The organism is Ensifer sp. Root278, assembly GCF_001429285.1.
Taxonomy (GTDB): domain Bacteria; phylum Pseudomonadota; class Alphaproteobacteria; order Rhizobiales; family Rhizobiaceae; genus Ensifer.
In genome coordinates this window covers 281,406-325,349 of the sequence record NZ_LMJJ01000044.1, presented here as the reverse complement: position 1 = coordinate 325,349, position 43,944 = coordinate 281,406, and the positions used below count along the sequence as shown (strand labels likewise).

Annotated in this window: 53 protein-coding genes, 4 tRNA genes and 1 pseudogene (1 of these 58 cut by a window edge); 31 read left to right on the top strand and 27 right to left on the bottom strand. The window is 60.7% G+C overall.

The genetic code is table 11. From position 1 onward, the window contains the following. The coding region (locus ASE60_RS33290) for a helix-turn-helix domain-containing protein (protein WP_156414777.1) at positions 1-250 on the bottom strand (250 nt) is incomplete at its 3' end. Positions 251-272: 22 nt separating this feature from the next. After that, a pseudogene (locus ASE60_RS33285) lies at positions 273-440 on the bottom strand (helix-turn-helix domain-containing protein); the annotation flags it as partial. A 436-nt stretch (positions 441-876) separates the two neighbouring features. Here ASE60_RS33285 and ASE60_RS33280 point away from each other — a divergent pair. Next, on the top strand, positions 877-1,614 hold the full coding sequence (locus ASE60_RS33280; protein ID WP_057256053.1) for a hypothetical protein: 738 nt from the start codon (positions 877-879) through the stop codon (positions 1,612-1,614). Positions 1,615-1,620: 6 nt separating this feature from the next. On the opposite strand, the gene ASE60_RS33275 is transcribed toward ASE60_RS33280, so the two are convergent. Beyond that, positions 1,621-3,048 carry an ISNCY family transposase gene (locus tag ASE60_RS33275; RefSeq protein WP_057256050.1) on the bottom strand — a complete coding sequence of 476 codons (1,428 nt, stop codon included), beginning with the start codon at positions 3,046-3,048 and terminating at the stop codon, positions 1,621-1,623. 307 nt (positions 3,049-3,355) lie between these two features. Here ASE60_RS33275 and ASE60_RS33270 point away from each other — a divergent pair, with 307 nt between their 5' ends. Continuing rightward, positions 3,356-4,303 (top strand): phosphoribosylaminoimidazolesuccinocarboxamide synthase, encoded by a 948-nt coding sequence (locus ASE60_RS33270; RefSeq protein ID WP_057256106.1) that lies wholly within the window; start codon positions 3,356-3,358, stop codon positions 4,301-4,303. Between the two features lie 32 nt (positions 4,304-4,335). Here the strand turns inward: ASE60_RS33270 and ASE60_RS33265 are convergent, their stop codons facing one another. The 3 genes from ASE60_RS33265 to metG are packed head-to-tail and all read right to left on the bottom strand — an operon-like array spanning position 4,336 to position 7,519. Beyond that, positions 4,336-5,172, bottom strand: a complete 837-nt coding sequence (locus tag ASE60_RS33265) for an MBL fold metallo-hydrolase (RefSeq protein WP_057256049.1) — start codon at positions 5,170-5,172, stop codon at positions 4,336-4,338. A gap of 1 nt (position 5,173) precedes the next feature. Continuing rightward, a complete protein-coding gene (locus tag ASE60_RS33260) occupies positions 5,174-5,953 on the bottom strand; it encodes a TatD family hydrolase (RefSeq protein ID WP_057256047.1) in 780 nt (259 codons plus the stop codon). 12 nt (positions 5,954-5,965) lie between these two features. Further along, a complete protein-coding gene (gene metG / locus ASE60_RS33255; protein WP_057256045.1) occupies positions 5,966-7,519 on the bottom strand; it encodes a methionine--tRNA ligase in 1,554 nt (517 codons plus the stop codon). A gap of 178 nt (positions 7,520-7,697) precedes the next feature. Here metG and ASE60_RS33250 point away from each other — a divergent pair, with 178 nt between their 5' ends. After that, positions 7,698-8,003, top strand: a complete 306-nt coding sequence (locus ASE60_RS33250; protein WP_057256043.1) for a hypothetical protein — start codon at positions 7,698-7,700, stop codon at positions 8,001-8,003. Here the strand turns inward: ASE60_RS33250 and ASE60_RS33245 are convergent. From ASE60_RS33245 to ASE60_RS33230, 4 genes are all read right to left on the bottom strand, one after another. Beyond that, complete coding sequence (locus tag ASE60_RS33245; protein WP_057256041.1) at positions 7,998-9,029, bottom strand: DNA polymerase III subunit delta'; 1,032 nt, start codon at positions 9,027-9,029, stop codon at positions 7,998-8,000. The genes ASE60_RS33250 and ASE60_RS33245 overlap by 6 nt on opposite strands. Next, complete coding sequence (gene tmk / locus ASE60_RS33240; RefSeq protein ID WP_244495754.1) at positions 9,026-9,709, bottom strand: dTMP kinase; 684 nt, start codon at positions 9,707-9,709, stop codon at positions 9,026-9,028. Before tmk ends, ASE60_RS33245 begins: the two co-directional genes overlap by 4 nt. Before the next feature lie 221 nt (positions 9,710-9,930). Continuing rightward, positions 9,931-11,091, bottom strand: coding sequence for a D-alanyl-D-alanine carboxypeptidase family protein (locus ASE60_RS33235; RefSeq protein WP_057256037.1), 1,161 nt, complete (start codon positions 11,089-11,091; stop codon positions 9,931-9,933). 63 nt (positions 11,092-11,154) lie between these two features. Continuing rightward, positions 11,155-12,186 carry a septal ring lytic transglycosylase RlpA family protein gene (locus ASE60_RS33230; protein ID WP_057256104.1) on the bottom strand — a complete coding sequence of 344 codons (1,032 nt, stop codon included), beginning with the start codon at positions 12,184-12,186 and terminating at the stop codon, positions 11,155-11,157. A 313-nt stretch (positions 12,187-12,499) separates the two neighbouring features. Here ASE60_RS33230 and ASE60_RS33225 point away from each other — a divergent pair. Then, positions 12,500-12,589: transfer RNA gene (locus ASE60_RS33225), tRNA-Ser, on the top strand. 130 nt (positions 12,590-12,719) lie between these two features. Here the strand turns inward: ASE60_RS33225 and ASE60_RS33220 are convergent. Further along, positions 12,720-13,142: a hypothetical protein gene (locus ASE60_RS33220; RefSeq protein ID WP_057256035.1), complete on the bottom strand. Its 423-nt coding sequence runs from the start codon at positions 13,140-13,142 to the stop codon at positions 12,720-12,722. Positions 13,143-13,316: 174 nt separating this feature from the next. Here ASE60_RS33220 and ASE60_RS33215 point away from each other — a divergent pair, with 174 nt between their 5' ends. The 3 genes from ASE60_RS33215 (at position 13,317) to ASE60_RS36270 (ending at position 15,147) form a co-directional block, all read left to right on the top strand. Further along, positions 13,317-13,568, top strand: a complete 252-nt coding sequence (locus tag ASE60_RS33215; protein WP_057256033.1) for a hypothetical protein — start codon at positions 13,317-13,319, stop codon at positions 13,566-13,568. Positions 13,569-13,814: 246 nt separating this feature from the next. Then, complete coding sequence (gene lexA / locus ASE60_RS33210; RefSeq protein WP_057256031.1) at positions 13,815-14,531, top strand: transcriptional repressor LexA; 717 nt, start codon at positions 13,815-13,817, stop codon at positions 14,529-14,531. Positions 14,532-14,733: 202 nt separating this feature from the next. After that, on the top strand, positions 14,734-15,147 hold the full coding sequence (locus ASE60_RS36270) for a hypothetical protein (protein WP_156414776.1): 414 nt from the start codon (positions 14,734-14,736) through the stop codon (positions 15,145-15,147). 71 nt (positions 15,148-15,218) lie between these two features. Here ASE60_RS36270 and ASE60_RS33200 read toward each other — a convergent pair whose 3' ends face one another. Then, a complete protein-coding gene (locus ASE60_RS33200; RefSeq protein WP_156414775.1) occupies positions 15,219-15,575 on the bottom strand; it encodes a hypothetical protein in 357 nt (118 codons plus the stop codon). A gap of 22 nt (positions 15,576-15,597) precedes the next feature. On the opposite strand from ASE60_RS33200, the gene ASE60_RS33195 reads away from it, so the two are divergent. The 3 genes from ASE60_RS33195 to ASE60_RS34985 all read left to right on the top strand — a co-directional run bounded on the left by ASE60_RS33195 (position 15,598) and on the right by ASE60_RS34985 (position 17,498). Then, positions 15,598-16,869, top strand: a complete 1,272-nt coding sequence (locus ASE60_RS33195; protein WP_156414774.1) for a hypothetical protein — start codon at positions 15,598-15,600, stop codon at positions 16,867-16,869. Further along, positions 16,866-17,051, top strand: coding sequence for a hypothetical protein (locus ASE60_RS33190; protein WP_057256022.1), 186 nt, complete (start codon positions 16,866-16,868; stop codon positions 17,049-17,051). Before ASE60_RS33195 ends, ASE60_RS33190 begins: the two co-directional genes overlap by 4 nt. A gap of 300 nt (positions 17,052-17,351) precedes the next feature. Then, entirely contained in the window at positions 17,352-17,498 is a 147-nt protein-coding gene (locus tag ASE60_RS34985; RefSeq protein ID WP_113737528.1) for a DUF3102 domain-containing protein, read from the top strand. Between the two features lie 280 nt (positions 17,499-17,778). Here the strand turns inward: ASE60_RS34985 and ASE60_RS33175 are convergent, their stop codons facing one another. Both ASE60_RS33175 and ASE60_RS33170 read right to left on the bottom strand, forming a co-directional pair. After that, positions 17,779-18,069: a thermonuclease family protein gene (locus tag ASE60_RS33175; RefSeq protein WP_309140584.1), complete on the bottom strand. Its 291-nt coding sequence runs from the start codon at positions 18,067-18,069 to the stop codon at positions 17,779-17,781. Between the two features lie 500 nt (positions 18,070-18,569). After that, complete coding sequence (locus tag ASE60_RS33170) at positions 18,570-18,887, bottom strand: hypothetical protein (protein ID WP_057256016.1); 318 nt, start codon at positions 18,885-18,887, stop codon at positions 18,570-18,572. A 459-nt stretch (positions 18,888-19,346) separates the two neighbouring features. Here ASE60_RS33170 and ASE60_RS33165 point away from each other — a divergent pair, with 459 nt between their 5' ends. Further along, a complete protein-coding gene (locus ASE60_RS33165) occupies positions 19,347-19,535 on the top strand; it encodes a DUF1059 domain-containing protein (protein ID WP_057256013.1) in 189 nt (62 codons plus the stop codon). A 176-nt stretch (positions 19,536-19,711) separates the two neighbouring features. On the opposite strand, the gene ASE60_RS33160 is transcribed toward ASE60_RS33165, so the two are convergent. Beyond that, positions 19,712-20,269: a hypothetical protein gene (locus tag ASE60_RS33160; protein ID WP_057256012.1), complete on the bottom strand. Its 558-nt coding sequence runs from the start codon at positions 20,267-20,269 to the stop codon at positions 19,712-19,714. Then, positions 20,266-20,478, bottom strand: a complete 213-nt coding sequence (locus tag ASE60_RS36265; RefSeq protein ID WP_246806143.1) for a helix-turn-helix domain-containing protein — start codon at positions 20,476-20,478, stop codon at positions 20,266-20,268. The genes ASE60_RS33160 and ASE60_RS36265 overlap by 4 nt, the downstream gene beginning before the upstream one ends. Positions 20,479-20,589: 111 nt before the next feature. Between ASE60_RS36265 and ASE60_RS33150 the strand changes: the two genes are divergently transcribed. Genes ASE60_RS33150 through ASE60_RS33140 form a run of 3 tightly spaced genes read left to right on the top strand, consistent with a single transcriptional unit; the run spans position 20,590 to position 21,434 of the window. Continuing rightward, positions 20,590-20,832 carry a hypothetical protein gene (locus ASE60_RS33150; protein WP_057256008.1) on the top strand — a complete coding sequence of 81 codons (243 nt, stop codon included), beginning with the start codon at positions 20,590-20,592 and terminating at the stop codon, positions 20,830-20,832. Further along, entirely contained in the window at positions 20,829-21,152 is a 324-nt protein-coding gene (locus ASE60_RS33145; protein WP_057256006.1) for a hypothetical protein, read from the top strand. Before ASE60_RS33150 ends, ASE60_RS33145 begins: the two co-directional genes overlap by 4 nt. A gap of 54 nt (positions 21,153-21,206) precedes the next feature. Beyond that, positions 21,207-21,434 carry a hypothetical protein gene (locus ASE60_RS33140; protein WP_156414772.1) on the top strand — a complete coding sequence of 76 codons (228 nt, stop codon included), beginning with the start codon at positions 21,207-21,209 and terminating at the stop codon, positions 21,432-21,434. A gap of 398 nt (positions 21,435-21,832) precedes the next feature. Here ASE60_RS33140 and ASE60_RS33130 read toward each other — a convergent pair. The 3 genes from ASE60_RS33130 to ASE60_RS35970 form a co-directional block, all read right to left on the bottom strand. Beyond that, a tRNA-Cys gene (locus ASE60_RS33130) sits at positions 21,833-21,906 on the bottom strand. Between the two features lie 152 nt (positions 21,907-22,058). Next, positions 22,059-22,781, bottom strand: coding sequence for a thermonuclease family protein (locus ASE60_RS33125; RefSeq protein WP_057256000.1), 723 nt, complete (start codon positions 22,779-22,781; stop codon positions 22,059-22,061). A 125-nt stretch (positions 22,782-22,906) separates the two neighbouring features. Next, the gene (locus ASE60_RS35970) at positions 22,907-23,200 is read right to left on the bottom strand and encodes a hypothetical protein (protein WP_057256100.1); all 294 of its coding nucleotides are present in this window, start codon (positions 23,198-23,200) and stop codon (positions 22,907-22,909) included. A 159-nt stretch (positions 23,201-23,359) separates the two neighbouring features. Here ASE60_RS35970 and ASE60_RS33115 point away from each other — a divergent pair. The 5 genes from ASE60_RS33115 (at position 23,360) to ASE60_RS33095 (ending at position 27,091) form a co-directional block, all read left to right on the top strand. Next, positions 23,360-23,434 (top strand) — tRNA-Asn (locus tag ASE60_RS33115). Positions 23,435-23,530: 96 nt separating this feature from the next. Then, on the top strand, positions 23,531-24,979 hold the full coding sequence (locus tag ASE60_RS33110; RefSeq protein WP_057255997.1) for a deoxyribodipyrimidine photo-lyase: 1,449 nt from the start codon (positions 23,531-23,533) through the stop codon (positions 24,977-24,979). 93 nt (positions 24,980-25,072) lie between these two features. Next, positions 25,073-26,326, top strand: a complete 1,254-nt coding sequence (locus tag ASE60_RS33105) for a cyclopropane-fatty-acyl-phospholipid synthase family protein (protein WP_156414771.1) — start codon at positions 25,073-25,075, stop codon at positions 26,324-26,326. An 80-nt stretch (positions 26,327-26,406) separates the two neighbouring features. Further along, entirely contained in the window at positions 26,407-26,778 is a 372-nt protein-coding gene (locus ASE60_RS33100; RefSeq protein WP_057255994.1) for an SMR family transporter, read from the top strand. Next, the gene (locus tag ASE60_RS33095; RefSeq protein ID WP_057255992.1) at positions 26,765-27,091 is read left to right on the top strand and encodes an SMR family transporter; all 327 of its coding nucleotides are present in this window, start codon (positions 26,765-26,767) and stop codon (positions 27,089-27,091) included. The genes ASE60_RS33100 and ASE60_RS33095 overlap by 14 nt, the downstream gene beginning before the upstream one ends. Here ASE60_RS33095 and ASE60_RS33090 read toward each other — a convergent pair. Continuing rightward, complete coding sequence (locus ASE60_RS33090; protein ID WP_057255990.1) at positions 27,079-27,918, bottom strand: SDR family NAD(P)-dependent oxidoreductase; 840 nt, start codon at positions 27,916-27,918, stop codon at positions 27,079-27,081. The genes ASE60_RS33095 and ASE60_RS33090 overlap by 13 nt on opposite strands. A gap of 304 nt (positions 27,919-28,222) precedes the next feature. Here ASE60_RS33090 and ASE60_RS33085 point away from each other — a divergent pair, with 304 nt between their 5' ends. The 5 genes from ASE60_RS33085 (at position 28,223) to ASE60_RS33065 (ending at position 32,018) form a co-directional block, all read left to right on the top strand. Next, entirely contained in the window at positions 28,223-29,263 is a 1,041-nt protein-coding gene (locus tag ASE60_RS33085; protein WP_057255987.1) for a cysteine synthase A, read from the top strand. Between the two features lie 7 nt (positions 29,264-29,270). Beyond that, a complete protein-coding gene (locus tag ASE60_RS33080; RefSeq protein ID WP_057255983.1) occupies positions 29,271-30,020 on the top strand; it encodes an alanyl-tRNA editing protein in 750 nt (249 codons plus the stop codon). A gap of 16 nt (positions 30,021-30,036) precedes the next feature. After that, positions 30,037-30,891 carry a 3-mercaptopyruvate sulfurtransferase gene (gene sseA, locus ASE60_RS35965; protein ID WP_057255981.1) on the top strand — a complete coding sequence of 285 codons (855 nt, stop codon included), beginning with the start codon at positions 30,037-30,039 and terminating at the stop codon, positions 30,889-30,891. Between the two features lie 4 nt (positions 30,892-30,895). After that, positions 30,896-31,459 carry a GNAT family N-acetyltransferase gene (locus tag ASE60_RS35960; RefSeq protein ID WP_057255979.1) on the top strand — a complete coding sequence of 188 codons (564 nt, stop codon included), beginning with the start codon at positions 30,896-30,898 and terminating at the stop codon, positions 31,457-31,459. A gap of 91 nt (positions 31,460-31,550) precedes the next feature. Beyond that, on the top strand, positions 31,551-32,018 hold the full coding sequence (locus ASE60_RS33065; RefSeq protein WP_057255977.1) for a DUF1203 domain-containing protein: 468 nt from the start codon (positions 31,551-31,553) through the stop codon (positions 32,016-32,018). A gap of 48 nt (positions 32,019-32,066) precedes the next feature. Here the strand turns inward: ASE60_RS33065 and ald are convergent, their stop codons facing one another. After that, the gene (gene ald / locus ASE60_RS33060) at positions 32,067-33,185 is read right to left on the bottom strand and encodes an alanine dehydrogenase (protein WP_057255974.1); all 1,119 of its coding nucleotides are present in this window, start codon (positions 33,183-33,185) and stop codon (positions 32,067-32,069) included. Between the two features lie 157 nt (positions 33,186-33,342). Here ald and ASE60_RS33055 point away from each other — a divergent pair, with 157 nt between their 5' ends. Further along, on the top strand, positions 33,343-33,804 hold the full coding sequence (locus ASE60_RS33055) for an Lrp/AsnC family transcriptional regulator (RefSeq protein WP_057255972.1): 462 nt from the start codon (positions 33,343-33,345) through the stop codon (positions 33,802-33,804). A gap of 15 nt (positions 33,805-33,819) precedes the next feature. Here ASE60_RS33055 and ASE60_RS33050 read toward each other — a convergent pair whose 3' ends face one another. Beyond that, positions 33,820-35,067: a GGDEF domain-containing protein gene (locus tag ASE60_RS33050; RefSeq protein ID WP_057255970.1), complete on the bottom strand. Its 1,248-nt coding sequence runs from the start codon at positions 35,065-35,067 to the stop codon at positions 33,820-33,822. A 239-nt stretch (positions 35,068-35,306) separates the two neighbouring features. On the opposite strand from ASE60_RS33050, the gene ASE60_RS33045 reads away from it, so the two are divergent. After that, a complete protein-coding gene (locus tag ASE60_RS33045; RefSeq protein ID WP_057256098.1) occupies positions 35,307-37,280 on the top strand; it encodes a bifunctional 2',3'-cyclic-nucleotide 2'-phosphodiesterase/3'-nucleotidase in 1,974 nt (657 codons plus the stop codon). A 177-nt stretch (positions 37,281-37,457) separates the two neighbouring features. Here the strand turns inward: ASE60_RS33045 and ASE60_RS33040 are convergent, their stop codons facing one another. Beyond that, entirely contained in the window at positions 37,458-37,778 is a 321-nt protein-coding gene (locus tag ASE60_RS33040; RefSeq protein WP_057255968.1) for an HlyU family transcriptional regulator, read from the bottom strand. A 75-nt stretch (positions 37,779-37,853) separates the two neighbouring features. Next, on the bottom strand, positions 37,854-39,101 hold the full coding sequence (gene ilvA / locus ASE60_RS33035) for a threonine ammonia-lyase (protein ID WP_057255966.1): 1,248 nt from the start codon (positions 39,099-39,101) through the stop codon (positions 37,854-37,856). 258 nt (positions 39,102-39,359) lie between these two features. Between ilvA and ASE60_RS33030 the strand changes: the two genes are divergently transcribed. The 5 genes from ASE60_RS33030 (at position 39,360) to ASE60_RS33010 (ending at position 42,788) form a co-directional block, all read left to right on the top strand. After that, the gene (locus ASE60_RS33030; protein WP_057255963.1) at positions 39,360-40,814 is read left to right on the top strand and encodes a TrkH family potassium uptake protein; all 1,455 of its coding nucleotides are present in this window, start codon (positions 39,360-39,362) and stop codon (positions 40,812-40,814) included. Positions 40,815-40,895: 81 nt separating this feature from the next. Next, positions 40,896-41,486: a hypothetical protein gene (locus ASE60_RS33025; RefSeq protein WP_057256090.1), complete on the top strand. Its 591-nt coding sequence runs from the start codon at positions 40,896-40,898 to the stop codon at positions 41,484-41,486. Between the two features lie 4 nt (positions 41,487-41,490). Then, positions 41,491-42,195: an HAD family hydrolase gene (locus tag ASE60_RS33020; protein WP_057256088.1), complete on the top strand. Its 705-nt coding sequence runs from the start codon at positions 41,491-41,493 to the stop codon at positions 42,193-42,195. A gap of 180 nt (positions 42,196-42,375) precedes the next feature. Further along, positions 42,376-42,633 carry a hypothetical protein gene (locus ASE60_RS33015; RefSeq protein WP_156414768.1) on the top strand — a complete coding sequence of 86 codons (258 nt, stop codon included), beginning with the start codon at positions 42,376-42,378 and terminating at the stop codon, positions 42,631-42,633. A 70-nt stretch (positions 42,634-42,703) separates the two neighbouring features. Further along, positions 42,704-42,788, top strand: a tRNA-Leu gene (locus tag ASE60_RS33010). 82 nt (positions 42,789-42,870) lie between these two features. Here the strand turns inward: ASE60_RS33010 and ASE60_RS33005 are convergent. The 3 genes from ASE60_RS33005 to wrbA form a co-directional block, all read right to left on the bottom strand. After that, on the bottom strand, positions 42,871-43,089 hold the full coding sequence (locus ASE60_RS33005; RefSeq protein WP_057255959.1) for a hypothetical protein: 219 nt from the start codon (positions 43,087-43,089) through the stop codon (positions 42,871-42,873). Between the two features lie 81 nt (positions 43,090-43,170). After that, positions 43,171-43,413 (bottom strand): DUF2188 domain-containing protein, encoded by a 243-nt coding sequence (locus tag ASE60_RS33000; protein ID WP_057255956.1) that lies wholly within the window; start codon positions 43,411-43,413, stop codon positions 43,171-43,173. A 228-nt stretch (positions 43,414-43,641) separates the two neighbouring features. Beyond that, a protein-coding gene (wrbA, locus tag ASE60_RS32995; protein ID WP_057255954.1) for an NAD(P)H:quinone oxidoreductase crosses the window boundary here: on the bottom strand, positions 43,642-43,944 show its 3' portion. It continues 297 nt past the right edge of the window; 303 of the gene's 600 nt are visible here — the last part of the coding sequence; its start codon lies beyond the right edge, outside the window; the stop codon is at positions 43,642-43,644.

Here is a 43,944-nt window from a genome sequence, read left to right as displayed (position 1 = left end):
CAAGCTTCTCGGCCGCCAGCGTCGGACCAAAGTCCACATAGCGTTCGCGAACGACCGTCACCGCATAATCCCGAACACCGTCGCTGATCCGATTGTTCGAGGGCCGGCCGATTGCCTTATGCCGGATCGAAGCCGCACCGCCGGTGTTGATCCGCTCCAGCAACCGACGCACCTGGCGGGTGCTCAGCTCAAGCACGCGCGCCGCCGACGCCAACAGCTCAAGCACGCGCGCCGCCGACGCCAACGTCATAATAGCCTCGGCGCCGGCCTGGGATCGAAGCCGCACCGCCGGTGTTGATCCGCTCCAGCAACCGACGCACCTGGCGGGTGCTCAGCTCAAGCACGCGCGCCGCCGACGCCAACGTCATGCGTCCGGCGATCACTTTCGACAAAACCTCAATCCGCTGCAGATCGCGTTCGCTCATCGCAATCAATCCCATCCGCAATCTCCCAGGTCAGCAAAACCCGGGGAGAGTGACATTCCAACTTTGCAGGATCAGGACACTTTAACTTTGCGGCTACAGTCACGCTCGCTCATCGCAATCAATCCCATCCGCAATCTCCCAGGTCAGCAAAACCCGGGGAGAGTGACATTCCAACTTTGCAGGATCAGGACACTTTAACTTTGCGGCTACACACAGTGTCAAAGCTGAATAGGGCTGCGACGTCGCCAGCCATTTAGAAATGCGACACTGCCCGCCGGCTTGCTCTGCCAGTCAGCCCCCGATCCGACCGGCTGGTCCGGGTTGAAAGGGCGGAGCGGGGGCGGGTGATGACACTCTCCTTCGGCTTTAGCTTTCTCAGTAGCAATTGTTTTGTCGCCGGTTGATACTCGCTTGCACCTGCATAGGGCGAGGTAGGGATCACAGCCGCACGATGCTTCCGGAAATCAAGCTGCATGGTGACGTCGATGTCGCCGCACTGTCCCCACTTCTTCGCGGTATGCTTCTTTCGGTTGCCTATGCTGACGGTGAGGGCGGCATAGGATTGACGGCGACCGGCGCCATGAACCGCAAGTTCGTGCATTGGGCCGCTGTGCACTTCCTTTGGCCAGGCTTCACAGCCGAAGACCTCTACAGCATGAACAAGGTGCTCAATGAAAGCGACATGCCGCCGCTTTGGGTCGTGCGCGACATGACCCGTCATCTGAAGCTTCTTCGTCGGAAAAAAGATGTGCTGCTGCCAACCAGACGCGGCCGGGAGTTCCTGGTGAACCCGCAAGCCTTCTTCGATCTGGTCGCCACGGATTATCTCTATTCGTATGTCCATACCACCGAGCGGGAAGAGGAGGTCCGAGCGCGGTTACGCTGGTGGCGCATGTTCCTCAATCTTCTCAATATCAAAGCCAGGGAAGGGTGCACGCCAATAGACGTTGTCAAGATCCTCTATCCAGACTTGGCGCCTCTGTCGGACACCGAAATGACCATAGAAGCCTGGAAGTTGAAATCCGATCTCCAATATGGCGTCTTTCGGCGCTTGTGCTGGCTCGGTGTGCTCTATGAGGCACGAGAGGGGCTCACGCTCCTCCAGGATGGAGCCTTCCACAAGACGCCACTTTGGCCAGCTTGCCTGCAGTTGGAATCGGATACGCAGAGCGACATCGGCGTGCATTGACGCTCTTTATTCCGCCGCTGGCCGCCTCATCAACGCTTTCTCTCGTCGCGCAATCACCGCCGGATCGTTCATGAAATCCGTCCGCCGGCCAGGCTTGGGACCACGCTTCTGGTAGCCGTTGGCTGTGCTACCGTCTCGAATGCCGAACATATGACCCGTTTGGCCCGTTCGGCTCGGACCACTCTTGCTGCGCTGCTGTTGGCGTCCGGCCTGCATCTCGGCGACGATTGACAGCATGTCGTCCAGCCGCTTGTTGTCGACGACCTCGGCGCGATGTACCGAGCGCAACGTATCGAAGGTCTTGTAGGGCAGGGCGAAGCTCTCGTGCATGATCTCAAGCCGACCGTCCGGATAATCGCAGACAATCACCTTCTGGCCCGCCAATGGCCTGGAAATCTCGGTCGGATCGAGAATGAACAGCACCTTGTCGTAACGCAGCGTCAGGGATTGCGACAGCGTGCGCACTTCTTTGCGGCACATGGCACCATCGAGGTTCTCATGGTCAGCCAGCGGCCGGTGCATGTCCTTCGGATTGCGTGCGTGCTTGCCGAAACGAGTGTTGAAATCTGCAATGAACTCAGGCGCATAGACATTCGCAGCCTCGATCGTATCGATGCCGCGAAGGCGCATCTCCTTGACCAACCGATCCTGTAATGTCTGGTTGGCACGCTCCACCCGACCTTTGGCCTGCGGGGTGTTGGCACAGATGATGTCGATATTGAGTTCATAAAGCGCCCGTCCGAACTGCGTCAGGCCGCTTGTCCGGTCATTCTTCGACCCATGGAGTGAGCGGAAAACGCCGTGCTTGTCGCTGTAGAAGGCCAGCGGCTTGCCCCATTGCTGCAGGTAAGCCTTGGTCGCATGCAGATAGTCGAACGTATTCTCCGATCCAGCAAAGCGCAGATGCAACAGCTTGCCGGTGGCGTCATCAATATAGACGAGCAGGGCGCATTTGGGGCCGCGGTTCTCGAACCACCAGTGAAACGACCCATCGATCTGCACCAGTTCGCCAAAGCAGTCGCGCCGGCCACGTGGCTGAAAAACCCGTTTCTTGCGGTCCCGACGCGAGATCCAGATGCCAGCCTCAGTCATCCATTGCCGCAGCGTTTCCTTGGCAACAGAAATCCGGTGCAGCTCGATGAGCTTCTCGCGCGCCAGCGTCGGACCGAAATCCAGATAGCGTTCGCGGATCAGATCCAGCGCCGCATTGCGGAAATCCTCGCTGTGGCGCCGATTGCTCGGCCGGGATCGCTTCTTCGAAACAAGACCGGCCGGACCATCTTGATCATAAGCCTGCAGCAGTCTGTGGATCTGACTTCGACTGAGGTCGAGTAGTTCGGCAGCCTGGACAACGCTCAGGCGCTCGTCACGGATCTTCTGGATGACTTCGAGGCGATGCAATTCTTTCTGCGACATGGTGATCAAACAGGACATGACGACTCCGACCGCTCATGGTCTCGACCAGGCTGAGGGTCGTCATCCTTGCTCCCAACGTTGGCTTTGACCAGTGAGTCGAGAGGCGAGAGGCGAGACTGTCGCATCTCTAACTGGCCCAACTGTCGCATTACTAAATAGCCACTACACACAAAGATCGCATAAGATAGATTATGGAACTATCGGATATGCCGGAAAACATGGATTGCGGCTGGTCCTTGCCTTGCCGCGCTTGACCCGGCCTTTCCGGCCTGCTTAGCGTTCCAGCACCGAAGCACCACTTTCAAGGCCAGATGTGATGAGCGAATTGCGCGTTCTTTCAGATGCTTTCATTCCAGAACTGCCAAACCGCTACAAAGGCAAGGTTCGCGAAAACTACGATCTGCCCGATGGCAACCGTATCATCATCGCCACGGATCGGCTGAGCGCCTTCGACGTCATCCTGACCTCGATCCCGAACAAGGGTCACGTGCTGACCCAGACCGCGCGCTACTGGTTCGAGGAAACCGCCGACATTTGCCCGAACCATGTGGTCAGCTATCCGGACCCCAATGTCGTCATCGGCAAGCGGCTCGACATTCTGCCGGTTGAGGTCGTCGTGCGCGGTTATCTTGCCGGCACCACCAGCACCTCGATCCTGACCAAGTACCGCAACGGCGAACGTGAGATGTACGGCATCACCTTGCCGGACGGCATGCGCGACAACGAGAAGCTGCCGCAGCCGATCATCACGCCCACCAGTAAGGCTTTCGACGGCGGTCACGACGAGCCGCTCTCGGCCGAAGCGATCCTCGAGCAAGGCCTGCTGACGAAAGAGCAGCTAGATACGGTCTGGCAATATGCGCTGGCCCTGTTTGCCCGTGGCCAGCAGCGCGCCGCCGAACGTGGCCTGATCCTCGTCGATACCAAATACGAGTTCGGTACCGACGAAAACGGCACGATCATTCTTGCCGACGAGATCCACACGCCCGATAGCAGCCGCTATTGGATCGCCGACAGCTACCAGCAAAGCTTCGAACGCGGCGAACGCCCGAAGAGCTTCGACAAGGATTTCGTGCGCGCCTGGGTCACCGCGCGCTGCGACCCTTACAAGGATCCGATCCCGGAAATTCCAGTCGATCTCATCGAACAGACCTCGGCGGTCTATATCGAAGCTTTCGAGACGATCACCGGTCAGCGCTTTGTCCCGGACCTTTCGGGCGCATCGGTTCTGGAGCGTATCCGCACCAATCTGGCGCCTTATTTCTCCAAGTGAATCCGTATATTAGATAAGAATGCTAATCTGATTTACGCGTCACCAGACGTCGGATCGCCGACGTCGAATTCGAGCCGCATCATGTCGTAGGCCGGCTCGATATGATCGGGCGTTTCGCCCTGAACCGTGTCGTAATCCAGCGGCACATGCATGTGCGTCAGTACCGCCCGCTTCGGCTGCAGTCTGGCGATCCAGCCGAGCGACTGCACCAGCGACAGATGGCTCGGGTGGAACTTATACTGCAGGGTGTCGAGAACCAGCAGATCGAGACCGTCGAGCTTGGCGACGGTCTCGGCGGGAAAGTCGCTGACATCGCTGCAATAGGCAAAGTCGCCGACCCGGAACCCGAGCGAATGGATGTTGCCGTGAAACTGCATCAGCGGCCGGAACGGGATCGGCCCGCCGGCACCGTTGATCACCACAGGCGATAGATCGTCGGGAATGATCCGCGGCTCGACGATCGGTGGGTAACCGCTGCCGGGCGGTGATTCCAGGCAATAGCCGAATCCCTCGCGGATTCGCCCCATCGTATAGGCATCGGCCCAGATCGGCACCCGCCTCCGGTTTTCAATGACATAACCGCGCAGATCGTCGATGCCATGCAGATGATCGGCATGGGAATGGGTGTAGAGCACCGCATCGATGTGGTGCACCCCTGCTGCAACCATCTGCGCGCGAAAATCCGGACCAGTGTCGATGACGACGGTCGTCTTGCCACCATCGGGCGCGGTCTGCTCGACCAGCAAAGCGGCGCGCATGCGCCGGTTCTTCGGATTGTCCGGATTGCAGGCGCCCCAGTCACCGGTGATGCGCGGCACGCCCGGCGACGAGCCGCAGCCGAGAATGGTGAAGGCGCGCCGGAACGCCACGTCAGACCCTCGGCATCTTGGAGAAGATGCGGAAGGCGTTTTCCGTGGTGATCCTAGCGATCTCCTCGTTGCTCACACCGATCGTTTCGGCGAGCACGGCAGCCGTATGGGCGACATAGGCCGGCTCGTTGCGCTTGCCGCGGAACGGCTTCGGCGCGAGATAAGGCGCGTCGGTCTCGACGATCATCCGGTCGTGCGGCACGGTCTTGGCGATCTCGCGCAACTCTTCGGATTTCGGAAAGGTCAGGATGCCCGAGAAGGAGACGTAGCCGCCGAGCTCGACGCCGATACGCGCGAGGTCAGGGCCGGACGAGAAGCAGTGCAGAAGGAAAGGGAAGGCCCCCTTCCCTGTTTCCTCGGTCAGGATCGCCGCCATGTCTTCGTCGGCCGAGCGGCTATGAATGACGAGCGGCAAACCGGTTTCGCGCGCTGCGGCAATGTGCCGGCGCAGGCCTTCGACCTGGGCGTCACGCGGAGCGTTGTCATAGAAATAGTCGAGACCCGCCTCGCCAATCGCGACCACCTTCGGATGCACCGACAGCTGGACAAGATCTTCAGTCGTGATGTCCAGTTCCTCATCCGCATTATGCGGATGCGTGCCGACGGAACAGAAGACATTCGGATAGGCCTCAGCGATCGCAAGGATCGTCTCGAACCGCTTCACGCGGGTCGAGATCGTGATCATCTGCTCGACACCCGCCTCATGCGCCCGCGCGACGATGGCGTCACGCTCCGCTTCGAAATCGGGAAAATCCAGATGGCAATGGGTATCGATCAGCATGCTCAAAGTGCCTTATTGCGCTTCCGGTGCAATGTAGCGCGGGAACACCGGCTTCGGCGCTTCAAGCGGCGTGCCCGACACGAGACGTCCCGCCTCGCCGAGGGCTGCGAAGTCGCGCTTGTCGGCGGGCGCCGCCACCAGGTCGAGCAGCTTTGCCGACGAGTCCGGCATGAAGGGCTGCAAGAGGATGGCGATCTGGCGCACCACTTCCGCCGTTACATAGAGCACGGTTCCCATGCGGGCCGGATCGGTCTTCTTCAGGGCCCAGGGCTCCTGGCCGGCGAAGTAGCGGTCCGTCTCGGAGACGACGGCGATGATCGCGGCCAGCGCCCGGTGGATCATCTGCTTGCCCATCTCGTCGCGCGTGATCTCGTGCAGCGCATCTGCGGCCGCCAGCATCGCCTTGTCCTCGTCGGTCAGGGTACCGCAGACCGGGACCTGGCCGTCGCAATTCTTGACGATCATCGACAGCGAGCGGCTCGCCAGGTTGCCGATGCCGTTGGCGAGATCGGAGTTGATGCGGGTCGCGATCCCCTCCTCGCTGTAGCTGCCGTCCTGACCGAAGGAGACTTCGCGCAGGAAGAAGTAGCGGATCTGATCCAGACCGAAATGCTCGACCAGATTGAACGGATCGACGACGTTGCCAAGCGACTTCGACATCTTCTCGCCCTTGTTGAGCAGGAAGCCATGGGCAAAGACGCGCTTGGGCAGCGGCAGGCCGGCCGATATCAGGAAAGCCGGCCAATAGACTGCGTGGAAGCGGATGATGTCCTTGCCGATCACATGGATGTTGGCTGGCCAGAACTTGGCGCGTGGACCCTTGGGATCGTCGAGATAGCCGGTCGCGGTGATGTAGTTCGTCAGCGCGTCGACCCAGACATACATCACGTGCGCCGGGTCGTTCGGAACCTTGATGCCCCAGTCGAAGGTGGTGCGCGAAACCGAGAGATCCTTGAGGCCCGATTTCACGAACGAAATCACCTCGTTGCGGCGTTCGGCCGGACCGATGAAATCAGGATTTTCCTCATAGTGCTTCAGGAGCTTGTCCTGATAGGCGGAGAGGCGGAAGAAGTAGCTCTGCTCCTCGACCCATTCGACGGGCGTTCCCTGCGGGCCGTAGCGGACGCCATCGTCGCGCAGTTCGGTCTCGTTCTCCTGGTAGTAGGCTTCGTCCCGCACAGAGTACCAGCCGGCGTAGGAATCCTTGTAGAGGTCGCCCGCCTCGCCCATGCGAATCCAGATGTCCTGCGACGCATCGTGATGGCGCTTCTCGGTCGTGCGGATGAAGTCGTCGTTGGACGCATTCAATAGCACGGCCATCTTCTGGAATTCCGCGGAGTTGCGGTCGGCCAGTTCCTGCGGAGTCACGCCTTCCTTGCGTGCCGTCTGCTGCATCTTCTGGCCGTGCTCGTCGGTGCCGGTCAGGAAGAACACGTCACGTCCATCTAGGCGCTGGTAGCGCGCCATGGCATCCGTCGCGATCAACTCATAGGCGTGGCCGATATGCGGCCGGCCGTTCGGGTAGGAAATCGCGGTGGTGATGTAGAAAGGGGACGTGTCTCTCATAGGCGGATTCGATCTATCTCGGATTAAGCTACGCACGCTCTTAGCGCATACGCCGCAAGGAAGAAACATGCGATCCGTGAAAAGCCCGGTCGGAGAGGTCGCCGCTGGCGCTGCCAGCCTTGCATAATCCGCATGCGCGACCTAGAACAAAACAGAAACAAACGAAAGAGGGTGAATCATGCTGGAGCGACTTGGCAGCCAATTTGAAACCGCCTCCGCCGGCTATGCCGGCGCGCACGGAATCGAGCGCGACCCCGACTGGTTCATCCTGAAGATGCAGGAGGAATTGGGGGAGTTGACGCAGGTCTGGAACAAGCTCAGCGGCCGCGGCCGACGCAACGGGAAATCAACGGACGAACTCAGGTCCCTGATGGCCGACGAGACCGCCGACCTGCTCGGGCATGTGCTGCTTTTCGCCCACCACCACAAGCTCGACCTGCAGGCGGCAATCGAGCGCAAGTGGCGCTTCCAGGCGGCGCTATAGCGCCGCTTTCAAATCGTCGAGCAGCGACAGGATGGTCTGCTTGCGGTCGAGATTGTAGGCGTCGCTGACGGTCAGCCGCTCGGTCACGGAAGCCGAAAGCCGCGCGAAGCGCTCGGCGCGCACGATGTCTCCCGCAATCGCGGCCTCCCGCGCGTCGCGCATGATGCGGTCACTTGCGAGAGCCTGGAAGAATTCGAAGATCGTTTCACTGTCCTTGCCCGAGAGCACGTCGGCCAGCTTGTGCATGTCCTTGCGGACCGCCGGGCCCTGCCCTGCGAGGATTCCTTCGAATGTCGCGGCAATTTCCAGTCCGCCATAATTGATGAGCTTCAGCGCTTCGGCGACGCTGCCATTGGCGGCCGCGACGATGCGCTCGGCGTTCTCGCCTTCGAGATCGAAACCGAGATGCGCCAGAGCCTGACTGAGCGGCGCGACGTCGAGCGGCTTCAGCCGCAGCGGCAGGCAGCGCGAGCGGATCGTCGGCAACAGTTTTCCGGGCGCATGCGTCAGCACCAGGAAGAGCGAGCGGCGCGGCGGCTCCTCGAGGATCTTCAGGATGGCATTGGCCGCATTCCGGTTGAGGTCGTCCGCCGGGTCGATAATGACGATGCGCCAGTTGCCCGTACCTGACGTCTGGCTGAAGAACTTGCCGGCGCGTCGGACCTCGTCAACGGTGATCGCGCCCTTCGCCCTGCCCGTCTTCTCATCGATCGGGCGGCTCAGGTGCAAGAGATTGTGCGAGGCGCCCGAGGCGAGCTGCCGCCCGATGGCGGAAGCCGGATCGGGATCGGAAATCGCTTCAGGCGCTTCCGCGGGTTCCGGATGTTTCAGGATGTGATGCGCAAAGCGAAAGGCAAGCGTCGCCTTACCAATCCCCTCCGGCCCTTCGATCAGGATCGCGTGGTGTCCCTTGCCGGAGCGATAGCTCTGCGCCAGGAAGCTTTCCGCCTGTTCGTGGCCGAACAGTCGATTGTTCTCGGCGGGCGCGATGGCGCCATCCAGGACGCCGCCTCTTTCCGCGCTCATGACACGACTTCCTCGGTCGACGTGTCGGTGCCGTCGCCATGCGGCAGGAGGGCCTCGACGAGGGAAAGCACCTCGGTGGCGATGGCCTCGACAGGCTGCGTCGCATCGACGACCCGGCATCGCTCGGAATCGCGCCTGGCGATATCGAGAAAGGCGTCCCGCCGTTTCTCATGCGTCTCCAGCTGCTCCTTCTCGAAACGATCAGGATTGTCGTCCCCGGCGCGGCGTTGCGCCCGCTCGAGGCCGATGCTCGCCGGCAGATCGAAAATCACGGTCCGATCCGGCACGACACCGTTGATCGCCACACGCTCCAGACTTTCGACGAAGCTTTGCTCCAGGTTGCCGGTGATGCCCTGATAGACGCGCGAAGAATCCATGAAACGGTCGCACAGCACGATCGTACCCTTGTCGAGCGCCGGCCGGATGACCTCTTCGACATGATCGCTCCGGGCCGCTGCAAAGAGGATCGCCTCCATCCTGACCCCGAAGGCCTCCGCGGCTCCCGAAAGAAGCACGTGGCGCACCGCTTCGGCGCCGGCTGAACCGCCAGGCTCGCGTGTCGTCAGCACCTCGTAGCCGCGCCCGCGCAGGGATTCGGCAAGAAGACGAAGCTGCGTCGACTTGCCGGCACCTTCCCCACCTTCGAATGTTACGAACAGACCTTTTTTCAGCGACACCATGCGTTCCCATATCGGCATGCGACCCAGGTCACGATGATTTCAGGTCGAATCGACCTGAAATCATCGTGACCTGTTCTAATAAGCTAGAGCGGAACGCGGGCAGAAAACCGCGCACACTTTCCTCATTCCGCTCTGGCCCTGTTTAACCGATTGGTCCGCCGTGTGAAACCGTCAGGTGGCGATGAATTGGCAGGAACCGCCCTCGCCGCAACCAGCTGCGGCTAAATCCAGAAAAACAGCAGTTCCTGCAGCGCATCGAGAGCACGGCTGGTCAGCGTGCCCTGCCCGACGGCGTTGGCGGTCTTGACCGGCACTTCGCGCAGCAGCTTCTCGCCGTTCCACAATTTGACGACGCCGACTTCCGTCCCCGCAGTCACCGGCGCCCGCAAGGGCCACTTATAGACGATCCGCGCCGTCAGCCGTTCCGGATTGTCGACCGGCAAAAGCACGTCGACCGGACCGCCGGCAACCAAGGCGACGTGGGCGGCATCGCCGCCATAGACGGCCGCTTCGCCAATCGCCTCCCCGTCGGCAAAAATCCGCTTCTTCTCGAAGGCGGTCATTGCCCAATCGAGCACCTTGCGGCTCTCCTCGATGCGCTCCTTGTCGGTTTCGAGACCGCCCATGGCGAGATAGACCCGGCGGTCGCCGCGCTGCAGCGAAGCGGCCAGGGAGAAACCGAAGCCTTCGGCAAAGCCGGTCGCCAGGCCGTCCACACCGATATTGGCCGCGATCAGCGGGCTCTTATTGCGTTGCAGGATCTTGTTCCATTCGAACTCCGGCTGCGAATAGAGCCTGTAGAGATCGGGATGTGCCTCGTGGAGGTGCCGAATGAGCGTTACCAGTTCGCTCATCGTGATCTGGTTGCCGGGATCCGGGAGCCCAGTGGCATTGCGGAACGTCGCAACCGGCATGCCAAGCTCGCGCGCGCGCGCCGTCATCCGCTCGGCAAAAGCGCCCTCATTCCCGGTCATGCCTTCAGCAAGGATAATGCAGGCATCGTTGGCAAGCTGGACCGCCACACCCTGCAGGAGGTCGGCGACGCGGATGCGGGATTTCAATGCGGCAAACATCGTCGAGGTGCCGGCGGGCGCACCGCCGGTGCGCCAGGCGTGCTCGGACACCTCGAAGGTGGTTTCGGCGGAAAGCTCGCCCTTGCCGAGAGCCTCGGCCACGACCTCCATCGTCATCAATTTGGCGAGCGATGCAGGCGGTATCGGTTGATTTTCGGCGCGTGAGAAAAGCACGGTGCCGGTTTCGGCATCGACAAGCAGGATCTGCTTTGCCTTGGTATCGAAAGCGGGCGCCGGTGTCTGCGCGAATACGGCGCCTGTAAACAGCGCAACGCCGAAAAACACCGCCGAAAACATCTTCATGCGCATGGGAAACTCCGGTTTCCCCTTGGGCATAGCAGCGTGGTCATTTTGGCACAACGCCGCCTGCGGTTAACGGACAGAGCCGCTTGCTTTCTGGCGCTCGGCGTAATCGACAATCACTTGGGGGGTAAGCTGCTTCCGGTCGACCATAATTGCTTCAAACGGCGACTCGGCATCGCTGACGCGGACTTCGACGTAAGCTGCAGCATAGGCCATGTTGCCGTCGGGCATCGGGATGAACTCGGGCCGCTCACGCGGGATCGGGCCGATTTCCGGCAGCATCACGAACTCGTTCAGCGATTGCGGCTGGGCGAACTGCGGCACGGGAGCTGCGAGCGCCGTCACCGGTTCGCCAACATCGAGCGAGGCCTTTGCGGGGACGGTGATCGTGCCATGGCTCTGTTTGCGGAACGGCTCGTTCGAGGCGACCATTACGCCGGTCTCGATCTGGCCTTCCGGCATCACGCTCGGGCCACGTTCGCCCTTCTGAACGTAGGACGCCATCAGATAGGGCATGTCGTTGCCTTCAAGCGGCGCGCGGCCGACATATTGCACGCGCACCTGCGCGCTGCCCTTGCGCTTGATATCGAGCATGTCGGCCGTCTTCGAGGAAACGTCGATGATCCGGCCGAATTCATAGGGGCCGCGATCGTTGACGCGCACAATGACGGACGTACCGTTTTCCATGTTGGTGACGCGCGCGTAGCTCGGCAGCGGGAACGTCGGATGGGCGGCCGACAGATGGGCCTTGTCATAGACCTCGCCGTTGGCGGTCAGGCGACCATGAAAGGCCGAGCCGTACCAGGAAGCCGTACCGGTCTTGTTGTAGCCGAAGTCTTCCCTCGGCTGATACCACTTGCCCTTGACCTGATAGGCCTTGCCGACCTGATAGCGTCCGCCGCCCTTGGGGATGTTGTTACCGGTGGCAACGCGCGGGCTCGCCTTCACGCCGTAAACGGATTCGGCGAAGTATTCCTTGCTCCGCGGCTTCTTTTTGATGCTCGACGTGGATCCGCAGGCCGCGAGCGTTACGCACAGCGCAGGAATTGCCGCAAGGCGCAGTCCCTTGACCAGATATGCCGCATTTTTACTGGATGTCATCTGTCCCACAACATCGATCGAATAAGCCGTACTCGAAACCTTCCGCTCGTGCCCCCAGCGGAAATCTCGGCGTCCCGAAACGGAACAGTCGATTAAACATGACAGCAACAAGGCGAAAATGCGAACTCATCCACAGATCAGCGCCGGATTTCATGCGTTATGGTTTACAGATGGTTACCGGCAAAGCGTGCCCGCACGCTCCAGTCCGGCCATCGAGAAAATCTTTCAGCGACGCATGTTAAATCTTGCAAAGCGACGGGGCTTCGCGCAATAACGCCGTGCCCGGTAAGCAGTTGACTGCGAGCTCAGGCAAGGACAGGTGGCCGAGTGGTTTAAGGCTCTGGTCTTGAAAACCAGCGTACGGGAAACCGTACCGTGGGTTCGAATCCCACCCTGTCCGCCATTTTCCCAAGAAATATAGTCCGACGATGGACCGCCATCCCTGGCGGTGCTTCATTTTAACGAGCGCTTGTCGGCAGGCGTCAGCGCCGTGTGGTTCGCCTCGGGCAGACGACGACTGGGCCCTCCGCCTTTCACTCAAGCCGCGGGTTAGAGGCTGAACGGATCACGCGCTGAGCGCTCCCGCTCGGCGCGTTGAACGGATCGGCCTTCTTCTCCTTGGATTTGCGGCCCTCGCCGGCGATGATCTCATCCACGGCCCGCTGGCATTTGAGGAGTTCTTCCGCCAACGTCCTTTTGCGCACGAACCCCGTCAGGAATTCCGCATCGGTGACGTTCACGAAGAGGAACTCGCCGGTCTCGTCGCCGGCGGCGGTGGCCGCCGCACTCCAGGGATCGCCCTTGCAACCTGTCGAGACGGAGACATCTTCACAACACGGATTTGTGCACGCCGGCAGCGAGGCCGCGACCTGGCGCAACCGAAGCGATTGCGACGCGGCCGGCGCGCCGGGCTGAGGCGGCTTTGCCGCTGCGTGCCCCTGGCGCAAAACGGCCACAGCCTGCACTCAAAGAGCTGTTGAACATATGGCAGTGATCGCCAAGCTTGCTGGACTTCGGAACGAAAGCGCGGTTCACATCGTTAACCGCCCCGTAGTCCCACCCTTGCATCAAAGTGGACGATCACCGTGCTTGCCGCCCTGCTTCTCGCTTCGATAGTCGCATCGCCTAATATGCCTGACGTCAAGCTCAGCGCTGCCACGGTGGACGAACTTCAGACCGATTTCGAGAGCGCCGTGCCGTGCCATCAGATCGATGGACGCAAGGTGTGGAAGGGTGCGATCGCGTTCTACATCCAGTCGTTCGTCTATGATGGCGACAGGCCGGTCGCGACCGATGCGGCGGATGCCGTACTTCCAGAAGACAACAGCGCCGAGACGGTGAAGGAATTCGAAGACGCCTGCGCCGCCACGCAGCCCGCCTAGCCTCTTTGCACAAAAACGCTCGCGATTCGTTCGAATCGCCGTGCCGTCGCGCAATGCGCTCCGCCGCCGCCCTCCGTTTGGGCACGATCATCGCCCAAATCCGCTCTGCTCCCGTAAAAGTGACCAATCGACACGCACAGACGCGCCAATTGTCTGAATTCACGGAATTTTAGGCACTTGCGGAACACATATGGAACAGATAGTGTCTGTTCTTGATTTGTTTCACGCCTCTGGGAGCGACGTGCCATGCTGACCCGCAAGCAACAGGAATTGCTTCTCTTCATTCACGAACGCATGAAGGAGTCGGGCGTCCCACCATCATTCGATGAAATGAAGGATGCGCTCGACCTGGCGTCGAAGTCCGGCATTCACCGTCTGATCACGGCACTCGAAGAACGCGGGTTCATTCGCCGTCTGCCGAACCGGGCTCGCGCGCTCGAGGTCATCAAGCTTCCGGAAGCCTACGCGTCCAGCCAGCAGCAGCCCCGCCGCGGCTTCTCGCCCAGCGTGATCGAGGGCAGCCTCGGCAAGGCGCCAGCGGCCGCACCGCCGAAGCCCACGCCCGTGGCCGACAACACATCGGTTTCCGTGCCGGTCATGGGCCGCATCGCTGCCGGTGTGCCGATCTCGGCCATCCAGAACAACACGCACGACATTACCGTTCCGCTCGACATGATCGGCAACGGCGAACACTACGCTCTCGAAGTCAAGGGCGACTCGATGATCGAAGCCGGCATCTTCGACGGCGACACCGTGATTATCCGCAATGGCAATACGGCCAATCCCGGCGATATCATCGTGGCGCTCGTGGATGATGAGGAAGCGACGCTGAAGCGCTTCCGGCGCAAGGGCGCATCGATCGCGCTCGAAGCCGCGAACCCTGCCTACGAAACAAGGATTTTTGGGCCCGATCGGGTGAAGATCCAGGGCAAGCTCGTCGGGCTGATCCGCCGCTACCACTGATTCCGAGGGAAACTTGGCATCCGACAGAGCCTCGCCACCGCTTGCGGCGGCGAGGCTCTGTTTATTGAAGGCGACCTGATGCGCGTCCAGGGCGGCTATTAGCGCCTTGATCTCGTCTCGGCTAGGTATGTCGACGCCAATCTCCAAGCGGCCCTTCTGGCGCCTCTCTGCACGTCTCTCGCGGCCTTTCCGGCCGCCGCGCATGTCCCGCACCGGATTGCGTGTCGCCAGCCCTCGCTCGTTCGCATCGGCAAGGATGGAGCCGAGCGAGGTGATGATTTTCTTTGTCATGGCCGGCGAGCGGCCTTCCTTGCGTAGCCGGTCCTCGAAGTCGCGCACGGCCGGCAACGTCAGCTTCGACAAGAGCGTGCTGCCGATCAGCGGCTTGATATGGTTCTCGAGGTGGTTCTTGCGCTGGTTTGTCGTCGAGCGCTCCAAGCCTGAACTCTCGCCAGATGAGATCCAGAGCGAGCCGGATTTCTCCACCGTCACGGTGTCCCGATCGGCGACGTGCGTTCCCTCTCGGACCTCGACAGAGGCCGTAGCGGCGAACGCGTCGGCCTGCTTCTTAAGCTTGAAGGTCTTCTGGCGCCGTATTCCCTTGGCGTCGACATAATCAACGATCCAGGCGGTCTTCTCTTCGCCCTTAGCGGTCGTCCTTGTGCGCTTGCGGACGGACATCGCGGCTCACTTTTCCGGCTTCTTCAAAGGACCATCAGCGTCGTCGGCTCGGCTGTCAGGGTCATTCGCCTCTTGGCTGCCTTTGGCAATTTCTTCAGCTAACAGGCCTGCACGGATGCGCTCCAGCTTTTTTGCCAGCTCATCAATCTCATCCATGAAGCGGAGTTCGCGTGCGAAAGGGTCAGGATAGGCTTCTTCCAAGGTCGCCACGATCTCAGCGTTCGCGCTTCGGCCGCGGCGGTCCGCGGCGGCCTTTACCCGCTTGCTCTCCGGTTCCACGGCTAGCGCAAACGATCTCTCAGCCGCCATCACCGGCATAGCAACCGCTGCCCAGGCGGCAAATACCGGCGTGGTGGACGTCACCCAAAGCTTGGCGATGGCTCAGATGCAGCAGCTTTCGGCGTTGCAGCAGTCGAGCACCAATCTCCGCACCATGGAAAAGGAGTTGAAGGATATCAACGTCGCGCTCAGGGCCGCCTCTGATATTCCGTCGTCGGAAATCTTCGGTGGTCTGCTGAGTGATGCAGCAGGGGCTAAAGCGATCGACAACGCCGCCACGAGCATCGAGAAGGTTATGACTGCTATCGGAAAGGGCGGCACGACTGCGGCGATGGCGCACGAGTCCATCGAGCTTGCGCGTCAGAGCCTCATGGCCTTGGGCGGCGATACCGTGGCCGTCGATCGGCTCATCAACTCCATGGTTGCCGGCTACATGGAAGTGAGACGCCTGGAAGGTGGCATCAAATCCCTTTCTCAGTCGATCATGAACATCCCGAACAAGATCGTCTCTATCGGCATCCAGCAATACGAAGTACCGGCCTCTGGCGGCGGCACTACGGGTGTCAGGGTCCACGGCGGCGAGGCTGATATGAGCTGTCAGTCCTACAGCCTTGGCGGCAAGACCATCGGCGTATCGTCTGGCAATGGCCCTGCCGTCCGTACGCAAGGCTATCTTGTCGACCAGTCCGACATTCAGACCATGCTCGAACTACAGGGCAAACGCGCAGCGGGTGGTCCGGTCTCGGGCGGCGATCTGTACCTCGTCGGCGAACAGGGCCCGGAACTCCTGAAAATGTCCGGCGCAGGCAACGTCACCAACGCGAACAGCACGGCGTCGATCCTCTCCGGTGGCCGAGACATGCTCTCCCTGATCGAAGACAACACGTACAACATCATGGCCGAGCTGCGCATTCACACCCGTTTCTGGGAGACAAATGACGACGACAACAATCAGATCCTTGCCATGCTGAAGAAGCTCGAATCCTACGGCGTCAGTTCCTCCTCCTCTGGTGGTGGTTCGCGTTCTTCGTACTCCTCTGGCAGCTCCTACAGCGGCTCTTCGGGTTCGGAAGGCCAGAGCCATTTGGACCCGTTCGCGCCCTATTACTTCAACGCTGCGCGGAACAACGCCGGCCGCGGCGGTGACCGATATGATCCCGTCGCCGATGCGCTGATGAACGGCAACACGGAAGCCTTGCGCGGTCTCAGCGGTGGCCCGACAGAGGCTCTGAGCCGGGCACTCGGTGCCATCAGCGGCTCGGGCGGCCCTTCGCTCCTTGACCGTCTGAAGAAGCATGCGGGCTTTGCCACGGCGGTCAGATCATGGCCGGCGAAGATCAACGAATCGAGTTTTTCAAGCGCCGTCGGGAAAGAGTGATCATCGTCGACGATACCAACGTCTCCGATCAGCGCGGGGCAGCGGCGTCGGCTGCGCGGTCTGAACATCCGATCCAGATCGTCAACCACTTCAACGGCGGTAATGTCGGCAACGACCTGTCTCGGCGAGCTATGGCCGATCAGTTCCGTAACGCCGTCAGACAAGCCATGCTGGAACGGTGACGCCCATGAGCGCCCCACTGACAGAAATCGAAATCGAAGACGTCGGGATCATGCGACTGCCGAATATGTGGCAGTACGATCGGATCAGGGCGATGCCTCCTGGCCACAACAAGGCCATTGCGCCGGCAGCATTCGGCCTCGGCATGACGATCCGGCAGTTCAAGAGGTTGCCAGTTGAGAAAGCAACGAGAGGCAATCGCGGCTTCATATCGCCTAACAGAGCCGCCCATTCCCGCTGTCCAGCCAGAGCAAGCCCGTCGGCGCATCCCCAGGCGCAATGAGCGTGTATCGAAGGAAAGGATGATCGAACTTGGCCGGGAACTCCTCGCCATCAAAAAGAGGCTCCCCACAGGCCATTTTCAGCCGTGGATCAACGAGAAGAGCGGGATCTCCTACCATGCAGCACTGCGGTTCATGCGCGCAGCGAAAGAGGCAGACCGGCAATAGCGATCGATGGCGGGCAACCCGAACCTATGAGCGGTTGATCAGATTGTTATACTCAACCTCAGCGGCGGCCTTTGCCTCATCGACGCCCCGAAAGCGCTTCGAGAGTTCCCTTGCTAGGACTGTAACCGAGTAAACATCATTATTGATTTTCGTGTGCTTGTGAGTGCCAAGAGTATGGACTTCAGCCACAATCTCATTGCCCACTCGTCCGCGTCTCACCTTTGCGTGTCTGCCCTTTTCCCACTCGATTGCCATTATCTTTCCCCCATACTTATCCGCATCAGGACTGTTTGAACCCAATCCAACGGTGCGCCAGCCCCTCGTCGACGAGTTGAGAGCCGAGCGATTGACCGCCGCGGTAGACTTCGCGCAGTTTCCGGCCGTATTTGTCCTCGTCACGCAAGCCGGCCTTGAGACCGAAGGCGCCGGCATTCAGAAGCGACTGTAGACGGAACTTGGCTTGCTCACCCAGCGCCTTCTCCTCGGCGCAACGCGGCTCGCTGATCTCGGGCGTGTCTATGTCCGCGATGCGGTACTTGGTGCCTTCGAGCCAGAACGTATCACCGTCCACGACGCACGTTGTTCGCACGCTCGATGTGCATATGGGGAAGGATGCGGAAATGGTATCTTCCGGCGGCACGGTTGCCCAGCCGTAGGCTCCACCTATCACGACGCCAGCTAGAGGCAACACAAACACCCAGGGCGATAAACCGCTTCTCGGCGCCGCCGTGCGTTTGGTCGAATTGAATTTGGTGGACCTCCCCACAGCCTCAGGCGACGCTTGAAGCTTGCCTGTCCCTTTTGAAGGCAGGCTTTTATCAAACACGGAATTGGCGACAAGTATCGCGCAAACTACCACGCCACCTATGAGCAGCGCGAAGGGCGAACGACCTCCGCCACCGCCTCCCCATCGCCCGCTACGACGGCGCGCCTCAGCGTCTTTTGGAAGTAAAAGCAGAAGTGGGCCGAGCACTAAAGCACGGCGCCTTAACTGGGATGGTTCGCGTAAATCTGGTCCCCTCAAACCAACTGCAGATTTCCCTGCTTTTGAGCGATCGGCGGCTTGGGCCCCTAGCGCTTGTTTTGGTAACAAGACAGTTCCGCCTGGTTACGGAATTCGGCAACCGCCTCTTGCTGGTTTTCCTCGACTGAAAAATCGGGCTTCTGATAGGCCATGATGATTAGCAGGCGGGCGAGAGGTCTCGTTGCTTCATCGACACCGTCAATGCTTTGCATCAACGTGGACATCGGAAAATCGGCTTGACGTTTTGTCATGATGACTCGGGCGAGTTCACCAACATTGGTGCAGAACTCATTAGTGTCGGCCTTGGCTGATGTCGCCAGTGCAAAGACACAGGTCGCGGCAATGCATGCAGTTAAAGGCCTCATGGTGTCCCCCCACGCCCTACAACCGAGGGTCTTAGGTTCGCACAGCGCACGTATTAGTCAATGGTAAAATATAGGCAACAAAAAAGGCCGGGCTAAACCCGACCTTCCGAGAACCGGTAGCGGGTGGTTCTGGTTCCTCCGATGAGCCTCTTGAAACCCATTGGAGATACCGCAAATCAAGCTTTGTCGTCACTTGACGCGAGCCAGACGCTACCGGCAAGAGGGATTATACTCCTCCCCTAGCTCATTGCCAAATCCTTTGAACGCATTTGCGCCAGGGCGCGGTCGGGCGCTTTGGGCTCTCCTACAGCAGGAAAATGCTCGGGCAACGGACAGCCTATGTCAGACACCGGGCGCCATGCTGGACGGCGAAAATCCGCCTCCTGCACGGGGATTTTGAGGGCGGCGCTCAAACTCCCACATGATATCCTGCGAGGGAAAAATGGGAGGGTGAACGCGATGCCATACACTTACCGGTGCAAGGACTTCCCCGGTATGGAAGCCTGTCCAGGATCATTCACGGCCGAGACTGAAGCCGAGCTTTGGAAGCACATCGAGCTTCACGGCGCGACCGCTCACGGTGAAAAGCCGGAGCAGTGGTCCAAGGAGGATCGCGAACAGGTCGCAAAGATCGTCTGCCAGTCGTAAGGCAGACGCCGCAAGCAAAGCAGGGGGATCTACTCACTGCAACAAAAAAGGCCGGATAACCCGACCTTTCGTGATCGCCTCCCGCCGCTGCCAGTACATCCGTGGTCAGCAGGCGAGAGGGACCGTATGCCTTCAATATAGGTTTGGTTGAAATTTAATCAAATCCCAAAAGTCGGTTATTGGACCGGCTCCGAGATGAGCGCATTGGCGATGTGGCCGGTCACGGTGCTGTGATAGAAGCCAAAGTGTTGAAGTTGGAACTCACCATCATATCGACCGTTCGAAAGCCCTGCCCTTTGCAAATACACCAGCAAGTCGTCTGGCGACTTGTGGCAAGATAGGGTCTTCGTCCACAGATACATCTCGGTCAGACGATCGCCCGCGATGCTCTTTGTCAAGCTCTCGAAGAGAGAGACGCAATTCTCGGAAATGTCGGCAAGATGCATCACTGCATATTCAGGCGAACCCGTTACCTTCGAGATGCGTGTCCCATCCGTCGTATTCATTTCGCCCCTCAGCCACTCCAGTGTCTGGGGTGAGTTTCGCGGAATGCGGCTATCGAAACTTTTCCAATAGGCTAGTGCAGCCTCCGCCAGTGCTTGCCGATCCGCTGCAGGCATGGGTTTTAGGCCGAAGCGGGTCGCCTGCATTGCAGCAATGTCGAGTTCTTTAGTGCTGGCCTGCGCAATAATCGGCAGGCTGACCACAGCGAGCAGTGCAAGAAGTCTTTTCATCTTCCCAGTCTCACTCCAGGGCCGCCGGCAGCGGATGCCTCGCCATCGGCGATGAAAACGACGCCGGCCTCTTCCATCGCGTTCCTCATCTTGTCGACGCTGCTCACGCGAGCATCCTGACCGGACTCGAAGCGGTTGACCGTGTTTGCTCCCACGCCCGCCTTTTGTGCGAGTTCCTGGGTGCTCCAATTGAGGGCTGCACGCCCCATTCGACATTGATTTGGCTTCATGTGGTGTTTTTATCACCATTTCCTGTTGACAGCAAATCGGCGATGATATTATCGTTAATGGTGTAAATATCACCATTTGGAGTGACTACGATGCTTGCTCGATCGATTCAGGCAGTCGCCGAAGGCTTGCCTAGAGACAGACTTGTCGAAGCCGTTGATCGCCTCTGTGGCACCCGAAACCTTGCCCAGGCGCTGATCATGGCGGCAGAGGGCACCACCGGATGCGACGAAACCGAAATCAACGCGATCTCGCATCTGGCCTACACGCTCTCCCAGGAAGTCCGTAAGGCCAACGATCTGATCTCCCTCGCGCTGAAGGAGTCCCACCAATGACCGCGATCAGCAGAAGAACCCTTTTGGGCGGCCTTGCAGGTACGGCCGGCGGCGTGACGGCGATTCCCTTGCCGGCGCCAGCCGCTGACACTGCGAGCGTTCTCACGCCGCCGACCCGCAAAGAGCTTGAGCACTATTACGCCTTCCTCTGGGCAGAGCACTGCGCAGTCGCGGAAGAGCTTGGCGTCGACGTGATGGACAGCTTTGTCGCCCACCGGAGCGGTGGACGGGACGTATACAACCAGACATGCAGGCAGCAGCCTCCAAGCGAGCGCGCTAAGGCGGTCCTAGCCAGCGCTGGCTTTCCTGCGGGGGGCTAAGAGATGTCCGACGTCCAAACAGTCCAAAGCCTCATAGACGCCCACAGGACCGCTATGGCGCGCTACTACGGCCTGCCAGGCGGCGACGTGCCCGATGACGTCGTCGCCGAGATGATGCGATCCGGTGAGGCGCTGTGTGCCTACCGGTCGGTCACGATCGAGGGAATCCACCTCAAGGCCGAATACATGATGGCTTGCTTCGTCTTCGTCGGCGGCGAGGATGGAGATCCAGATTTTACGCACGCGCAGTTGGTCAGCGGGTTTCTGCCGGCGGCTACCTGATTCGTCAGATGCTTAACGGCGCCGAAGCGGCCTTATTTGGGCTGGAGGGCCTTTTCGTCTTCGATCGCCCGGAGCAAGGCATCTATTGCTTGCTGAGTCTGCACAAACTGGTCGCGCCAACTCTCAGTTTGGCCCCGGTTATAATCGCCAGCCAATTTAGCAGCTAGAGCCCTTCGATGCTCTCGCGCTTTCTCCAGTGCCGAGTCCAAGGTCTTCAGATGCTCGCCTGCCATTTCCCAAGCCCTCTATGTCGCGTTTCATGTCGCGTGGAGTAGCCGAGTGTCGCAGAAAACCATTTGAAATCAATCGTACTGGCTTGCAACATGACGCGACATGGAAGCGGGGATTTCCCCGCCTCGACATCGCTACAACGTGTTGATTTCGTTGGTGAAAATGTTTGGAGGCCTCGCCCGGAATTGAACCGGGGTACAAGGATTTGCAGTCCTCTGCGTCACCACTCCGCCACGAGGCCTCACAGCTCGGATAACCGAGCGTTGGCGCGGATTTAGAATGATTGCAGAAAAACCGCAAGAGGCATTTTCCGAAAAACGCGTCGTCGATTTGTAAGACGGATACTTTCCACAGAGCGATCGCGAACCTCCGCCGATCGCATCTGGGGTGGCCTCAACACCAGGGCGTCGCGTGTCCTGTCCACGGCCGCACCAGCCCCTCGGATACGAGCACGCGCCCGATGGACTGGTCGCCGCGGGTAACCAGCCGCAGCTTTTCACCGGCCTTGGCATCCTGACGACCGCTCGCCGTTTCCAGCTTGAAGTCACCCGCGTTCAGCAGCTCGCGCAGGCGCTGCTTGGCATAGAAGCCGCGCGAACGTTCCTTGTCGCAGCTTGCCTGGCGAATACGCGGCGCATCGACGTCTGCCACGCGGATCGTTTCGCCATGGTACAGGAAGGTGGCGCCGTCGATCACGCAGTTGTCGTTGCGAATCCCGCAGAAATAAAACTGATCCGTGCGAACGGATGCCGTCTTCACTTCCTCATTGGGCCGCACCACGGGTGTCGGCGCCTTGGCGCCGACGTCGACGGACGGCACCGGAGCGGCGAGGGCAACTCTTGTCATCGGATTCGGCTTCTGCTTCTCCGCCTGCTGCGCGGGACGCGCGTCCGATTTCTGCGCGACACGAACGGGCTTCGGCCTCGACTCGTGTCGGGACGTGAACGCGACCACGTCCGATACCACCGGCCAATGCTGCAGTTCGGCGCGATGATCGTAAGCGACCACGCCGCCGACAGTGAGTGCGGCGGCCAGATACCACGGCGCCATACCGCCTTGTTTGCCCCTGCTCCGACCGGAATTCCGGCTTCGACGTTTCGTAGTGGCTTTGGCCATGCGTCCCCATCCTGATTCGCGACTGCATTATGCGTTTGATGGGTTGCCGAAAAGTTTTCGGCGGCCTCCCTCAACAAAGGGTTCAGCCGCTTCGGGGCGGGTGCTTTGACCGCAATAGCTCCGGTTCACGAGCCGTTCGAAGAATCGGCTCGTCCGCGCCAGCGCGCCCACCAAACAGCCAGGCGACGCCGGCGACGGCGGACGGATGGGATATCGTGCGAAAGCACGATGAGGCCCAGCGGTATCATCCAGAAGCCGAGCACCGGCAGAAAGCCAAGAAAACCAAAGAACACCAGAAGCGAGCCCAACAGGATACGCAGCAGTGGCGATTCCGGCAGCGTGATGCGCCACTTCCCGAGCACGATCTGACGCGTCTGCGGATCAATCCCGAAATGCGGCTGCTTCCTGTTTTTATTCATCATTCCCTATCCGGCATCTTTTCCCACAATTGGGGACTTCTCCACAGCCTCGCAACCGAACTTGTCATTTTTTTTGAAAAAACCGCTTGGCAAATCGGAAAAGCATGCGTATTAGCAGCCTCACTTCTGAAGCGCACAGCGAAACAGCGGCGCGGATGATCCCTGGTAGCTCAGCGGTAGAGCATTCGACTGTTAATCGACAGGTCGCCGGTTCGAATCCGGCCCGGGGAGCCAGTTTCAAAAAGAGCCATTTGCAGAAAATGCGAATGGCTCTTTTTCATTTTGCACCTAAGTTCCCCCGGTGATCAATCCCAGTCCTAGACGGCACCTATGACAAACGCGGCGCCCATCATCGTCTGGTTCCGCAAGGACCTGCGCCTTGGCGACAACAGGGCCCTTGCGGCTGCGGCCAATGAGGCTGCCGTCATTCCGCTCTATATCCGGGAGCCGAACGAAAGCGGCAACGGTCCGCTGGGCACGGCGCAGCAATGGTGGCTGCACCATTCGCTGGAAGCGTTAGGGGCTCGACTGGGCCGGATCGGCTCGCGACTCATTCTCCGCTCCGGCGACCCACTGGACGTCCTCAGCGAAGTGTCGCGCCTATCGGGAGCGAAGCGTGTCCATTGGAATCGCCGCTACGACCCGTGTGGCATTGCCACCGATACGGCCCTGAAGAAAGCACTCGCAGCTCAGGGCATCGCGGCCGAGAGCTTTGCCGGGCAATTGCTGCACGAGCCCATGCGCTTGTTGACGACGACCGGTGGGCCCTATCGCGTGTTCACGCCTTTCTGGCGCGCGCTCGAAGCGAAGGTTGAGCCGGCTCCACCGATCGACGAGCCGCAAAAGATCGCGACGCCGGAAAGCTGGCCCCCTTCAGAACAGCTTGACGCGTGGTCGCTTCTGCCAACGAAACCGAACTGGGCAGCGACGTTCAGCGAAATATGGGCGCCGGGGGAAAAAGGCGCGACCACTCGCCTCGACGAATTTATCGACGAAAAGCTTGCAGACTACAAAGTGCGCCGGGACCGTCCAGAGGCTGACGGCACATCCCTGCTCTCTCCTCACCTCGCCTTCGGAGAAATCTCGCCGGCGCAGGTCTGGCACGCGACGCAGGGAATCGAGACCGATGGCGGTGAAGGTGTTGCCACCTTTCGCAAGGAGATCGCCTGGCGCGAATTCTCCTACCATCTGTTGTTTCACTATCCCGAACTCCCGCGTCGCAATCTCGATCGCCGGTTCGATCGTTTCCGCTGGCTGGACCATGACGGCGATTTTTCCCGCTGGACCAAGGGCTTGACCGGTTTCCCGATCGTCGACGCCGGCATGCGACAGCTCTGGCGGCATGGCTACATGCACAATCGCGTGCGCATGATCACCGCCTCGTTCCTCATCAAGGACCTGCTGATCGACTGGCGGAAAGGCGAGCAATGGTTTCGCGACACCCTCGTGGATGCGGATCCGGCCAACAACGCCGCAAGCTGGCAATGGGTCGCGGGGTCGGGCGCGGATGCGGCGCCGTTCTTCCGGATCTTCAATCCTGTTCTCCAGGGCGAAAAGTTCGACCCGGATGGAGCCTATGTGAAGCGATTCGTCCCGGAACTTGGTCGGCTGGAGCCACGCTACATCCATCGCCCCTTTGCGGCTCCGGCTGCCGTGCTTTCGGGCGCCGGCATCGAGCTTGGCGCAACCTATCCAAAGCCGATCGTCGACCACGCCCTTGCGCGGGATCGGGCGCTTGCAGCGTTCCGCGAGATCACAAGCCCGCCGAGAGAACCGTAACGGATACAGGCCCCCGGTAGAAATCCATGGTTGGCGTCTCGGGCGATTGCCGCTAGGCTCACCTTACGGATGCAACAGCTGAGGGGGTGGTGTATGCGTGAGCTGGAAGCAAGTCTCGCCGCGTTCAACGGCGCACAGGAGCTTTCCGCCGAGAATCTCTCGATGGTCCTGCGGGATTTCCCATTGAAGGCACGCATGGTGCTCAGCGCGCTCGTGCATCTTCAGGCCGGGACATTGATGCTCACGGTGCCGGATGGCCGCAAACTGGTGATGAGGGGCAAGAGAGCGGGCCCAAGCGCGATCCTCACCTTGAACAACTGGAACCTGCCGCAACGCGCCGTGACAGGCGGCACGATCGGGGCGGCCGAAAGCTATATCGACGGCGACTGGGACAGTCCCGATGTCGGCGCTTTTCTCGAGCTCTTCCTCGTCAATGCCGAGATCGGCAAGCACTTCCCGAACCGGGCGCGTGGCCTGCTTCATCTTGTCGAAAAGTTCCTGCACTGGCGCAACGCGAATACGAAAACCGGCGCACGCCGCAACATCTCAGCTCACTACGACCTCGGCAACGCCTTCTACAGCGAATGGCTGGATCCGAGCATGACCTATTCGTCCGCACTCTACGCCACCGGCGCCAACGACCTCCGCTCCGCGCAGGCGGCCAAATATCGCGCACTGGCGGAAGCCACCAACCTGCGCGCTGGCGACCACGTGCTGGAGATCGGCTGCGGCTGGGGCGGCTTTGCGGAATTTGCAGCGAGCGAGATAGGCTGCAAGGTGACCGGGTTGACGATCAGCCGCGAGCAACTGGCCTTCGCCCGCGAACGCATCCACCGGGCCGGCCTTGCCGACCGCGTCGAACTGAAATTCCAGGACTACCGCGAGGAAAGAGGCACCTATGACCGCATCGTCTCGATCGAAATGTTCGAGGCGGTCGGCGAAAAGTTCTGGGCGACCTATTTCTCGCAGCTCAAGCAATGCCTGAAGCCCGGCGGCAAGGCCGGCCTGCAGATCATCACCATCAAGCCCGAAGCCTATGAGGAGTACCGCTCCAATCCGGACTTCATCCAGAAATACGTTTTCCCGGGCGGAATGCTGCCTACGCGCGAACATCTCATCGACCTTGGCGGCCATGTCGGCCTGCGCATGATCAACGATTTCGGCTTCGGCATCGATTACGCCCGGACACTCGGCGAATGGCGCGAGCGCTTCTGGTCGGTCTGGAACAGGATCGAGCCGTTGGGCTTCGACTTGCGCTTCAAGCGGCTGTGGGAGTTCTATTTCTATTACTGCGAAGCCGGCTTTCGCGCCCGCAACATCGACGTCCGCCAGATCGTCTTCGAATAGGAACGCGCATGGCGCGTCTTTACCGCGTCACGCGTAGCGCTTAAGAGGCGGTCGTTCCAATTCTCTTTTGAAGGTTCCGCATGCGCCTTGCATGGTTTTTCCTCGCGCTCGCCATCGCGACCGAAGTGGTGGGCCTGACGGTGATGAAAGCCGCCTCTTCGAGCGGCTCTTATCTCGGCCACATCGTCATGTATGTCTCGATCGCGCTTTCCTACGTCTTCCTGGCCAAGGCCGTGAAGACGATCTCCGTTGGTGTCGCCTATGCGATATGGGAAGGTTCTGGCGTCGCAATCATCACGCTGGTTTCCGTCTTCGTCTTCGGCCATGTGTTGACCGGACGCGAAATGCTGGGGCTTTCGATGGCGATCGTCGGCATATTGCTCGTCAATGCCGGCGAGCGCCACGACGAGGACGAAGCCGCGGTGGAAGGTGCAGCCAATGAGCGCGCCTAGCATCTACTTCGCCTTGGCCGTGATGGCAGGCATCCTCGATGTCGCCGCCAACCTCGCCTCGACGAAATCGGAAGGGTTTGCCCGCCGCGGCTGGGGCGCCCTCTCCATCCTGCTGGTGCTTGCCGCCTTCGCGCTGCTTGCCGAGGCGATCAAGGGCATGGAACTCGCTATCGCCTATGCCGTGCTTGGCGCGACCGGGATCTTCGGAACGGCCATCTGCGGACGGCTGCTCTTCGGACAGAAACTGAAGCCGATCGGCTGGGTCGGGCTTGGCCTCATCTTCGGCGCCGTGCTGGTGCTTCACACGGCCTGACGCCGACGCTCGCCGGAGCCGGCGTGCTTCTTCGCTTCTCTTGCCTCGGTCACGACACCCGTCAGCCGCCTGACAAGAGCGAAATAGAGGCTATAGGGCAGCAGACGCATGAGCTTCACCGCATAGGTGAAATGCCGCGGAAAGGTGATTTCGAAGCGTCGGGACTTCAAACCCGCGATGATGCGATCCGCCGCCTGTTCGGAGCTGACGAGAGCCGGGCGCGGAAAGCGGATTCGTGCGGTGCCGGGCGTATCGACAAAGCCGGGGCAGATGATCTGCAGGCGGATGCCGATCCGATCGAGATCAAACTTCAGGCTTTCGGCCATATTGATCAGCGCCGCCTTGGAGGCACCGTAGGCGGCGCTGGTGGGCAATCCGCCATAGCCGGCGACGGAAGACACGATGGCGATGTGGCCGAAGCCCTGCGCCTTCATATGCGCGACGGCCGGCAGCAGGCAGTTGACCACCCCATTGAGATTGACTGCGAAACTCTTCTCGAAGGCTTCGCGATGGAGATCATCGCCTCGCACCGGGACGGCCACTCCGGCATTGAGGATCACCAATGACAGATGGCCATGATCGTACTCGATCGCAGCCAACACGCGCTCCATGTCCTTTGGGTCGGTGACGTCGCCGTCGAGAACCGTGATCCTTCCGTCACCCGCCGCCTCATGCTGCAGGTCCACCAGCTTCTCGTGACTTCTGGCGGTGACGACCACCGAATAGCCTTCGCGCACCAACTTGAGCGCCAGCGCCCGCCCGATACCCGCGCTCGCGCCGGTAACCCAAGCCAGTTTATGTTCGGATTTCGCAGACTGAATACTCATCACTCACTCCTCGGCACGCGCCGGGAAACACGCACGCATCTCCTTGTGGGCGAAAAAGACTTGCCCGGCCCTTCATCGCGGCAACGCTCCTTGTCGCTGAGCCCCACATGCCTTGGAGACGATTTTTGTTCGGGACAGAGCGGCGGCGAAACGCTATTTCTTGCCTGAAGTGCAGGCTGAGCCGAAAACACGCCAACATTTCGGCGGTCCGGGATCGTTGTTGATTTTCGTCAGCCGCCGTTCGTATTTCCCTGGTACGTGTCGCCCTGCCCCGGCGCCTGTCCTCAAACACGAGGTTCTGAAAATGGCCATCCTACCGTCCGTCCTCGAAGCGATCGGCAACACACCCTTGATTCGGCTGAAGGCCGTGTCGGAGGCCACGGGCTGCGACATCCTCGGCAAGGCCGAGTTCCTCAATCCGGGGCAATCGGTGAAAGACCGCGCCGCACTCTGGATCATCCGGCAAGCGGAACGGAGCGGACAGTTGCGCCCGGGCGGGGTCATCGTCGAAGGCACGGCCGGCAACACCGGCATCGGGCTGGCGCTGGTCGGCCAGGCACTTGGCTATCGCACCGTCATCGTCATTCCGGAAACCCAGAGCCAGGAAAAGAAGGACGCCTTGCGGCTGCTTGGCGCCGAGCTCGTCGAAGTGCCGGCCGTTCCCTACAAGAACCCCAACAACTACGTGAAGATCTCCGGCCGGCTCGCCGAGCAACTGGCGAAGACCGAGCCGAACGGCGCCATCTGGGCCAACCAGTTCGACAACGTCGCCAACCGTGACGCGCATGTGGAAACCACGGCGCCGGAGATCTGGCGCGACACGGACGGCAAGGTCGATGGCTTCATCTGCGCCGTCGGCTCCGGCGGCACGCTCGCCGGCGTTGCACAGGGGCTGAAGGCGAAGAACCCGGCGATCAAGATCGGCCTTGCGGATCCGCAAGGGGCGGCACTCTACAACTTCTATACCAACGGCGAACTGAAGTCCGAGGGCAGCTCGATCACCGAGGGCATCGGCCAGGGCCGCATCACCGCCAATCTCGAGGGCTTCACGCCGGATTTCTCCTACCAGATTCCCGATTCGGAAGCGGTCCCCTATGTCTTCGACCTGATCGAGCGCGAAGGCATTTGCGTCGGCGGTTCGACGGGCATCAACATCGCCGGTGCCGTTCGTCTCGCCAGGGAGCTCGGCCCGGGACATACGATCGTGACGATCCTCTGCGACTATGGTAACCGCTATCAGTCGAAGCTCTTCAATCCGGACTTCCTGGCCTCCAAGGGGCTGCCGGTGCCGACCTGGTTGAAGACGTCTTCCCACATTGCGGTGCCATACGAATCAGTTGGATAGGAATGCGATGACCAGGACCGTGACCGCCCTTTTCCGAGACGATTTCTACCTCTCGACCTGCGAAGCAAGCGTCACCGGAATTCTGGAAGATGGCGGGATCGAACTGGATCAAACCTGCTTCTACGCAACCTCCGGCGGCCAGCCCGGCGACACCGGCTTTCTGGAGCGGGCCGATGGCAGCCAGATCGACATCGCGGTCGCCCGTCACGGCGAAACCAAGGACATCATCGTCCATGTGCCGGCCGAAGGGCAGCCGGCACCCGCCGTTGGCGAGAAACTCGTTCTGCATATCGACTGGCCCCGCCGCTATCGCTTGATGCGCATGCACACCGCCTGCCATCTGCTCTCGGTCGTCTGCCCCTTCCCGATTACCGGAGCCTCGGTCGGCGAAGACGAGAGCCGTGTCGATTTCGACATGAGCGAGACGATCGACAGGGACGACGTCACCACTGCGCTGATGAAGCTCGTCGAAGAAAACCATCCTGTCTACGTCCAGTGGATCACCGACGAGCAACTCGTCGCCAATCCCGGCATCGTCAAATCGAAGAATGTGCGCCCGCCTGTTGGCCTTGGGCGCGTCAGCCTCGTTTGCATCGGCGAAAACTCGGCGATCGACAGCCAGCCCTGTGGCGGTACCCATGTGTCGGAAACGCAGGAAGTGGGTGCCGTCCACATCGCCAAGATCGAGAAAAAGGGTAAGGAGAACCGTCGGTTCCGTATCCGCTTCGGCATGCCCGAAGATCGCGCATCAGTTTGAGTAGGGAGTTGCGACTGTGACCAACAACAAAAGCGCCTTTGTCGTATCGGCCGATTGGCTGCAGGAGCGCCTCGGCGATCCCTCGATCCGGATCCTCGACGCCGCCTGGTATCTGCCGGCTCAGAACCGCAACCCGAAGACGGAATACGATGCCGGGCATATTCCCGGTGCCGTCTTCTTCGATCAGGACGTTATTGCCGACCACACGAGTGGCCTGCCCCACACCCTGCCCTCGCCTGAAGCCTTTGCCTCGGCGGTTGGTGCGCTGGGCGTCAGCGAAAAGGACACGATCGTCGTCTACGACGGTCCCGGCATCATGACCGCTCCGCGCGTGTGGTGGATGCTGCGCATCATGGGCGCCAAGAACGTCTACGTGCTCGACGGCGGCATGGACGGCTGGAACACGGAGGGGCGCCCCGTCAGCACCGAGGTACCCTCACCCAAGCCGGCGACGTTCAACGTCAATTTCACCCCGGCGGCCGTGACCTCCTTCGCGCGGATGACGGAAATCGTTGCGGATGGCTCGATCCAGATCGCCGATGCCCGCGGTGCCGGACGTTTCTATGGCGAGGAGCCGGAGCCGCGTGCCGGCATGCGCTCGGGCCATATGCCCGGCGCGCACAGCCTTCCCTCCGGTACTTTCTCGGAAAACGGAAAGTTCAAGGATCTCGCGACGCTTCGCCAAACCTTCGCCGACGCCGGCGTCGATCTTTCCAAACCTGTCGTTACGACCTGCGGCTCCGGTGTCACCGCCGCCATCATCACGCTGGCGCTGCAATCGCTCGGCCACACGGACAACACGCTCTATGACGGTTCCTGGTCGGAGTGGGGTGGTCGCGCAGACACGATGATCGTAACCGGTCGAGAGTGATATCATGCGTTCGCCGAAGCTCGCCTCCCTGACAGCACATGTAACCGAACTCGAGATGACGGCGCCGCCGAAGCAGAGCCTGCCGATGCCCGTCAATATCCAGACCGCCATCCTGCGCGTCTCCGACATTCCGCTCAGCTACTATCGCTTCTTGTACCTGCGTGTCGGCCGCCGCTGGCACTGGACCGAGCGGCTGCGGATGAACGACGAGGAACTCGCCGCCGTGCTCGGCGACAAGCGCACGAGTGTCACGGTGCTCTATGTGAACGGCGCGCCGGCCGGTTTCTTCGAGCTGCACCAGGACGAGGACGACGTCGTCGTGCTCGTCCATTTCGGACTGATGGAACATGCGCTCGGGCTTGGCCTCGGCAAGTGGTTCCTGCTCCAGACGCTGTTTGCCGCCTGGGCGCTGAACCCGAGCAAGCTGACGGTAACGACCAACAATCTGGATCACCCCCGCGCACTGCAGCTTTACCAGCAATTCGGCTTCTCGCCGGTCGCCACCCGTGAGACCACGGTCGAACCTTTGACCGACGATGAACTGCTGACCCTGGCGAAAAATCTCTGACACATTTCGCCCGGCAAGTTCCGGGTGTCGAATGGATCGCGACCGGTGCAATCTCCTGATCGAACAATCAAACCGATCAAGGAGATGCGCCATGACGTTGCGCTACATTCCGATGTCCGACGACGAAGCGCGGCGGATCCGCGAGGGCGGGCCGGATGCCTATGGCAACCGGCCGGAGCGAGAGATATCCGATGGTGATGGCGTGCCCTGTCGGTACTGCCTGCGCAATGTCGCAGCCGGCGAGCCCTATCTGATCTTCGCCCTGCGGCCGTTTTCGTCGTTGCAGCCCTATGCGGAGACCGGCCCTGTGTTCATGCACGCCGAGGAATGTCCGGCGCATGACGGCGATACGCTTCCGCCGATCTTGGCTTCGAGTGTCAGTTATCTGCTGCGCGGTTATGGCGAGAACGAACGGATCGTCTACGGGACCGGCGGTGTCGTTCCGGCGGAGCAGTTACAGGCGCGAGCGGAAGAACTGCTGGCCCGACCGGACGTTTCCTCCGTGCATGTGCGTTCGGCCAAGAACAATTGTTACCAGTGCCGGATCGAGCTGACCTGACCACCAAATTCGGCCCGGCATTGATGCCGGGCCGAAAGCATCGTTCCGTCAGGCGACGCTCAGCACCGCCTCGGGCGCAAAGGCATCATAACCGAGCGCTTCGGCCACCGGCGCGTTGGTGACGCGTCCGCGATGAACGTTGAGGCCGGCACGCAGATGCCGATCCTCGGCAATCGCCTTCAGGCCCTTATCCGCGAGCTGCAGGCCGTAGTGCAGCGTGGCGTTGTTGAGCGCATGCGCAGAGGTCACCGGCACGGCGCCCGGCATGTTCGCCACGCAATAATGCACGATGCCATCGACCTCGTAGGTCGGGTCGGAATGCGTCGTCGCGTGGGACGTCTCGAAGCAGCCGCCCTGGTCGATCGCGACGTCAACGATGACGGCCCCCTTCTTCATGCCGGTCAGCATTTCGCGGGTCACGAGCTTCGGCGCCGCAGCACCCGGAATGAGCACTGCCCCGATTACCAGATCGGCGGAGAAGACTTCCTCTTCCAGTGCGTCGATGGTCGAGTAGCGTGTGTGCACGCGGCCGGCGAAGAGATCGTCGAGTTGGCGCAGGCGCGGGATCGAGCGATCGATAATGGAGACGTCGGCGCCAAGCCCGGCCGCCATGCGCGCCGCATGCAGGCCGACGACGCCGCCACCGATGACGGCCACCTTCGCCGGCAGTACACCCGGCACGCCGCCGAGCAGGATACCGCGGCCGCCATTGGCCTTCTGCAGCGACGTGGCGCCCGCCTGGATGGCCAGGCGTCCGGCAACCTCGGACATCGGCGCAAGCAGCGGCAGGCCGCCGCGATCGTCGGTGACGGTTTCATAGGCGATCGCCGTGACGCCGGAATTGAGCAGACCCTTGGTCTGTTCCGGATCGGGCGCAAGATGCAGGTAGGTGTAGAGAATCTGGCCTTCGCGGAGCTGCACCCATTCGGAGGGCTGCGGCTCCTTGACCTTGACGATCATGTCCGACTTTTCGAACACTTCCTTTGCCGTCGCGACAATCTTCGCGCCAGCGGCACGGTAAGCATCGTCATCCGCGCCGATCCCTGCCCCGGCCTTGGTTTCCACGATCACCTCGTGGCCATGGGCAACATATTCACGCACCGAGCCGGGCGTCAGGCCGACTCTATATTCATGGTTTTTGATTTCCTTCGGGCAACCGACACGCATCCTCGCGTTCCTCTCCTGTTATGGGCTTTTCGCCACTTTTGACGAGGCATTCAGCAAAACACGCCGTGAATCGAATGTCCTTGCAAAGACGAAACCCGGGGCGCATTGATTTCGAAGAAGATTGCGTGAAGTGACGCATGATTGAGGGAAAAAACGAATGAGCGAACTCGATGCCATCGATCATGCGATTCTGCGCATTCTCCAGCAGAACGGCCGCATCTCGAATGCCGACCTTGCGGCGAAGGTCGGGCTCTCTCCGTCCGCCTGTTCGCGACGAGTCGACATCCTGGAAAAATCAGGAACGATCGCCGGCTATCATGCCCGCATCGCCCATAAGGCGCTCGACTACCAGATCATGGTGATCGTCCATATTTCGCTGTCGGGCCAGTTCGCCAAGACACTCGCCGAGTTCGAAGCGGCGGTGAAGCTCTGTCCGAACGTACTCGTCTGCTACCTGATGTCAGGCGAGTACGACTACATCCTGAGGGTCGCCGCCAAGGACCTACAGGACTACGAGCGCATCCACCGCGACTGGCTCTCGGCGCTGCCCCATGTGGTCAAGATCAATTCCAGCTTCTCGCTGCGGGAAGTGATCGACCGGCCGAATGTCGGCATTTGAAGGAATGAATGCAGCCTAACGGCCGACGACGCAGTCGCGGCCCCGTCCCTTGGCGGCGTAGAGCCGAAGATCTGCCTCCGACAGCAGGTTCTCGATCGCCGCCCCGTCGTCCGGCGTCGACGATAGACCGATGCTTGCGGTCACCGGCCGTCCGTCCGGGGTCGAGACGCGATCCGACACGGCAACGCGAATCTCGTCCGCGCGCCGCAAAGCATCGCCATGGGCCATTGCCGGGCAAAGGATCACGAACTCCTCGCCACCATATCGAAACAGTCGGTCGACCGGACGCAACTTCGACTTCACCGTCTCGACCAGCCGCTGCAGGACGCGGTCGCCCTCCTGGTGGCCGAAGCGGTCGTTGACGCCCTTGAAATGGTCGACGTCGATGATCATCAAGGTGACGGCCGCATTGTCGGCACTCGCCGCGCGCAGCATTGCCGGCGCTTCGATCTCGAACCGGCTGCGATCGAGCGAACCCGTCAGCGTATCCTGACCGGACCGTGACAGCAGGTCCTCGTAGCGTTCGCGGAACGTCAATGCATTGAAGATATCGCCAAGCGGCCGGTCCGACATCGCCAGGAACGGATGGCGCGAGGCATTGAGATAAAGTCCGATCGCGATCGCATAGAAGGGTGCTGCCAGCATCTTCGCCATCCAACCACCCCAGAAGACCTCGAAGGGTGCACCGTTCCACCAGCGAAGTGCCGCATAGAAAGCAGCCTGATCGAATGTCAGCACGACAACGCCGCAGATGAGAAATCGGAGCGTCACGAAGCGCCGCAACCACCGGCCCAGCCGCTCGTAAAGCAGAATGATCATCAGCGAATCGAAATAGAGGATGGTCGTGCCCCAGACCATCAGCCAGCCCATCTCATCGATGAAGGCGAGGTCGGCGGACCGCTCCGCCACGATCGCTACGGTGTCGTGCTGGCGCAACAGAAGGCTCAGTGCCACCGTCAGGAAGTTGCCGGCGAGCAGCCCGTAGATCGGCTGGCGAACGGTTGCCGCGTCTTCCTTCACATAGAGCAGCAGGATCATCATCAACTTGCCGGAGAAAAGCACAGCAGAGCCTGGCGAGATCACGCCGAACGGCAATTGCACATAGAAGACTGCGGCGAGATAGGTCTCGATGAAGTGCATGACGCCGAGTGCGGCGACGAAGACGCCAAGCCCCAAACGGGCGCGAAGATGCAGCAACCCGATCATCGCCGTAACGTAGACCAGCGCCTCGCCGACGAAGAGAAGAAGGTTGGCGTTTGGCATGTGCTTGAAAAAGTTCCGTTTCCCGAAGCACGGTTAAACAGGAAGTTTGAAGAAAACTTTAGCGGAACCCGCGGCTGTCAGCCGCCAGAATGCGAAAATCTGCCGCTTTCGAAAATGTCGCCTTTCCGGCATAGTCGCCGCCAACCCACCATGGTTCGCGCAGCCGCGAACAAAACTCCGGATTGCACTCGTCTCGGAAAAACCGGGATCCTTGATAAATGGAGGACCGCATGCCATCGATGACATCCCCGCTCCACCTTACGCGCCGTTCGCTTCTCGCGGGGGCCGCGGCTTCTTCGGCGCTTGTCATGCTGCACCCCTTCTCAGTCCGCGCCGCCGCCAACCAGGCGCATCTCAGAATCATGGAAACGACGGACCTGCACGTGCACGTCTTTCCCTACGACTATTACGGCGACAAGCCCAACGATACGGTCGGCCTTGCGCGCACCGCCTCGATCATCGACGCCATCCGAGCCGAAGCGACAAACTCCATCCTGGTCGACAATGGCGACTTCCTCCAGGGCAACCCGATGGGCGACTACATTGCCTATCAGCGCGGCATGAAGGACGGCGATATCCACCCTGTCATCGCCGCCATGAACGTGCTCGGCTATGATTGCGGCACGCTTGGCAACCACGAATTCAACTATGGCCTGGACTTCATGTTCAAGGTCCTGGACGGCGCGAACTTCCCGCTGGTCTGCGCCAACCTGACGAAGGGCGCACTTGCCGCCAACGGACGTCAGGATGAGCTGTTTCTCAAGCCTTACGTCATTCTCGACCGAAAAGTGAAAGACGGCTCCGGCGCGGAACATCAGGTTCGCATCGGCCTCATCGGCTTCGTTCCACCACAGATCATGACCTGGGATGCCAAGAACCTCGAAGGCAAGGCCAGTGCCCGCGACATCGTCAAGGCCGCCGAAGCCTGGGTGCCACAGATGCGCGAGGAAGGCGTCGACATCGTCGTCGCCCTCTCCCATTCCGGCATCGGCCAGCAGGCCTATGCGGAGAACCTCGAAAACGCGTCCGTTCCCCTTGCCGCCATCGCAGGCATCGATGCGATCGTCACCGGCCACAGCCACCTCGATTTCCCCGGGCCGAAGTTCGACGGCATCGCGGGGGTCGACAACACGAAGGGCCTGATCTCCGGCAGGCCCGGCGTCATGGGTGGTTTCTGGGGCTCGCATCTCGGCCTGATCGACCTGCTGATCGAACGGGAGGGTGGCGCCTGGCGTGTCGTCAGTTCAACGAGCGAGGCGCGGCCGATCTACCGTCGCGAAGAAAAGAAGGTGATCGCCGAGGTCACCGACAAGCCGGAGGTGCTGGCCGCCGCGAAGAAGGACCACGAGGCAACACTCGCCTATGTGCGCACGCCTGTCGGCAAGACCAGTGCGCCGCTCTATTCCTACTTCGCCCTGGTCGCCGACGACCCGTCCGTGCAGATCGTCAGCCAGGCGCAGACCTGGTACATCAAGGACATGTTGAAGGAGACCGAGTACCGCGACCTGCCGGTGCTGTCGGCAGCGGCCCCCTTCAAGGCCGGCGGCCGTGGCGGCGCGGACTACTACACCGACGTCCCCGCCGGCGACATCGCGATCAAGAACGTCGCCGACCTCTATCTCTATCCGAATACGGTGCAGGCCGTCGTCATAACCGGCGACCAGGTGCGCAACTGGCTGGAAATGTCTGCCGGCATCTTCAACGAAGTCAAACCTGGCGCCTCGGACGCGCCGCTGATCAACGGCGGTTTCCCGTCCTATAATTTCGACGTCATCGACGGCGTCACCTATCAGATCGACCTTTCCGTGCCGCCGAAGTTCGACAAGGACGGCAACACGATCAATGCGTCGTCGAACCGTATCAAGAACCTGCAGTTCAACGGGCAACCGATTGACGCAGCGCAGAAATTCGTGGTTGCGACCAACAACTACCGGGCCGGCGGCGGCGGCAATTTCCCCGACATCGCCGCCGACAAAGTGGTGTTCGTAGCCCCCGACACCAACCGCGACGTCGTGGTGCGCTACATCATCGATCAGGGCACGATCAACCCATCTGCCGACGCCAACTGGACCTTCGTGCCACTCGCCAATACGACCGTGACCTTCGACAGCGGCCCGAAGGCCCGGCAGTTCCTGGCACAGGTGAAGGGCGTGACGATCGAAGATGCCGGTGACTCCGCCGAAGGCTTTGCCCGCTTCCGGATCAAGCTCTGAGCTTCAGGCGAACCAGGGTCGGGCCGCCCTGCTTGTGGCGGCCTATCATTTTGAGCGGACGATGCAGATTTAGCTGGTCCGGTGATCCGTACGCAGACCGATGAAAATTAGCACGAGACATTAAGAATGCCCGCTAACCATCTGAGACAATTTAGCTACGTTGCAGGCGGCGTCTGATCAAACCTGACGCGACTGGGCGTCGTCGGAAAACAGCGACGGGCCGGTCTGGTCGATGATCTGGCGTCCCTTGCGCAGAGCGGCATCGATCGCGTCCTGCTCCGAGGTGAAGAGATCGGCGCGGATGAAGCTGCGGGTCTTGGTGCCGCCATCCGCCGAGGCCTTCTCGATGCTTCCAGCCAGACGAAACTGCGAGCCTTCACGCATGGGCGTCGCGCGGATGGTGCATTCGGCATAGACCTCGGTCTTTCCAGGCGCAGCCTGCGTCTGGTTTTCAGAAGAGCCCGAACGGCCGAACAATTTCGAGAAAAACGATGCCATGCCCAAGACTTAGACGCCGCGGCCGACACTGTCAAAGCCTAAGTGCCGATAATCAACCGCAGCGCCCTGATCCGTTTAAATGATGAGATTGGAGAGGATTTCGTTCTCGGTGATGTCCTGGTAGCGAAGCCCCGCGGCGTCGAAGCGAGCCTTCAAGACCGGGAAGTTCTCGGCGTGTTTGGTCTCGATGCCGATCAGAATGGAGCCGAAGTTGCGCGCCGATTTCTTCAGGTATTCGAAGCGCGAGATGTCGTCCTCGTCGCCGAGCAGATTGAGGAAGTCGCGAAGCGCGCCGGGCCGTTGCGCCATGCGCAGAATGAAGTACTTCTTGAGCCCGGCATGGCGCATCGCCCGCTCTTTGACGTCGGGCAGACGATCGAAATCGAAATTGCCCCCGGAGACGACGGCAACCACCGTCTTGCCCGCCAGTTTCTTGGGGCCGAGTACGTCCAGGGCTGCAACCGAAAGCGCCCCTGCCGGCTCCAGCACCACACCTTCGACATTCAGCATGTCGACGATCGTCAGGCAGATTGCATTCTCCGCTAGAAGCATCACCTGATCGGCGGAAAAGCGCCGAAGCGCTGCAAAATTGAGGTCGCCAATCCGTCCGACGGCGGCACCGTCAACGAAATTGTCGACCTGATCGAGGGTCACGACGCTGCCGGTTTCGAGGCTTTCGCGCAGGCTGGGGGCACCGACGGGTTCGCAGAAGATGAAATGATCCGCTTCAACCACGTCCTTGAAATAACCCGTCACACCGGCAGCAAGGCCGCCGCCGCCAACGGGCAGGACAACGAGATCAGGCGTGACACCGTCAGGCAGCTGCCAGGAAATTTCGGCGGCAACGCTTGCCTGGCCTTCGATGATATCGGCATGATCGAAAGGTGGCACCATGACGCCGCCGATCGCTTCGACGTGATCGCGCGCCGCCTTGTAGCACTGGTCGAAGATATCGCCGACGAGGCGGATGGTGATGAATTCGCCGCCAAACATGCGGGTCTTGTCGATCTTCTGCTGCGGCGTCGTCACCGGCATGAAAACGACGCCCGGCACGCCGAAATGACGGCAGACAAAGGCAAAGCCCTGGGCGTGGTTGCCGGCCGAGGCGCAGACGAATGTCTTGCCGGAGGCGCCGGCGCCAAGCGCCTTGCGGAAGAAATTGAAAGCGCCGCGGATCTTGTAGGAGCGAACGGGCGACAGGTCTTCGCGCTTGAGGTAGATGTTGGCGCCGTAGCGCGCGCTCAAGTGCTCGTTGAGCTGCAGCGGCGTCGGCGGGAAGATCTCCCGCAAGGCTTCGGTTGCGGCTTCAACATCCTGCTTCATCGCGTGCGGTCTTCCGTTGAGTTGGCTAGAGCATCCCGCTCTCAAGTGGAATCACTTGAGGCGGACAGATGCTCTAGAATCAAAATGCTAGAGCGTCCTTAGTGCGTTCATCTGAACGCACGGCGCTCTAGTGGCTGTGGCTATTGCACATTGCAACGCCCGAAGCCATCGCTTTGACTCGAATCGGACTGCCGTGAACAATGCGACTGCATCCCGTTAGGCCGGGACGTCCGCAACGCTTTCCGGGAAATTGAACGCTTGAACGCAACTCTGATCCGGCATGCTGTGCACATCGCGGCAATCCTCGGCATCTATCTCGCATGCGCGATGCTGGTGCCGGCGATGGTTGATCTCTACTACGGCCATCCCGATTGGCAGATCTTCGCCGCTTCGGCCTTTATGGTCGGCGGGTTGTCGCTTGCGACCTTCATGGCGACCCGCACGGGGCCACCGCCCTTCTCCAAGAAGTTCGGCTTCGTCCTTGTCAACCTGCTGTGGGCCGTGTTTTCGGTGGTCGGCGCGATCCCGCTCTGGCTGTCGTCACTTGACCTCGATTTTGCCCAGGCGCTGTTTGAGTCCGTATCGGCTATCACCACGACCGGAGGCACCGTCATCGTCGGGCTCGACGACGCGCCGCCCGGACTGCTCGTCTGGCGCTCGCTGCTCTGCTGGCTCGGCGGCATCGGCATCGTCGTGCTCGGCCTCTTCATCATCCCCTATCTCAGGGTCGGCGGCATGTCCTTCTTCAAGATGGAATCCTCCGATACCAGCGACAAGCCGTTTGCACGCCTCGCCAGCTTCAGCCGCGCGTTCCTGATCGTCTATGTCGTCATCACGCTCCTCTGCACCATCGGCTACTTCCTGACCGGCATGAACCGCTTCGACGCCATCAACCACGCGATGTCGACCGTCGCCACCGGCGGCTTTTCCACCCATGATGCATCCTTCGCCTATTTCGGCAGCATTCCACTGCTCTGGACGGCGATCTTCTTCATGGCGCTTTGCAGCCTGCCGTTCTCGATCCTGATCGTGCTGGTGGCGCGCGGCCGGCTTGACGCGCTGCGCGATCCGCAGATCATCGTCTTTCTCGGCTATCTCTCTGCCTTTTCGGTCGCAGTGGCGGTCTATCACCGCCTGGCGAATGGCGTCGAATTTCACCTGGCGCTGGCGCATTCCTTCTTCAACATCACCTCGATCCTCTCGACGAGCGGCTATGCCAGCCAGGACTACAGCCTCTGGGGGCCCTTCGTCGTCATGGCCGCCTTCATCGCGACCTTCATGGGCGGTTGTTCCGGATCGACCGCCGGCGGCATCAAGGCCTATCGGTTCATCGTGCTCTTCAACGCGATCCGCTCAGGGCTCAACAAGCTCGTCTATCCCAATGCGATCTACGCCGTGCGCTACGGCAACAGCACCGTCGATGCCGACACGCAGCGGGCCATCTTCCTGTTCTTCATCACCTATATCCTGCTCTGGGTCTTCGGCAGCCTCGCCATGGGTGCGCTCGGCTACGACCTGGTCACGGCGACATCGGCGGTCATCACCTGCCTTTCGAATGTCGGTCCCGGGCTTGGCCCCATCATCGGGCCGGCCGGCAACTTCTCGACGCTCGGCGATCCCGAGCTCTATCTGCTGTCGCTGATGATGCTTCTCGGCCGTCTGGAAGTGCTGACCGTGCTCGTGATCCTGACGCCGGTGTTCTGGAAGCATTGACCATTGGCCGGCCAGCCCTATCGTCTTGACTTGATGCGGCAGATGCCGAAAGTCGGTGTCATCCGGCGATGGGGGAACGTCATGGTGAAACATATTCTTCTTCTGGCGACGCTGAGCGCCGCCACGACACTATCCGGACACTCCATCGCCCACGCCGGACCGCTCACCGACGCGGCGGCGCAGGCGGAGAAACTTGCCGCTTCGGGCGATGCGGCAAAGGCGCGAGACCTGCTTCTCAAGGCGATGAGCGACTTTTCGCAAACGCTGCCCTTCGCGATCGGCAAGGCGATCTTCGTCTCCAAGCAGCCGACTGGTTATGCGATGTACCAGCCGCGAGACGGCTCGGTCTTCAAGGAGGGAGAGTCGCTGATCTCCTACATCGAGCCGATCGGCCTCTCCTGGAAGGATGCGGCAGAGAAGGGCAAGCTCGAGAGCCATTTCACCGTCGACTTCGATATCCTCAATCCGAAGGGTGACGTTCTCGCCGGCCAGAAGGCCTTCGGCGACTTCACCTTCACCGGTTACCTCAGGAACCAGGAAATCTATTCGACGCTGACCATCGATGTTTCCGGCGCGCCGGCCGGCGACTACGTGCTGCGCTTCCATTTCAATGACGTCAACAGCGGCAAGACCGCTAGCGTCGACCAGCCCTTCAAGATTGCCGGACCGTAAGATCATGCCCCATGCAATAACGACTGTTGGTTTCGATGCCGACGATACGCTTTGGCAGAACGAACAGTTCTTTCGCCTGACCGAGGCACGCTTCGCCGAACTTCTGAGCCCCCACACCGACACCGAGCATCTGTCCGAACGGCTGCTTGCCGCGGAGAAACGCAATCTCGCTCTCTACGGTTTCGGCATCAAAGGCTTCGTTCTGTCGATGGTCGAGACCGCGGTGGACGTGACGGATGGGAAAGTCCCCTCATCCGTGATCGCCGAAATCCTGGCGGCCGGCCGCGACATGCTTGTCCATCCGGTCGAACCCCTGCCCCATGTCCAAGAAACACTCAGTGCCCTTCACGGCACCTTCCGCCTTGTCATGATCACGAAAGGCGATCTCTTCGACCAGGAGCGCAAGCTCGCGGCCTCCGGCCTTGGCGATTATTTCGACGCCGTCGAGATCGTCAGCGACAAGAATGCGAGCACCTACGAACGCCTCTTCAAGCGCCATGGCGACGGGCCGCTGAAAAGCCTGATGGTCGGCAACTCTCTGAAATCCGACATCGTTCCGGCCCTCGATGCGGGAAGCTGGGGTGTTTACGTCCCACATGCACTGACTTGGGCATTCGAGCATCACGACAAGCCGGAGAACCATCGGAGATTTCGCGAGATCGACGATCTCGGCGGATTGCCGCCGATCCTTGAACGCTTGCCGCTCTAGGCACGCGGGCTAATTGCCCTCCTGGGGCCACACCACCAAAAGGCTGTTGGCGAGGCGTCGGAGGCTATCGCGACCGCATCCGCGCTAGCGCGTCGAACGAAATCAGCGGTTGTACTCCCTATCCACCGCACTCCGAATCAGCGCGATATACCATCGCGATTTCGTCAGGGGGGAGTGACAATGGCACAAATATTCGGTGCAACAATTTCAATGCTGCTGCTCGGCACGCTGATCGGGTGGCTGCTGCGCAAGGTCTCCGCTCTCAGCGTGCTTTCGTCCCGTCTGGCGGGCTTGGTCGTCTTGGCGTTCGTGGCTCCTGCCATCTACTCATTCAATTCGGGCCGCCCCTATTTCGAAATGTTCATCCTCTGCGGCATCGCCGCGCTCATCGCAGCTGTCGTCTTCTACTTTCTGAAGCCTAAGCAACAGAGCGCCTGAGCGGCAATCCACCTTTCACCTGTCTGATGCACTTGACTGTTCCCCTTGAGTGTTTGATCTAGGGGGCAAAGCGGGCGTGGCGAAACTGGTAGACGCAAGAGACTTAAAATCTCTCGGCCTTGGCTGTGCGGGTTCGATCCCCGCCGCCCGCACCAGACATCCGGCTTTCAATGATTATTCCGCGCACGTGTAGCCGCTCGCTGAGAAGCGAGAGGTTGCTTCAGAGAGCGCGACCGCTCAGCTGTTGTAGTAGTAGCAATCGCATTCGGCCCGGTAAGCATCGTCGTGCCATACCCGGACGGCGAGCTTCGTTGCGCATCCCTGGTTTTCCAGCCTCAGGCCGAGAAGGGAGACCGCTGCCGCCTTCGAATTGGGGGCGTCCACCTCGATTGCCGATCCGACCTGGTGGACTCCCTGCCGCGGGGTCCAGGTGAAGATCTGAACGTTATAGTGCATCGAATATCCTCCGTGGGAGAGATGGTGTGCACGCAATACTCACGCTTGTGTTCGGATTGAGCCGGCCTGCCTTGAAGCGTACTAGCCGTCTTCTACGGTCGCTTCCGGCCGATCGCCGCCGTCTGTGTGCTCGAAGTGCCAGTGGCCTTCGTCATCCTGGAAACTGATATCTTCGTCGTCGCCGCCGACCTGTTGTTCGGCGGCGGCAGCCTTGGCGGCGGCTAGCGCCATTTCGCGGCTGGGAAAGGGCTCCGAATATGCTTCGGCGGCCTTATAGGCCCATCCTCCGTCATGAGGAACGATGGTGTAAGTGATCCGCGCCATACTTCCCTCCCAATCGTCCGAAAACGCTTCGGTCTTCGGCGGGCCGTTGCCGCACGGCCGTTCTTTCCTCCTCGTCAAAGGCATGTTCATGCCGAACGCCGCGGATATTACCACAGGTGCGGTGCGAATTGCCACCTTCGCGAATCACTCCGAAACGGCGTGTCGCGAATCAAAAGAGCGGCCCCTTTCGGAGCCGCCCTTGATCAAGAAATCCAATATCTTGAGCGATCAATCGGCGAGCTTCGCGGCGATCTTGGCGACATGTGCGCCCTGGAAACGAGCGGCTTCGAGTTCAACCTCGGAGGGCTGGCGCGAACCGTCGCCGCCGGTGATCGTCGAGGCGCCGTAGGGCGAGCCGCCCTTGATCTCGTCGAGGCCCATCTGGCCCTGGAAGGCATAGGGAAGACCGACGACGACCATGCCGTGGTGCATCAGGGTCGGGATGAAGCCGAGGATCGTCGACTCCTGGCCACCATGCTGCGTCGCAGAGGATGTGAAGACCGAGCCGACCTTGCCGACCAGCTTGCCCTT

Bases quoted from the DNA above. Each gene is read 5' to 3' on its own strand.
- ASE60_RS33280 (WP_057256053.1), top strand. From the start codon at position 877: ATGCTTCCGGAAATCAAGCTGCATGGTGACGTCGATGTCGCCGCACTG.
- ASE60_RS33275 (WP_057256050.1), bottom strand. From the start codon at position 3,048: ATGTCCTGTTTGATCACCATGTCGCAGAAAGAATTGCATCGCCTCGAA.
- ASE60_RS33260 (WP_057256047.1), bottom strand. From the start codon at position 5,953: ATGCTGATCGATACCCATTGCCATCTGGATTTTCCCGATTTCGAAGCG.
- metG (WP_057256045.1), bottom strand. From the start codon at position 7,519: ATGAGAGACACGTCCCCTTTCTACATCACCACCGCGATTTCCTACCCG.
- ASE60_RS33250 (WP_057256043.1), top strand. From the start codon at position 7,698: ATGCTGGAGCGACTTGGCAGCCAATTTGAAACCGCCTCCGCCGGCTAT.
- ASE60_RS33245 (WP_057256041.1), bottom strand. From the start codon at position 9,029: ATGAGCGCGGAAAGAGGCGGCGTCCTGGATGGCGCCATCGCGCCCGCC.
- tmk (WP_244495754.1), bottom strand. From the start codon at position 9,709: ATGGTGTCGCTGAAAAAAGGTCTGTTCGTAACATTCGAAGGTGGGGAA.
- ASE60_RS33235 (WP_057256037.1), bottom strand. From the start codon at position 11,091: ATGCGCATGAAGATGTTTTCGGCGGTGTTTTTCGGCGTTGCGCTGTTT.
- ASE60_RS33230 (WP_057256104.1), bottom strand. From the start codon at position 12,186: ATGACATCCAGTAAAAATGCGGCATATCTGGTCAAGGGACTGCGCCTT.
- ASE60_RS33215 (WP_057256033.1), top strand. From the start codon at position 13,317: ATGCCTGACGTCAAGCTCAGCGCTGCCACGGTGGACGAACTTCAGACC.
- lexA (WP_057256031.1), top strand. From the start codon at position 13,815: ATGCTGACCCGCAAGCAACAGGAATTGCTTCTCTTCATTCACGAACGC.
- ASE60_RS36270 (WP_156414776.1), top strand. From the start codon at position 14,734: ATGTCCCGCACCGGATTGCGTGTCGCCAGCCCTCGCTCGTTCGCATCG.
- ASE60_RS33195 (WP_156414774.1), top strand. From the start codon at position 15,598: ATGCAGCAGCTTTCGGCGTTGCAGCAGTCGAGCACCAATCTCCGCACC.
- ASE60_RS34985 (WP_113737528.1), top strand. From the start codon at position 17,352: ATGATCGAACTTGGCCGGGAACTCCTCGCCATCAAAAAGAGGCTCCCC.
- ASE60_RS33170 (WP_057256016.1), bottom strand. From the start codon at position 18,887: ATGAGGCCTTTAACTGCATGCATTGCCGCGACCTGTGTCTTTGCACTG.
- ASE60_RS33165 (WP_057256013.1), top strand. From the start codon at position 19,347: ATGCCATACACTTACCGGTGCAAGGACTTCCCCGGTATGGAAGCCTGT.
- ASE60_RS33160 (WP_057256012.1), bottom strand. From the start codon at position 20,269: ATGAAAAGACTTCTTGCACTGCTCGCTGTGGTCAGCCTGCCGATTATT.
- ASE60_RS36265 (WP_246806143.1), bottom strand. From the start codon at position 20,478: ATGGGGCGTGCAGCCCTCAATTGGAGCACCCAGGAACTCGCACAAAAG.
- ASE60_RS33150 (WP_057256008.1), top strand. From the start codon at position 20,590: ATGCTTGCTCGATCGATTCAGGCAGTCGCCGAAGGCTTGCCTAGAGAC.
- ASE60_RS33145 (WP_057256006.1), top strand. From the start codon at position 20,829: ATGACCGCGATCAGCAGAAGAACCCTTTTGGGCGGCCTTGCAGGTACG.
- ASE60_RS33140 (WP_156414772.1), top strand. From the start codon at position 21,207: ATGGCGCGCTACTACGGCCTGCCAGGCGGCGACGTGCCCGATGACGTC.
- ASE60_RS33125 (WP_057256000.1), bottom strand. From the start codon at position 22,781: ATGGCCAAAGCCACTACGAAACGTCGAAGCCGGAATTCCGGTCGGAGC.
- ASE60_RS35970 (WP_057256100.1), bottom strand. From the start codon at position 23,200: ATGAATAAAAACAGGAAGCAGCCGCATTTCGGGATTGATCCGCAGACG.
- ASE60_RS33110 (WP_057255997.1), top strand. From the start codon at position 23,531: ATGACAAACGCGGCGCCCATCATCGTCTGGTTCCGCAAGGACCTGCGC.
- ASE60_RS33105 (WP_156414771.1), top strand. From the start codon at position 25,073: ATGCGTGAGCTGGAAGCAAGTCTCGCCGCGTTCAACGGCGCACAGGAG.
- ASE60_RS33100 (WP_057255994.1), top strand. From the start codon at position 26,407: ATGCGCCTTGCATGGTTTTTCCTCGCGCTCGCCATCGCGACCGAAGTG.
- ASE60_RS33095 (WP_057255992.1), top strand. From the start codon at position 26,765: ATGAGCGCGCCTAGCATCTACTTCGCCTTGGCCGTGATGGCAGGCATC.
- ASE60_RS33090 (WP_057255990.1), bottom strand. From the start codon at position 27,918: ATGAGTATTCAGTCTGCGAAATCCGAACATAAACTGGCTTGGGTTACC.
- ASE60_RS33085 (WP_057255987.1), top strand. From the start codon at position 28,223: ATGGCCATCCTACCGTCCGTCCTCGAAGCGATCGGCAACACACCCTTG.
- ASE60_RS33080 (WP_057255983.1), top strand. From the start codon at position 29,271: ATGACCAGGACCGTGACCGCCCTTTTCCGAGACGATTTCTACCTCTCG.
- ASE60_RS35960 (WP_057255979.1), top strand. From the start codon at position 30,896: ATGCGTTCGCCGAAGCTCGCCTCCCTGACAGCACATGTAACCGAACTC.
- ASE60_RS33065 (WP_057255977.1), top strand. From the start codon at position 31,551: ATGACGTTGCGCTACATTCCGATGTCCGACGACGAAGCGCGGCGGATC.
- ald (WP_057255974.1), bottom strand. From the start codon at position 33,185: ATGCGTGTCGGTTGCCCGAAGGAAATCAAAAACCATGAATATAGAGTC.
- ASE60_RS33055 (WP_057255972.1), top strand. From the start codon at position 33,343: ATGAGCGAACTCGATGCCATCGATCATGCGATTCTGCGCATTCTCCAG.
- ASE60_RS33050 (WP_057255970.1), bottom strand. From the start codon at position 35,067: ATGCCAAACGCCAACCTTCTTCTCTTCGTCGGCGAGGCGCTGGTCTAC.
- ASE60_RS33045 (WP_057256098.1), top strand. From the start codon at position 35,307: ATGACATCCCCGCTCCACCTTACGCGCCGTTCGCTTCTCGCGGGGGCC.
- ASE60_RS33040 (WP_057255968.1), bottom strand. From the start codon at position 37,778: ATGGCATCGTTTTTCTCGAAATTGTTCGGCCGTTCGGGCTCTTCTGAA.
- ilvA (WP_057255966.1), bottom strand. From the start codon at position 39,101: ATGAAGCAGGATGTTGAAGCCGCAACCGAAGCCTTGCGGGAGATCTTC.
- ASE60_RS33025 (WP_057256090.1), top strand. From the start codon at position 40,896: ATGGTGAAACATATTCTTCTTCTGGCGACGCTGAGCGCCGCCACGACA.
- ASE60_RS33020 (WP_057256088.1), top strand. From the start codon at position 41,491: ATGCCCCATGCAATAACGACTGTTGGTTTCGATGCCGACGATACGCTT.
- ASE60_RS33015 (WP_156414768.1), top strand. From the start codon at position 42,376: ATGGCACAAATATTCGGTGCAACAATTTCAATGCTGCTGCTCGGCACG.
- ASE60_RS33005 (WP_057255959.1), bottom strand. From the start codon at position 43,089: ATGCACTATAACGTTCAGATCTTCACCTGGACCCCGCGGCAGGGAGTC.
- ASE60_RS33000 (WP_057255956.1), bottom strand. From the start codon at position 43,413: ATGGCGCGGATCACTTACACCATCGTTCCTCATGACGGAGGATGGGCC.